Genomic DNA, 56,988 nt, shown 5'->3' on the forward strand with positions numbered 1-56,988 from the left:
GGACGACTTCGCGATGCGCGAGTTCACCCCGGCCCAGGGCGACGACCTCTACGAGATCGTCAACGAGCGCCCCGCCCGCTCCATCGTCGTCACCACCAACCGGGCACCCCAGGAGTGGTACCCCCTGTTCCCGAACCAGGTCGTCGCCGAGTCCCTCCTGGACCGGCTCGTCAACAACGCCTACCAGATCACCATCCAGGCCGGCTCCTACCGGGCGCGGCGACGACCCGCCACGCACTGACCCAGAACAGGACAGAAACGCCTGCCCTAAACAGGCGCCGCCAAAGCCGTCAGCGAGGCACTCTCAGGGCTCCCTGCTCACGCCGTCGTCCGGCTACCATCGCATCAGGCACTGGGGAATTCCGTGGCGAAAGCCCTGGGGAATTCCGTGGCGGTCGACACGCAGGAGGACCGCGGCCGCCCCCATGCGGGCTGGTTCTCGGAGCCTACCGATCGGGACCGCCTAGCGCAGGTACTCGGCGAATTCCCGCTCGAGGTGCTCCTTGGGACGAGCGCCGACCACAGAGACCCTCTGCACCCCGCCCTCGAACAGAAGGACGGAGGGAATGGATGTGATTCCGTACCGGGCGGACGTCTCAGGGCTCTCGTCAACATTCACCTTCACCACCTCCACCTTTTCGCCGTGATCGGCCGCCAGCTGCTCCAGAACTGGGGAGAGCATGCGGCAGGGGCCGCACCACTCTGCCCAGAAATCCACGATCACCGGCTTGGCCGAGCCGAGCACCTCGGTGTCGAAGGACGCATCGGTCACTGATCTCGTTGCCATGACTGTCTTCCCTTCCTCGGCGAGCTGTGCGCTTTGCCCTGCGGGGGGCAGCTTTCACGGTATGCCGCAAGGAGAGTCGAATCTGTGTCCACGCGTACACAAGGGAGATCCGCAAGCGGTGGGCTCGGGCTGCGAGCGGGTAGCCAATGGCCCTGAGCGCTGCTAAAAGTGCTAACTCAGGTGCTAAAGGTCGTGTACGTTGAGGTATCCGAACGTAATTATCCACAGGTTACATGGCGTGGATCGTTGATTTTCTGCGGCAGAACGCGCACCAGTGGTTTCGGGCGCGAGAGGGCGCGGAGGAGTTCAAGTCCCCCTCCGCGCACAGTGGAATGCCCCGGTCTTTCGACCGGGGCATTCGCGTTTTTCAGACGGTTCCGGTCGCCTCGCCGCGGAGCCGGATGGCGGAAGAAGACACCGGAATGGTGTAGAGTATTTACTCGTTGCCCCGGAGAAACACCGAGTGCGTGATGACTCCGGCGACCACCTGCGCGGGTGGCGGAATGGCAGACGCGCTAGCTTGAGGTGCTAGTGCCCGATTAGGGCGTGGGGGTTCAAGTCCCCCTCCGCGCACAGTCGAATGCCCCCGGTTCTGAGACCGGGGGCATTCGTTTTTTCCCAGAGAGGGAACGGTGCCCGCCGGCATCAGAGCCGGGCGACAGTCCCGCTGAAGTGTCGCCGCCCCGACGACGGGCTCCACCCCACGAATTCCGACCGTTCCCACACGCCGTCGTCGTCGGCGAGGTCCTTGATGTTGAGGCACACTCGTGTTGGAAGGAAAACGGGCGCCTCGAACGTCACAGCCCACTCGAAGGTGTCGCCCTTCTGCGGCCCCACCTCGGCCAGAGCACGCGAGGCCGTGTACATTCCGTGCGCGATTGAACGCCGCATGCCGAGGGCACGAGCCGAAATGGAGCTCAGGTGGATCGGGTTGAAGTCGCCCGAGACGGCGGCGTACTCGCGGCCGGTCTCGGAGCCAAGACGCCACAGGGCCGTCGGAAGAGGCGCGCGGAACTCACCGCGCTCGCCGTTCAGTCCGGGCTTGTCGAGGCCCGGCAGGTAGACGCCTTTGGCGAGATAGGTCGATATGCCGCGCCACGCGACGTCGTCGTTCCCTGCGTGGTGCACCTCGACGACGAGCTCGACCTGGGTCCCTGAGCGATGGCCCGTAAGGTTCTCGGCCCAGGCCGTGACTTCGAGGAGGTCGCCGTAGAAGATCGGGACACGGTATTCGACGTGATTGCTCAAATGCACCATGCCGAGCAGAGGGAGCGGGAAGTCGTCCCGGCCCATGACTGACATCGCCGCCGGAAATGCGAGCGTATGGATGTAGCCCGCGGGTGCCATATCGCGCTTCGTCTCGCCTAGGAGCGCCTGATACTCGGTCATCCTGTTCAGGTCAGGCCGTACGCCGGAGATGTGATGCCGTGCCTTGGGAAGGGACGCTCTCGCGGTCGCCTTGCCCACGAGCTTCTTCGCTGCGTCGCGGGCTGCAGCGACATACAGCCTCGACAGCGAGGGCATCTCGGGGAGCTCGACAGTCTCGAGACCACGAGCTGGCGCGCTCACTGGCCCATCCAGTTCTGACCGCAGACGCGCAGCACGTTTCCGGAGATGCCGGCAGCGCCGTCCGAGGCGAGGAAGGCAATGGCCTCGGCGACGTCCTGGGGGCGGCCGCCCTGCTGGAGCGAGTTGAGACGGCGGGCCACCTCGCGCATAGCGAAGGGAATCCTGGCTGTCATCTCAGTCTCGATGAACCCCGGGGCGACGGCGTTGGCCGTCCCGCCGCGCGCTGCCAGCCGTGCCGCCGTCGAACGCACCATGCCGATCACGCCCGCCTTGGACGCAGCGTAGTTCGTCTGGCCGCGGTTCCCGGCGATCCCGCTTGTCGACGAGACAGAGACGATGTGCGCACCGTCGCCGAAACCCTCGGAGGCCAAGAGCGAGTCGTTGATCCGCAGCTGGGCGGCAATATTGACCTCGATCACCGAGTCCCATTTCGCCGCATCCATGTTGGCGAGCAGCTTGTCGCGCGTGATCCCCGCGTTGTGGACCACGATGTCCAAGCGCCCGTGGCGGCTGAGGGAGTGCTGGAGAATCTGCTCCCCGGCGTCCGGCCGGGTGATGTCGAGCTGGAGCGCCGTGCCGTGAACCTCATTGGCCACCTGGACCAGGGACTCCCCGGCTGCCGGAACATCCACCGCCACGACCTTCGCACCGTCCCGTGCGAGCGTCTTGGCGATCGCCGCCCCGATGTTGCGCGCGGCACCCGTCACGACCGCGACCTTCCCGTCAAGCGGGCGCTCGGGGTCGGCGGGCAGCTCACCCGCGGACGTACCCACAGTGAGGAACTGGCCGTCGACGAACGCCGAGCGACCCGAGAGCAGGAAGCGCAGCGACCCGAGCACGCTCGGGGCGTCGGCGCGGACATCCTCGGCGAGCAGAATGCCGTTGCCTGTGGCTCCTGCACGGAGTTCCCTCGCGAGCGAGCGGAGGGCGCCCTCGACTCCTTGACGCGCAGCTCCCAGCGCCGGCTCATCCTGGGTCGATGCCCGCCGGGACAGCGTTATGACGCGACCGGAGGGGGCAAGGGACCGAAGCGCATGCCCCGCCGCGAGCAAGGGAGCGCTCAGGTCTTCGGGGCGCTCGATCCCGTCCAGCACGAGCACGATCGCGCCGATCTTTGGCGAGCGCGCGCCGTCGTCCGCTGCTCGGGGCGCGGCCACGTTCGGGGCCCCCTCGCGCCGAACCTCGACTCCCCAGCTTGAAAGGGCAGCTTCAAGCATCCCGGCCGAGGGACCCGAGCCGATCAGGAGTGCCGGTCCGGGCAGAAGGGGGTCGCCAGAACTGTAGCGGCGCAGCTCGACGGGCTGCGGCAGGCCGAGCCGCTTTGCCACGTCGCGGCCCCATCCGCGGCTCACCAGGGCTGTGTACTTGTCAGTCACTCTGCCCCCTCAGCGAGCCTCGAGCACGGCGGCCACGCCGAGCCCCCCGGCAGCACACACGGAGATGAGGCCACGGGCAGGACGCCCGCCGACGGACCCGCGCTCGTGAAGCTGCTTCGCAAGCGCAGCGACGATTCGTCCGCCGGTCGCGGCGAACGGGTGCCCAGCCGCGAGCGACGAACCGTTCACGTTGAGCTTGGCGCGGTCGACCTTTCCGAAAGCCCCGTCGAGGCCGAGCCGCTCACGGCAGAATTCCTCGTCCTCCCAAGCGGCGAGATGGCACAGCACGGTGGAGGCGAATGCCTCATGGATCTCGAAATAGTCGATGTCCTCGAACGTCAGGCCCAGCCGGCCGAGCAGGCGCGGCACTGCAAAGACCGGCGCCATGAGGAGCCCGTCCTTGCCGTGCACGAAGTCGACCGCGGCTGCTTCTCCGTCGACGAGATCTGCCAATATGGGCAAATCGCGCGATTGGGCCCACTCCTCCGAGGCAAGCAGGACGCTCGACGCGCCGTCGCTCAGCGGCGTGGAGTTGCCCGCCGTCATCGTGGCCCGATCCCCGAGCTGCCGCCCGAACACCGTCTTGAGGGATCCCAGCCTTTCCATCGATGTATCGGGTCGCAGGTTCGCGTCGCGGGTGAGACCGCGATACGGCGTGATGAGGTCGTCGAAGAACCCGCGCTCATACGCCTCGGCGAGGTTCCGGTGGCTCGCGAGGGCCAGCTCGTCCTGCGCCTCCCGGCTGATATCCCATTGCGCCGTTGTGAGCGCCTGGTGTTCGCCCATGGAAAGGCCGGTACGCGGCTCATTCGTGCCCGGGGCGACGGGCGCGACGTCCTTCGGACGAACCTTGGAAAGGGCCCTGAGCTTCTGCTGGGCGGTCTTCGCGCGACTGAGCTCGAGCAGGGCATGGCGGAGCCCCTCGCTCACCACGATCGGCGCGTCCGAAGCGCTGTCGACTCCGGCCGCCACCGCGGAATCGATGCGGCCGAGCTTGATCTTGTCCGAGAGGCCGAGCACCGTTTCGAGGCCCGTTGCACAGGCCTGCTGGACGTCATAGGCCGGCGTTTCGGACGAGAGCGCGGAGCCGAGGACAGCCTCACGCGTGAGATTGAAGTCGCGTGAATGCTTGAGGACGGCGCCCGCCGCCACCTCGCCGATCCGCTCGTCCTGCAGGCCATAGCGCGCCACCAGCCCGTCGAGGGCGGCCGTGAGCATGTCTTGGTTCGAGGTCATGGCATAGGCGCCGTTCGCTCGGGCGAAGGGGATACGGTTGCCGCCGACGACGACGGCCTTGCGCAGCGTGGACATCATGCCTCCCTGAAATAGACCGCACGCACGGGCGGCCAGAGGTGTGAGCTGAGTTACCGATACCAAGCGTACCTGATACGCTGGGTATCGTGAACCTCCCCCCTGCGGACCAGAGTTTCGAACGTGCCGTCATCGCCCCACCCGCGCACGACGACGAGCCCCGGCCCGCCGTCGACGGGCGTGCTGCGCGCTGGGCGAACCACCGGGAGGAACGACGCAGGGACCTCATCCGAGCCGCGCGCCACGCCGTCCACCGCCTCGGCCCGGAAGCCCCGATGGACGACATCGCGGCCGATGCGGGGACCTCGAAGTCGGTCTTCTACCGCTACTTCGGAGACAAGGCAGGTCTTCAGGCCGCGATGGGCGAGGTGGTCCTGACGCGCATGCAGGAGCGCATTGCCGAGGCAGCTCGCGCCGCCGAGTCTCCATACGAAGGCCTCCGTGCGATGGTGACTGCCTATCTCGGCATGGCGGCGAGTTCTCCTCACGTGTACGAATTCGTCACGCGTGTGCCTCCGGGAAGCCAGGCGGACGCCGAAGCCGGGGCAGCCTTCGGCAACTTCTTCGGCGCCGTCGGCGGCATGATCGAGGAGCCCATGCGCCGCCTCCTCTCCCCCGGGCGCCAAGACACCATCACCTTCTGGCCGACCGCCGCGATGGGGCTCGTCCGCGCCGCGGGCGAACGCTGGCTGGAAGCCCCCGACGATCAAACCAAGCCAACCCTCGACGCCATGGCCGGGCTCATCGCCGACTGGCTCTACGCCGGCATAGCCACAGAGGCAGAGGAATCGAAGGCAGGTCCGCTCGCGGGCACCGCCTCTCCATCAAACGCCCCCCTGCATAACGGTGAGAAGAAGGGAAAACCATGACAGAACTTGCCTCCGAAGCCCCCGACGCTGCGGCATCCGCAGACCTTGGCGACGACGCCGACGACGCCGCACGCGTCGACGTCGCCGCGCTCGCCGAACAGCTCCTCGGCACGTGGGCCAGCACCCGGCGCGAGGCCCGCGAGCTCGCCGGCCACCCTGAACTCCACAAGATCGAGGGACTCACTCATCACGAACACCGCGAGCGGGTCTTCAGCCAGCTCAAGTACCTCGTGGACCACAAGGCCGTGCACCGGGCCTACCCGAGGGAACACGGAGGCTACGAGGACCACGGTGCGAATATCGCCGGCTTCGAGGAACTCGTTGCTGCCGACCCCTCACTCCAGATCAAGGCCGGCGTCCAGTGGGGCCTCTTCGGCGCCGCTGTGCTTCACCTCGGTACAGAGGAGCACCACGCGAAATGGCTCCCCGGAATCATGTCCCTCGACATTCCGGGCTGCTTCGCGATGACCGAGATCGGGCACGGATCCGACGTCGCGAGCATCGCCACCAGTGCCACGTACGACCCGAAGGCGGAAGAGTTCATCATCCACACTCCCTTCAGGGCGGCCTGGAAGGACTACATCGGGAACGCGGCGAAAGACGGACTGGCCGCCGTCGTGTTCGCCCAACTCATCACGAAGGGCGTCAACCATGGCGTCCACGCGTTCTTCGTTCCACTCCGTGACCGTGAGACGCACGAGTTCCTTCCCGGCATCGGCGGTGAGGACGACGGCATCAAGGGCGGGCTCAACGGCATCGACAACGGACGCCTCCACTTCGACCACGTCCGTGTGCCCCGCACCAACCTCCTCAACCGCTATGGGGACGTCGCGCCTGACGGCACGTACTCATCACCGATCGCAAGCCCGGGGCGACGCTTCTTCACTATGCTTGGCACGCTTGTCCAAGGCAGAGTCTCCTTGGACGGTGCTGCGACCGCCGCGTCGAAGCTCGCGCTCACGGTGGCCATCCGCTATGCCGAAGAGCGGAGACAGTTCAACGCGTCGTCCGACGCCGCCGAAGAGGTTCTCCTCGACTACCAGCGGCACCAGCGCCGACTCCTCCCCCGCCTCGCGACCACCTACGCGATGAGCTTCGCCCACGAACAGCTCCTCGAGAAGTTCGACGGCGTCTTCTCGGGCCGAAGCGACACCGACCAGGACCGGCAGGACCTCGAGACCCTGGCAGCGGCCCTCAAACCGCTCTCCACGTGGAACTCGCTCGACATCCTCCAAGAGTGCCGCGAGGCCTGTGGCGGTTCGGGCTTCCTCATCGAGAACCGCTTCGCCTCGCTTCGCGCGGACCTCGACGTCTACGCGACTTTCGAGGGGGACAACAATGTGCTCCTACAGCTCGTCGCCAAGCGGCTCCTCAACGACTACGCGAAGGAGTTCCGTGGCGTCAGCGTCGGGGCGCTCGCCAAGTTCGCGCTCGGCCAGGCAGCCGGGGTCGCCTACAAGACCGGGCTGGGCGCCGTCGCCCAATTCGTCCGCGACAGCGGCCGCGCTCAGCGCGCGGCGCTCGCGCTCCGCGACGAGGACACCCAGCGCCTCCTGCTCGCCGATCGCGTCCAGACAATGGTGGCCCAAGTGGCCCAAGCCCTCCACGGGGCCAGCCGACTCCCCCAAGCCGAGGCTGCCGCACGCTTCAACGCGCACCAGAACGAACTCATCGAGGCCGCACGCGCCCACGGCGAGCTTCTGCAGTGGGAAGCGTTCACCGAATCACTAGCCGGGATCACCGACCCCGCGACACGGAAGGTCCTCACGTGGCTCCGGGATCTCTTCGGCCTCTCACTCATCGAGAAGCATCTCGCGTGGTACCTCATGAACGGCCGGCTCAGCATGCAGCGCGGACGCACCGTCGGGGAGTACATCAATCGGCTCCTTGCCAAGCTCCGCCCTCACGCCCTCGACCTCGTCGCAGCGTTCGGATACGGGTCTGAGCACTTGCGAGCGAGCATCGCGACAGGCGCAGAAGCAGAGCGCCAGGCCGAAGCGGCGGCGTACCTCGAGGCCCAGCGCGCCTCCGGTGAAGCCCCCAGGCTCGAGAAGCACACCAAGAACTCCGGGCCAAAGTCCTGAGACCCTTGTGCGTGTTCGCTCTGAGCCGGTTTCCGGCACCTTCCCCGCCGCGATTCGTGAGGTCTAGCCTGAGGGCAAGACCCGGCCAAAGGACCGGGCAAGACCCACGAGGAGGTTGCCATGGGTGATGGATGGTCCCGTCGCGGGAACTGGGACATGCCCGTCCCGCCGCCGTTCCGCCGTTTCGGGTTTCCCGAGCAAGTCCGGCGCTTCATGGAAGGCGATTGGGACACGGGATGGCTGCGCGTTGAAGAGTACCGAGAGGGCGAGACGCTCGTCGTGCGCGCGGAGCTGCCTGGCATAGACCCCGAGAGGGACGTCGACGTCAGCGTCCACAACGGAGAACTCAACATCCGCGCCGAGCGACAGGAGAGCACGGAGAACAGCGGCAAGGAAGGCTACCGCTCCGAGTTCCGGTATGGCTCGTTCGCACGTACCGTGCAACTGCCCCGGGGGGCCCGCCAGGAGGACATCAGGGCGAGCTACAAGGACGGCGTGCTCGAGATCCGTGTGCCGGCGGCCACCGAGGGTGGGCCGGGTCCCACGAAGATCAACGTCAGCCGGGACTGACGCCCTTCACCGTCCGGCTGCCCAAGTCGATCCGGCTGCCCAAGTCCAATCCGGCTGCCCAAGTCCAATAACGACGACGGCGAGCGGCCCACGCGGGTCGCTCGCCGTCGTCGTCCGCTCCCTGAAATAAGGAGTGCCGCAGCGTAGGAGCGCTGAAGGGAAGAGCTAGGCGAGCACAGAGCGGTAGACCTCGAGGGTCTCCTTGCCGATGCTGTCCCACGAGAAGTTCCGTTCCGCGCGAAGACGGCCGGCCTCGCCCATCTCCCGGGCCCGCGCGGGGTCGGAGACGACTTGGGTGAGCGCCGCCGCGAAGTCGGCGATGAACTTCTCCGGGTCGAGCGGGGTCCCGGTGCCGTCGGTGACCTGCTCAATCGGAACGAGCAGTCCGGTCGTTCCGTGGTCGACGACCTCAGGAATGCCTCCGGTCGCTGTCGCGACCACTGCGGCACCGCACGCCATGGCCTCGAGGTTCACGATACCGAGGGGCTCGTAGATGCTCGGACACGCGAACGCGGTCGCGTGGCTCAGGACCTGAATCAGCTCGGCTCGGGGCAGCATGCGCTCGATCACGATCACGCCTTCGCGCTCCGCCTTCAGGCTGTCGATGAGCGCTCCAGTCTCCTTGGCGAGCTCCGGGGTGTCCGCGGCCCCGAGGCATAGCACGAGCTGGACGTCCGCGGGCAGCTTGGCCGCCGCTCGGAGCAGGTAAGGCACGCCCTTCTGCCGAGTGTTGCGGCCGACGAACGCGACCGATGGCTTCGCGGGATCGACGCCGAGCGCCTCAAGGTAGTTGGTGCCTTCGTCCCTGCCCCAGAGCGAGACGTCGATACCGTTGTGCACGACTCGCACGTTGCTTGGATCGACATCTGGGTAGCAGCGGAGGATGTCATCGCGCATGCCGTGGGACACAGCGATGATCGCTGACGCCGCCTCGTACGCCGTCTTTTCCACCCAGGACGAGAGACGATAGCCCCCGCCCAGCTGCTCCGTCTTCCACGGCCGCAGCGGCTCGAGGCTGTGCGCGCTGAGAACGTGCGGGATGCCGTACAGGATCGATGCGATGTGTCCCGCCATGTTGGCGTACCACGTGTGCGAATGCACGATGTCCGCTCCGGAAACCGCGGGAACGATGTCGACGTCGATGCCGAGCGTCTGCAGCGCCGCGTTCGCCCCCGCGAGCTGAGGCGGAACCTGGTGTGACGTGACAGCTGCCCCGCCGACTTCAGGATCGCGAGGCGCGCCGAAAGCATGAACACGCAGATCAACCTCCCGTGCGAGCACTTTGCTCAGCTCGGAGACGTGCACCCCTGCCCCGCCGTAGATCTCTGGGGGAAACTCTTTGGTCACAATGTCAATTCGCACGGCACCAACGTAGTCGCTGCTGGGTACGTGTTCTAGTGTGAACCGGGAGGCCTCCTCCAGCGCCGGAGGGGCACAACGGGCCGATGATGAGAGACGGGGGTGCGCCATGGCGCCGAAACGAGTATTGGCAATCGTCTTGGCCGGTGGAGAGGGAAAGCGGCTCATGCCGCTCACGGCGGACCGGGCAAAGCCCGCCGTTCCGTTCGGCGGGGCATACCGGCTGATCGACTTTGCCCTGTCCAATCTGGTGAACTCCGGCTACCGCCGGATCGTGGTCTTGACGCAGTACAAGTCCCACAGCTTGGACCGGCACATCTCGGAGACGTGGCGACTGACGCCGCTCCTCCAGAACTACGTCGCATCCGTTCCCGCGCAGCAGCGCGTCGGCAAGAGTTGGTTCCTCGGCAGCGCGAATGCCATCTACCAGTCGCTCAATCTCATCCACGACGACCAGCCCGACATCGTCGTCGTCGTCGGCGCGGACCATGTGTACCGCATGGACTTCGACCAGATGGTCCAGTCGCATATTGAATCCGGCGCGAAGGCGACCGTCGCAGCCGTGCGTCAGCCGCTGAACATGGCGAACCAATTCGGCGTGATCGAGACGGACGCCTCAAACCCGGGCCACATCTCGGCCTTCGTCGAGAAGCCCCCCACGACCCCAGGGCTTCCCGACGATCCCGATCAGTTCCTCGCCTCGATGGGGAACTACGTCTTCGACTCAGACGCCCTCGTCGAGGCACTCAAGCGCGACGCGGAACGCCTCGATACCAAGCACGACATGGGCGGGGACATCGTGCCCTACTTCGTGGAACGCGGCGAGGCTGGAGTCTATGACTTCACAAGGAACGAGATTCCGGGCTCAACCGAACGTGACCGCACCTACTGGCGCGACGTAGGCACGATCGATTCCTTCTATGAGGCTCACATGGACCTCATCTCGCCGTTGCCTGTCTTCAACCTCTACAACGCGAAGTGGCCTATCTACACCCGGCAGTTCGTCTCGCCGCCCGCCAAGTTCGTGCGCGGCATAGGCGGCAGCGTGGGCTCGGCGCTCGACTCCATCGTCGCAAGCGGTGTGGTGGTGACGGGCGGGTCGGTCGAGGGTTCCGTCCTCTCGCACGATGTGCGTGTGAACGCGGGCGCGCGCGTTCTCGACTCGGTCGTGATGGACGGTTGCGTCATCGGCGAGGGCGCGGTCCTCAACAGGGTGATTCTCGACAAGAACGTGGTCGTTCCGCCCGGGGCAACGATTGGCCTCGACGTCCGACTCGACAAGAGGCGGGGTTTCCAGGTCACGGATTCAGGGATCACCGTCCTCTCCAAAGGCCAGGTGGTGCCGGAGCCGGACGAGGACGAGCGGAAGCTCGCCTCGGCGTGGGTCTCGAAGCATCCGGCCGACTACCAGGACCGGATGGACGATCCCGACCTGTCTGATCGAGGCAGCGACAATGGCAGCCCCGTGACCGCCGGCACGTCGTCGTCGGAATCTGCGGAGGCCGCACCCCGGTAGACTAGGAGGTCATGAGCTCCACCGATTCCGCGAGCCCCGGGGCCCTGAGCCCTGAGGATATCCAAGCTTGCCTCAAGGTACTCGAAACGATCCACGAGTACGACGAGGAGCACCCGGACTTCGTCGCCGTCCGCCGGGCCACCGGCAAAATGTTTAAGGCTCACCGTCGGTACACCCGCAACCAGAAGCGGGACGCCGTCGCTGCCGCCGACAAGGCGGTCATCGCCCAGACGGCGACGGCGGCTCCTGACCGGATCGACGACGAGACAAAGGGCAACAAGCTCTCGCCATCGGCGACCGGAGACGTAGCGGGTCACCTCATCAGGCCAAGAGCCTGCTACATCTGCAAACAGCCGTACACCCAAGTCGACGCCTTCTATCACCAGCTCTGCCCCGAGTGCGCGGCGTTCAGCCATGCCAAGCGGGACGCTCGCACCGACCTGACTGGACGCCGAGCGCTCTTGACCGGGGGCAGGGCCAAGATCGGGATGTACATCGCGCTGCGCCTCCTTCGCGACGGGGCTCACACCACCATCACGACCCGCTTCCCCAAGGATGCCGCTCGGCGCTTCGCCGCCATGGAGGACAGCGGCGAGTGGCTTCATCGGCTTCGGATCGTCGGGATTGATCTCCGCGACCCGTCTCAGGTCATCTCCCTCGCCGACTCGGTCGACTCCGAGGGGCCTCTCGACATCATCATCAACAATGCTGCTCAGACGGTGCGCAGGTCCCCCACTGCCTACCGCCCCCTCGCAGAGGCCGAAGACGAGCCCCTGCCCGCCGAACTCTTGGCCTCGAATGGAGGCCCGGAGCTGCTCACGTTCGGGCACGCGCACGATCGGCACCCGCTCTCGATCGCGGGCAGCGTGACGGGGCATCCCGTCCTCGCTTCGGACGCGGTCACCGCCCTAGCCCTGTCCACCGGTTCAGCGTCGCTCGAGCGGATCGAGGCGGGGACTGCGATCGACGCCGGAGGGCTCGTGCCAGATCTCGCGAGCATCAACTCGTGGACGCAGGTCGTGGACCAGGTGGATCCCCTTGAGCTGCTCGAGGTTCAGCTCTGCAACGTGACCGCCCCGTTCCTGCTCATCAGCCGCCTCCGGGACGCGATGCGGCGTTCGACGGCGCGCCGGAAGTACATCGTGAACGTGTCCGCCATGGAGGGTCAGTTCGGGCGCAAGTACAAGGGTCCCGGCCATCCGCACACGAACATGGCCAAGGCCTCGCTCAATATGCTCACCCGTACAAGCGCGGGTGAGATGTTCACGGCGGACCGGATCCTCATGACGGCCGTGGACACCGGGTGGATCACCGATGAGCGGCCGCACTACACGAAGGTGAGGCTCGCAGACGAAGGATTCCATGCCCCGCTCGATCTTGTGGACGGCGCGGCGCGCGTTTACGATCCGGTCGTGATGGGAGAGGAAGGCACGGACTTGTACGGGGTGTTCCTCAAGGACTACAAGCCCTCCCCCTGGTGACGAGTGGGCACTTCTCGCCCGACGAGTGGGCACTTCTCGCCCGACGAGTGGGCACTTCTCGCCCGACGAGTGGGCACTTCTCGCCCGACGAGTGGGCACTTCTCGCCCGCGGGAGCTATAGATCAGGCGGCTCGCTTCGCCCATAGGGCGCGCAGTTCAGCTCGCGCACGGGCGAAGTCGTTGCGAAGGTCGTCAGCAGTGACAATGACCACGACCCATCCGGCGCTTCGAAAAGCGGCATCTCGTCTCAGGTCGCGGAGCCGCTGTTCCTCCGAAAGGTGATGGGCGCCGTCGTACTGCAGAACGACCTGGATCACCCGATAGCCGAGATCCCCGCTCGGCGAGAGCGGGTCGAAGGGTCGGAGCCGTATCTGTAGCTCCGGCTCCGGGAAATGGTACGCCAGCAGGCTCAGCCGAAGGAGCGTTTCAGGCACGGAGTCGGCACCGACTCGCATGCTCTGCAAGGCAGCTCGGGCCTTAACTATTCCGCGCATGTTGGGATGTGCCTTGAGCAGTTCAACCAGTTCCCCTTTCGTAGCGAATGGGTATTCCCGACCTTCGAACTCCGGCCGTGGGCTCCGGATCAGCTGATCGCCGAGGGCGACAAGCGAAGCCGGGCCGAGCTCATGGGCCAGATCGAGCCACGTTCTGGAAGGCGAACTAACTCGCAACCCATCCTGAAGAACCTCCACCTCGCCATCCTCTACCCGCACTCGGTGGCCTACCACCCCAGTGCGCCTCACACGAGGAGCATCCATGGGTCTGCTGAGATGAAGAAGGCTGTGGTCGGACGACGACTCAGGGAGCCAAAGCCCCTGGACTGCTGCGGCGCTACGGTGGGAGGCCCATGCATCCGCGCTAACCGCCAGATGCGCCCTCAGTCGGTCCCTGACGCTGGGTTCTCCATCGCCGGGGACGTACAGACCCCGACTCACACGAGCGACGTTCTCGCGAAGCAGGGTCCGGTAGTCAAGGCCCAAAGACGTAGCCTCGTCAGACGTAAAAGGGCGGCTCAACAATGAGCTGACAGGATCGGGCGCGGTGATCATGGCTCATGCTTACATGCACCCAGCGGCGCGCAAGGAGTTATCCACAGGGATTTGGAGGCTAATCACCGTTCGCAGCTGTGAGTGGCCACTCGTCGGGTGGGAAGTGGCCACTCGTCGGGTGGGAAGTGGCCACTCGTCGGGTTAGGCGAGGCGCGTGATCTCGACCCCCACGTCCAAGTGGGAGCCGCCGCCACCCGAGAGGATGCCCTTGAGCGGCGGCACATCGCGGTAGTCGCGGCCGCGTGCAACAGTCACATGAAAGTCGCCGGCTGGCTTGTGGTTGGTCGGATCCCAGCTGCGCCAATCGCCGTCCCACCACTCGAGCCACGCATGCGACTGGCCGGCGACGACCTCCCCCACGTCCGCCGTCGCCCGTGGATGCAGATAGCCGGAGATGTAGCGGGCCGGAATGCCCAAGCTGCGCAGGGAGCCGATGGCGAGATGAGCGAGATCCTGACAGACGCCCTCCCGCTGGTTCCAAGCCTGCTCGGCATCGGTGGTCACGCCGGTAGAACCCGGCCTGTAGCGCATCTCGCCGCGCAGCCAGTCGAACACGGCGTGGGCGGCGGCGTTCGGGTCCAACCCTTCGGCGACCTCGGGAACGCGAGCAAGCACCTCGGTGCCTGGGTCCGATAGGCGCGACTGCGGGAGCCAGTCGCTGAACTGGTCCTGGATTTCATCGCGCCGGAGCCGTTCCCAAGGGACAATCGATCCCTCCGCAGGCACCCTCTCGACGCGATGCACTTCGACCGTCGTCGTCGAGGTTACCTCGAGGTATTCGTGCGGCAACTGCATGTCGAACGCCGTGACCCGCGTTCCCCAGTAGTCGCGGTACGTGCTCACCGCTGCCTGGGACGGCAGGACACGGACCTGCGATTCGAGCACGACCTGCTGAGGTTCCGTGAGCGGCGTCATGCGCGCCTCGTTATAGCTCAGCGTGACCCGCTGGTTGTAGCGATAGGCCGTGCTGTGGACGATCCTCAGCCTGGTCATGAAACCTCTCCCACCCAGGCCAGCTCGTCAGCCCGATTGAAGTACTTGCGTGAGATCGCATCCGACGCCTGCGCCACGGCACGCTGGACACGCTCCATGTGCTCCGGCAACTCGACCATGAGGTCGTCCGTGCGATGGAACTCAAGGAACGTCCTGGCCTGCCCCACGATCCGCCGCGCGTCGTTGATGTGCCCGAGGCGGGTGTCGGACGGATCGAGCTTGGCGAGGGCTTCGTCGGCGTCACGCAACGCATAGACGATCGAGCGCGGGAACAGCCGATCCATCAAGAGGAACTCCGCCGCATGCCGGTCATCGAACGCCGCGCGTCTCGTTCGGAGGAACGACTCGTAAGCACCCGCACACCGCAGCATATTGACCCACGACATCCCCGCGGTGTGGACCTCCCGCGTCGAGAGCATCCGCGCCGTCATGTCGGCCCGTTCGAGGGACCGGCCTAGCACCAGGAAGAGCCAGCTTTCGTCGTGGCTCATCGTCGTGTCGGTCAGGCCGCCGACCATTGCGGTCCGTTCGAGCACCCAGTGGCAGAAACGGTAGGTCCCGACCACGTCCTTGCGATGCTGGCTCAGGCCGTAATAGGTCGTGTTGAGGCATTCCCACAGGCTCGAAGAAACCGTCTCGCGGGCCCGACGTGCGTTTTCGCGGGCAGCGCCGAGGGAGCCTGCGATCGACGTCGCGTGGGTGCGGTCATAGGCGATGGCATGGAGAAGTTCGGGGAGCCCAAAATCGTCGTGGTCGGGGCGGGAGCCCATGACGCCGAGCAGTTCCTGGGCCACGCTGCGCTGGTCCTCGGGAGGTAGGTGGTTGAGCCGCTCGAGGTGGACGTCGAGAATGCGTGCCGTACCGTCGGCGCGCTCGACGTAGCGCCCGATCCAGAACAGGGATTCAGCAATGCGGCTGAGCATGGAAACCTCCTCGGGGGTGGGGTGCGATCACTGCTGCTGTTCCGCCTGCCGGTCCCGCCAGCTGCTCTCAACCGGCCAGACGCTCGTGCGCTCCCGGATGCTGATCGAGTGGCGCGGTTCAGCCTCGATCGGCACGTTCCGCGATTGGGCGAGCACCCACGTGTCCTTGGACCCGCCGCCCTGACTCGAGTTGACGATGAGGCTGCCCTCCTTGAGCGCGACGCGGGTGAGGCCGCCGGGGAGAACCCACACGTCGTCGCCGTCATTCACTGCGAAGGGACGCAGGTCGACGTGGCGCGGCCCGAACTTGTCGCCGCTCAGGGTCGGCACCGTACTGAGTTGAAGCACCGGCTGCGCGATCCAGCCGCGGGGGTCTTCGATGAGTCGGCGGCGGAGCGTCTCGAGCTCCTCACCGCTCGCATCCGGGCCGATGACGAGGCCTTTCCCACCGGACCCGTCGACCGGCTTCACGACAAGTTCGTCGAGCCGGTCGAGGACCTCCTCGCGCGCCTCGTGCTCCTCGAGCCGAAAGGTGTCGACATTCGCGATCATCGGCTCCTCTCCGAGGTAGTACCGGATGAGATCGGGAACGTAGGAGTACACGAGCTTGTCGTCCGCCACGCCGTTGCCGACGGCGTTCGCTATGGTTACGCCGCCGGCTCGAGCCGCGTTGACGAGGCCCGGGCAGCCGAGCATCGAGTCGGAGCGGAATTGGAGCGGATCGAGGAAATCATCGTCGATCCGCTTGTAGATGACGTCGACGCGCTGCTCGCCCGCCGTCGTCCGCATGTACACGCGGTTCCCCCGGCAGATGAGGTCGCGTCCTTCGACGAGTTCGACGCCCATGAGTCCGGCCAGCAGCGTGTGCTCGAAGTAGGCCGAGTTGAACACGCCGGGCGTCAGCACGACGACGGTCGGCTCGTCGACGCCCGCGGGCGCGGTCCGGCGCAGCGCCGAGAGGAGGCGCCGGGGGTACTCCTCGACCGGCCGGATGCGCTGCTGGCTGAACGCCTCGGGAAGGCCCTTCGCCATGGCTCGTCGGTTCTCGAGCACATAGCTCACCCCCGACGGCACGCGGACGTTGTCCTCGAGAACCCGGAATGTGCCAGCGCCGTCGCGCACTACGTCGATGCCCGAGATGTGCACCCGCACGCCGCCCGCCGGCTCGAAACCGTGGACCTGACGATGGAAGTGCTTGCTGGAGGTGATGATGCGCCGCGGCACCACGCCGTCCGATGCCACAGACATCTTGCCGTAGACGTCGTTGAGGAACGCCTCAAGCGCCCGCACTCGCTGGGCCACCCCGCGTTCGAGGACGTTCCATTCGCCTGCCGAGATCACCCGCGGCACGATGTCAAGCGGGAAAGGCCGCTCCTCCCCCGCGTAATCGAACGTGACGCCCCGGTCCAGGAACGTTCGAGCCATCGAATCGGCACGGGAACTGACGTCTGCGAGATCGAGGCTAGCGAGCGCTCCCTCAAGCTGGCGGTACGTGGGGCGTGCCACCTGATCGGGGTCGAACATCTCGTCGTATGCGCCCGTCCGGGCGGCAGCGACAGCGTAGTCCTCGAAGAGATCAGACATAGGGGACAGCTTTTCACCAATTGGCGGCCCATGCATATTCGGCTTGTCTCCGCCTTCCCGCACCCTTGGCTTGTCGGAGGGGCGTGGTTGAATGGCCGCGTGTCGAACGAGAACCTGAGTCGTGACGAGGCAGCCGAGCGTGCTCGGCTGCTCAACGTTGAGTCGTACCACGTGACCCTTGATCTCCGCGCTGCCGAGGATCCGGGCAGCGCGACGTTCGAAACCACCAGTGTGATTGACTTCAGCGCTGTCCCCGGATCATCCACGTTCGCCGACTTCGTGGGCGAGAGGGTCTCGACCGTCGTCCTCAATGGTCGGCTGCTTGAGGAGTCGGACGTATACGACGGAGCGCGGATCCGGCTGGATGGACTCGAGGACCGAAATCGTCTCGAGGTGACGGCACACGCCCGGTACAGCCGGAGCGGCGAAGGGCTGCACCGCTTCGTCGACCCCGCTGACGGACTGACTTATCTCTACACCCAGTGTGAACCCGCCGACGCTCGGCGCTACTTCGCGAACTTCGAGCAGCCGGACCTCAAAGCGTCGATCGCCTTCACGATCCTGGCCCCGGCGCAGTGGGTTGTCACTGCCAACGGTCCTGCTGTCACGCAAGCGAAGCTGCACGCCGAAGGTGAGGATCCCGCCGTCGGCCGCTGGGATTTCGCACCGACCCCGCCGATTTCCACCTATGTAGCCGCCGTCGTCGCCGGCCCCTATCATCGGGCCCAAGACGTGTGGGTTGGTAGCGCGGACGACGGCGCCCCGCTCACCGTGCCGCTCGCCGCCTACTGCCGCGCTTCGCTCGCCGAGCATTTCGACGCCGAGCGCATCTTTGGGCTCACGAAGCGCGGTCTCGACTTCTACCACTCGGTTTTCTCTCCGGCCTATCCCTGGGGCAAGTACGAGCAGGCGTTCGTACCGGAGTACAACCTCGGCGCGATGGAGAACCCTGGGATCGTGACCTTCACCGAGCAGTATGTCTTTGCGTCGCGAGCGGCTGACTCGCAATACGAGGGCCGGGCCAACACGCTCCTTCACGAGATGGCCCACATGTGGTTCGGTGACCTCGTCACGATGCGGTGGTGGGACGACCTGTGGCTCAAGGAGTCTTTCGCCGAATTCATGGGGACTCTCGCCGTGGAAAGGGCGACAGATTGGGATACCTCGTGGGTGAATTTCGCGAATCGTCGCAAGGCGTGGGCCTATGTGCAGGACCAGCTCCCGACGACCCACCCAATCGTGGCTGACGTTCCGGATCTCGAAGCTGCGGAGCAGAACTTCGACGGCATCACCTACGCGAAGGGGGCTTCAGTCCTCAAGCAGCTCGTCGCCTACGTCGGCGAGGAAGCGTTCTTCGTCGCGGCCCGAGAGTACTTCGGGAAGCACGCCTACGGGAACACCACGCTCACGGACCTCCTCGACGCGTTGGGCCGCGCGTCCGGCAAACCGATGGAAGCATGGGCGGCTGCTTGGCTCCAGACGGCGGGGCTACCGCTGCTCGCGCCCGAGGTTGAGTACGACGGCGCCCGCCTCGCCCGGGTGGCGGTGCGGCAGACGGCAGTCGACCCTGCGACCGGCACATCCGTGCCGCGCCCGCACCGGCTCCGCGTCGGTCTCTACTCGCGGAACTCTGACGGCAAGATCGTCCGCACGCACTCGGTCGACGTCGAGGTCGCTGCCGGCCAGGCGGGCGAGCTTACGGAAGTCCCCGACCTCTCCGGGCTCACCTTTCCTGACCTGATCCTGGTCAATGACGAGGACCTCACGTACGCCAAGGTCCGTCTCGATCCGGAGTCAGAGCAGACTGTCCGCAATTCCCTTGGAGACATCGCGGACCCGCTCGCACGCGCCTTGTGCTGGACGGCCCTGTGGCATGAGGTGCGCGACGGTGAATCGCCAGCTCGCCACTACGTCCGCTCAGTTGCACGATTCGGGCCGTCCGAGTCGACCATCGGAGTCCTCCTCACAGTGCTCGACAATGCCCGGACCGCAATCGAACGCTATGCATCCTTGGCGGAGCGGGAGGCACTGCGGGGAGAGTACCTCGCTGCCGTTGGCGAGCATCTCAAACGGGCCGCTCCGGGATCCGACGAGCAGCTTGCGTGGGCCCGTGCCCTCGCGCGCGGCAGCCGGTACGGGGGTGGGGAGCTCGAGCTCGTGCGTTCCCTCCTCGAGGACGACGGCGGCATTCCAGGCATTGCGGCCGACGCTGACCTGCGCTGGTCTCTGTGGCAGGCCATGGCCGCTCAGGGCGCGGCCGACGAGTCGGATCTGGAAGCCGAACTCGCGCGGGACGCGACGGCTCGCGGACGAGTGGGCTATTGCCTCGCCCTCGCTGCGCGCCCCACACCAGAGGCCAAGGCGGAAGCGTGGAGAGCCGTCGTTGAGCGCGACGACCTCTCCAATGAGCTCCTCAAAGCGACGATCGAGGGCTTCGGGCTCGGTCCGAAGGAGCTGAGGCGGCGGTACCTCGACGCCTACTTCTCCTCTCTGGAGGAGGTATGGGCCGAGAAGTCCAATGAACTAGCCAGCAGGATTGTGACAGGCTTCTTCCCGGACAGCGACCTCGGGCCGGACGGCAGCCCGGGTGACGACGGCGTGCTGAAGCTCGCCGATTCATGGCTCGCCCAACATGTCGATGCTCCGCAGGCGCTGCGGCGCATCCTCGTCGAACAACGCGACCACCTGCGCCGTGCCCTTGTGGCCCAGTCCCGCTCCCAGAGGACGTGAAGCGGCTCCCGCGAACGGTATGCTCCTAGGGCACTCGGTAAAGCCACGCCTCTGTGCCGAACTTGGACGCGGCGAGGCGTCGGGCAGCCTCTCGCGAATCGGGCGAAAGCTCAGTGCGCAGGGCCCCATAGCGCTGCTCGAAAGTTCTGATCATGGCTTCGAGAAGGTCCTTGCGATCCAATCCGGTCTGACGCTTGAGCGGATCAACTCGCTTCTTGGCGCTCGCGATTCCCTTGTCCGAGATCTTCTCGCGGCCTATACGCAGGACCTCGGTCATCTTGGCGGCGTCGATGTCATAGCTCATGGTCACGTGGTGGAGCATCGCGGCATTGCCGAACCTCTTCTGGGCCGCACCGCCGATCTTGCCCTCCTCGGTAGCGATGTCGTTGAGGGGCTTGTAAAAGGCTTTGACGCCTACGGAGGCCAGAGCCTCCATCACCCACGCGTCGAGGAATGGATAGGAATCGGCGAATGAGAGGCCGTCGACGAGCGACGTGGGCAGGTAGAGCGAATAGGTGATGCAGTTTCCGGCCTCCATGAACATCGCTCCACCGCCGCTGACCCTCCGCACGACCGTGATGCCGTGCCGGGCCACCCCCTCCGGATCCACCTCATTCCGGTAGGACTGGAACGTGCCGATGACTACGGAGGGCTCGTCCCACTCCCAGAAGCGGAGGGTGGGCCTGCGCCGTCCCTCCCCCACCTCGCGGGTGAGCACCTCGTCCAAGGCGACCTGCTCAGTGATCGGCAGGGCCGTCGGAGGGATCACTTCCCACTCGTGGTCCGACCACGTCGTTGCATGGCCGAGGGCGCGGCGAACCGCGACCGCGACAGCGGCGGGGTCAAAGCCGAACATGACCGCGGATCCGTCCACGGCTTCATGCACAGCCGCAGTGATCGCCACGTTCGGTGCCTCAGCCGAAAGACCCAGGAGCGCCTCGTTGATGTCGGCGAGCGCCTCGTCCGGCTCGAGGAAGAAATCCCCGTTGATACTCGCCCGGGTGATCACGCCGTCGTCGGTCTCCAGGTCAGCGACGACGAGCTTGCCGCCCGGCACTTTGTACTCGCCGTGATGTTCAGCCACCCGACAAGCCTAGTCCAGTCATGGAGACGGACTGGGCACGACAACTCGGGGAGAAACAGCCCAGGAAAGACTGAAGGCGCCGCCCTTCTGGGCGACGCCTTCCCTACAGCAAGGGCTTGATCAGGCCTTCTTGCCGAAATTCTTGAAGCGCGCGTTGAAGCGCTCGACGCGGCCCGCGGAGTCCATGATGCGCTGCTTCCCCGTGTAGAAGGGGTGCGACTCAGAGGAGATCTCGACGTCGATGACCGGGTAGGTGTTGCCGTCCTCCCACTCGATCGTCTTGTCCGAGGTCGCCGTGGAGCGGGTCAGGAACTTGGTGCCGGACGCGAGATCGTTGAAGACGATCGGCGCGTACTTGGGGTGGATATCAGACTTCACAATGGGACCTTTGCTAGGGCTCTGGATTTTGCCAGAGGCCAGGTGTGAACGCCCACCGATTGGAGGGCCAGCCATGAATTTTAGCATGTCCGGTACGGCTCGCGGCTCGCCCAGATGTTCGGGTACGTCGCGTCCGAGGACCGCAGCCTCCGGGAGCAGCAGGGCTAAGAATCCGTGGCGATCAGAGTGGCTGGGCTAGGCTCAGACGCTGATGACAGGCTCTCATGAGGGCCTCATCGTGGGTGGCAACGACGACGGTAGCACCATGTGCTGCTTCTTCGAGCAGGAAGTTGGTCACGAGGTTCCGGTTCTCAAGGTCCAGGGAGGCGGTCGGCTCGTCGGCGAATATGACGTCGGCGGAGCGGAACATCGCCCGCGCCAGGCCGACTCGCTGCTTCTCGCCCCCGCTAAGGGTTGAGACTTTGTGGGCTGACCGACCCTCCAGGCCGACTGTTCAAGGATTTCTTCGACCGCTGCCCGTTGAGTGGGCGGAAGACGGAACAGGGGAAGCTTCGAAAGCGCCACATTGTAGGCGATGGACTCCTCGTCGATGAGTCCATAGTCCTGGAAGACGAAGGCTGCGTGCTGCTGCCAGAACTTCCGACGATGGCGGTCGTCCCATTGGGTAGCGTCCTGGCTGCCGACGAAGACCTTCCCACCGTCCACTCGCCGAAGGAGGCCGAGCACGTTGAGCAGCGTGGTCTTGCCGGATCCGCTGGGGCCGATGAGGGCAAGTGCGATTCCCGGCGTGGCGGTGATGCTCTGCTGGTCGAGGACCTCGTGGCCGGCGATCGTGACGGTGATGTTCTCTGCCGTGATTTTCAACGGAATCTCCTTTCAGGAAGTCGCAGCGTCAGGCCCTGCGGGCCAGTGTCTTCGAGAAGACGCTTTTGGCGAAGACGACGTGCAGGGCTGCTGAGATTGCCAGATAGAGCGGTATGCCGGTCAGGGTCCACAGGACTTCCGGCCTCTTCGCTCCACCTAGGGCGAAGAACATGCCCACGGCCACCGTCGCAGCGAGCGCGGCCTCCCATGCGAGTCGGCGTGCGAGGGATTTGAGCCGGGGCCATCCGACCGTGCGCTGGACGAAGAGCCGCTTGTTCCTCGAGATGGCGTAGACCATGGCCGACACTGCGATGCTCATCGTGAGTGCTAGCAGCACCAGGACGAACGAGAGCGTCTTGAGCCCGGCCGACTGATTCTGTAGTTGGCTGTTGTAGAGCGCCGCGTCGGCGATTCGGTCGACGGAGAGAACTGCAACAGAGAGCGGCGATGACTGGAGATAGTCTCTGACCCACGCGGAATCGGTGAACGTGATGTTCCCGGATGAGAGGAACGCGTCGATGTTGCCATCCGTGAAGGCCTCGGCCGGCTGGTCTGCCACGATGATCAGCGGATTCCGGAACTGTGCAATTTCTCCGGGCACAGGGATCTGGGCGGGGAAATCCTCTTGGCCGGTGTAGCGGTAGTATCGGAGGCCTTCAGTCAGCCCTTCCAGGCTTCGCCCTGCCCGGTTCATCACGCGGAACTGCTCGCTCCAGCTTTCCTGGACAGATTGGGGAAGCGTCTCGTAGCCGAGTCTTTCCCCCACGGTGCCAAGCAGTTGGGCATCGGATGCATCGGATCCGATCAACGGCGAAATCCTACGAAGGTAATCCGGGTTGACCAGGACGACACCGTCGAATTCCCCGAGATCCTTACGGTCCACTCGTTCGGGCCGGTCGTTGTCCCGGGGTGCAAAGGCGTACGAGAAGGTTAGCTTCCCGGCCCCTGAAGCCGAGGCGACCATGTCGCGCAGAGGTCTCTCGTAGCGGGCGAACTCTTCCTCGCTTCCAGCCCCCGAAAGTCGCAGCGCCACGTTGTCCTTGAGCACCTGCCACTTGGCCTGCTGATTCGAAAGATTCCCCGCCTGAGCAATAGATGCGCCCAAGACGGGAAGTATCACGGCAACCAGCACTAGCGTCGCCGCCTTCAGGGCCTCGCCTCCTGAACGGAATTGCCTTTCGGGAGGCTCACGCGAGGCGATGCCGTCGACGCTCGGCCACGTCATGGAGCCGACGCCAAGCGCCGACATCATCATCCCGGCAACGGCTGTCGTAAGGAGCGCGCCGAGCGTGAGGAGGAACTCCGGCAGATGGGACGCCTTGCCCTGGATCACGATCACAGCCACGGAAACCGCAACGCCTAGAAGCGCAGGTGGCGCGAAAGACATGACAAGAGATGCCAGGTCTGCCAGGACGATCCTCGGGATAGGTGCCCCGTTCAGGACTTTGAGCGCTCGCGCTCTCGCCCGGAGCACATACCAAGTGATCACGGTCGCCGCGAGCAGAAGGACGCATGTGAGGAAGGTCAGCCAAGCGCCCGTCTCCGCAAGTGCCTGCCCGAGGATCTCCACCTGGTCCTTGGCGATGACGTTTCGGCCGACACCGTGCGCATCCAACTACGCGACGAACTCGGTTACCGCCTCATGACTCCCTGAGTAGACATAGGGCCCGTTGAGGGAGGCGGATCCGAAATCGCGTGCCGGCCGAAACTGGCCGTGCATGCCTGGCTTGAACCAATCGATGTCCTGCGGTTCAGAGGGGCCGCCATGCCCGAAGACGTAGAGGGAGCGGGAATTGAAGAAGTCATTTGGATCGGCCACTACTTTTGCGATCCGCAGACCTGACGTGTCGGCGTGCGAGTCGAGTTCCGAGATAACCGCGTCTTTTGACACCTGACTGTGGGTGAAGTCGAGGCTGGCAATGAAATCTGTGCGCCATGGAAACGCACTTTCAGAGGTTGAGATAACGATTCCGGACAGGATCGAAAGAAATATGGCGATCCCAAAGGACGTGAGCCTCACAAGAGCTTTGAGCATTCGATGTCGTCCCCCGTAGCCGTAATTCCAGGTACCGCCTTCATTCGGGTACTGGGTCCAAGCATTGGCAGCCGCGGCCCCAGTCGTCGCAAGTACACCGGTCAGTCAAGCCCGGTCATCACCTTCTTCGTTTTCATCATTCCCCTTTTCCATTTTAAATGTGAATGTCGCACGTCCCTTGACAAGAAGATCAAGCCCTCCTCTGACACCGCGACTATCTGCCAACCGCAGTGCCCCGACCCTCTCCCACAGGGGTGGTCCTGTCAACATGTGACCGGGAAACTATTCTGGATTTACATGAAGATTGCCGGGAACCATACGACTGAATGTGCGGACCGTGGACTGCATTCAGAACCTAAGTGCCGTTCGCAAACACCTGAGTTCTGCTTATTTCAATTGTTGAAACACGGAGTTTTCGAGCCCAGTGTCAGGATTAACACGTATTTTGCCAACATCTTCCACTGAGACGCGGCGGCATGGTCCCCGGTGACTACGGGTGCCGATAATGTGGCGTCCGTGTCTCCTGGAGAGGCTGACTCACTGTCGGGGCGGATGCCGATCGTCGGAGAGGACCATGATTCAGGTCACGATCGTGCTCTTGAAGTCTGTGACTTTGTATCAGTCTGCATCGGCCGGCGATCCGGAATTAGAAGAGAAGCAGCCGGCACCAGGGGAGCTTCTGACTACCTCGCCGCGTAGAAGGCCACAGCAGACGCGGCAGCGACGTTAAGCGAGTCCACGCCGTTCATCATCGGAATGGTCACCCTCGCGTCGAGCAGCCGATCGGTCTCGGGCTTGAGCCCGTCTCCCTCGGTCCCGAAGACCAGCACCAGGTTCTGATGATCCTGGGCCACCAGCTCATCAAGGGTGATGGCCCCCGCCCCCAGGGACATGCCTGCCACGAAATAGCCCGCTTCCTTCAGCTGCTGGATCCCCTGCGGCCACGGGTCGATCCGCGACCACGGCACTTGGAAGACTGTGCCCATCGAGACCCGGATGGAGCGGCGGTACAGCGGGTCCGCACACTGCGGCGTCACCAGCATGGCATCGACTCCGATCGCCGCAGCTGATCTGAAGACGGCCCCGACGTTTGTATGATCGGTCAAGTCCTCGAGCACTCCGATTCTCGAACGCCCCGGCCGACGAGGGCGATCAGGCTCTTGTGCTTTGTAACCATCGACGTTCGTGTGGTCCTCGGTGTCTTCGAGAACGGGGACGCGGTGGGCTTTGGCAAGCAAATCCTCGACCGGAACCGGCGCGGGACGGTGCATCGCTGCCATCGCACCCCGGTGGAGATGGAAGCCGGTGATCTCCTCTAATAGCTCGGGCGCCCCGACGAAGGCCGGCACGTCCGGAAACCTGTCCAGCACGTCTGCGAGGCCATCGAGCCACTTCTCTGCGAGAAAGAACGAACGCGGCTTATGGCCAGCCTCCAACGCGCGCCGGAGCACGCGCGACGATTCGGCGATGTACAGACCCTCGGCTGGCTCCCGGACCTTCCGGAGGTGCACGTCCGTCAGACTCGTGTAGTCGGCTACCCGCGGATCATCCGCCCCCTCAATGCGGACGACGCTCACGCCACAAGCTTCCCGAGGAGGTTGATGAGCGCGACGACGCCGAGAACCACGATCACAACGCGAAGGACGGTCGGCGACATCCGCCGACCGATACCGGCCCCCAGGAACCCGCCAAGAAGCGAACCAACCGCGATCAGCAGCACGACTAGCCAGTTGATCCTGTCGAACGCCAGCAGCAGGTACGAAACCGCTGCGATGAGGTTCACGACGAGGCTCAGGATCACCTTCACCGCGTTCGCCTGCTGGAGAGTGCCATGGAAGAAGATCCCGAGCACCGCCATCAGCAGGACTCCCTGGGCGGCCGTGAAGTACCCGCCGTACACCCCGATGACGAACACCAGCACGTAAAGGATCAGCGGCAGCTTCTGGTGGTCAGCCTCTTCGGGGGTCACGTTGGTGAGCGCCTGACGCCGCTTCGCCCATGCCGCAAGACGCGGCTGGAAGATGACAAGCAGGATCGCAACGACCACCAGCACGGGCGCAACGAAGCCGAAGACGCTCTCCGGCAGGTGGAGCAAGAGGATCGCGCCCAGAAGGCCGCCCACGAAGGAGACTGGCAGGAGCCGCACCAAAGTGCGCCACGAGCTGGCGGCCTCGCGCCGGTAGCCCCAAGCCCCGGAGAAGCCGCCAGCCACGAGGCCCATCGCGTTCGAGATGATCGCGTTGACGGGCGGGTAGCCCAGCGCGACAAGGACGGGGAAGGTCACGAGTGAACCCGAACCGACGATGGTGTTGATCGTTCCAGCCCAAAGACCAGCGACGAAGACGAGCAGGTCTCCCCAGATATTCACGATCAGACGGCAGCGCCGGCGGTTGCCCGCCGGACAGCGGTGTAACGACCGCCATTCGCCGCGACGTCGAGCGGCAACCCGAACGTCTCGCTCAGGTTTTCCTCGGTCAAGACACCGTCGATCTCCCCTTCGGCAACTACTCGCCCATCGCGCAGAAGCAGGGCGTGGGTGAAGCCGGGTGGCACCTCTTCGAGGTGGTGCGTCACGAGCACCAACGCGGGAGCGAACTCGTCCTGGGCAAGCTCACTGAGCTTGTAGACAAGCTCCTCACGGCCGCCGAGATCGAGCCCTGCCCCGGGCTCGTCCAACAGGAGCAGTTCAGGGTCCGTCATGAGGGCGCGGGCGATCTGGACGCGCTTGCGCTCACCCTCGCTCAGCGTGGAGAAGACCCTGCCCAGAAGAGGGCCCATGCCCCACTCGTTGAGGAGCCGGAAGGCTCGGCGCTCGTCGTCCTTCTCGTAGGCCTCCCGCCACCGGCCCGTCACGCCATAGGCAGCGGTCACCACGACGTTGAGCACCTTCTCATGCTCCGGGATCTGGTTTGCGAGGGCGGCCGAGGCGAGGCCGATCCGCGGGCGCAGATCGAACACGTCCACCCGGCCGAGGGTCTCTTCGAGGATCTGGACCGTGCCCCGGGTGGGGTGCATCCGCGCCGCAGCAAGCTGCAGAAGGGTGGTCTTGCCCGCACCGTTCGGCCCCAGAACTACCCAGCGCTCCCCCTCGCGGACCTTCCAGTCGACGCCGTCGAGCAGCGATTTGGCGCCGCGGACCACGCTCACGCCGGATAGCTGGAGTACATCGTTCATGGAAGTAGACACTATTGCAGACTTCCGCCGTGGGCGAACCGCGCTTGGGGTCGATAGAATCTGGCCTATGCCATCCCGCTTCGCCTTGGTCCTGTCTGCCCGCACGCTGTTGCCGCAGGCCGGAGCCGCGGCCGCCGAGCTCCTTGCCCCGTTCGGCGCGTCCGTAGGGGAATTCGTGGCGTCGGGCGACAGTCGCTACCAGGTCCTGACCGCCGTCGTCGAGCTCGACGACGCCCACCTCCCTGAGGCCCGTGAGGCCCTCGCGGCACTCGCCGAGGCGGAAGCAGCGCTCGTCCCGGCGGAAGTCCGCGAAGCCGATCGAAAATTCCTCATCATGGACGTGGATTCCACGCTCATCCAGCAGGAGGTCATCGAACTCCTCGCCGAACATGCGGGCAAACGCGCCGAGGTGGCAGCTGTGACTGAGGCCGCGATGCGCGGCGAACTCGACTTCGCGCAAAGCCTCCACGCTCGCGTGCGGACCCTTGAAGGCCTGCCGGTCGAGGTCATCGACAGGGTTCGGGAGGCGGTCCTGCTGACGCCGGGCGCGACCGAGCTTGTTGCCGCCTATCATTCCGCGGGACATGCCGTGGCGGTCGTCTCCGGCGGCTTCAACCAGATCCTCGCGCCCCTGGCCGAGCGGCTTTCGCTCGACTTCTGGCGGGCGAACGAGCTCGAGATCGTGGATGGCCGGCTCACCGGCAGGGTTGTCGGAGAGGTCGTTGACCGGGCTGTGAAGGAGCAGAGCCTCCGCGTCTGGGCTTCCAAGCGGGACGTCCCGCTCGAGGCATGCATCGCAGTGGGCGACGGCGCGAACGACCTCGACATGCTCGGAGCTGCTGGTCTTGGGGTGGCATTCCATGCGAAGCCCGCGGTGCGCGCGGCGGCCGACGCCGCCATCGACCTCCCCTACCTCGATGTTGTGCGGCACTTCGCCGCGGTGTGACGAGAACTGGCCACTCGTCGGGAAAGAAGTGGCTACTCGTCGGGAAAGAACTGGCCACTCGTCGGGAAAGAACTGGCCACTCGTCGGGAAAGAAGTGCCCACTCGTCGGGAAAGAAGTGGCCACTCGTCGAGGAGTCAGATCTTCCTCGACGAGGGGGCAGGTCTCGGGTGACGAGTGGCCAGATCTCGCCTGACGAGCGGCCACTTCTGATATGGAGTGGCCTGCTGTCAAGTGGGCATGGTGAGGCGCCGTCGGGAGGTTTCCCGGCGGCGCCTCGCTGCTTCGCGAGCGGGGGGTGTTGGTCGAGCGTGTCATTGGGCGACGCGCGGTCACACTGATATGCGCGGGTTGGCTACCGCAGGACGGTGGTTCGGCTGGAGCCGGTCCGCGTGTCTAAGAACGAGCGTGAGGCCTTCGGCCCTGCTCATAGAACTCTCGCGGGTGGCTCCACGCGCTGCCGCCAACACCCAACCCCGGGCGAAGCAGTCAGCGGGGGCTCAGTCGTCGTCCATGACGGCCAGGGACCAGCACCAGCCGGCGAGCTCGCGAGCGATCGCGACGTTCGCGACGGTGGGGCGCTTGCGGCGCTCGAGGAACTTCACCCATCGGGCGTGCAGGCGACGGTTGCCCTCATCGCCCCGGACCCGCGCGGCGGCGGGGGCCAGATCCCACCGGTCGAGCATGGTCTTCCCGACGGTGTAGCGGGCCCTGTGGTGCCAAGCCGCTTCGACCAGGAGCCGGCGGACGTGGGAGTTGCCGGTCTTGGCGATCGGTCCTTGGGCGCGGGAGGAGCCCGAGGAGTGCTCGGACGGGGTGAGTCCGACGAAGGAGCCGATCGTAGCCCCGGTGAACCGGTGCCAGTCCCCGATCTCCACTGCGAGGGCAAAACCGGTCAGGGTGCTCACACCGCGCAGGCAGCCCAGGCGGCGCACGACGGGTGCGAACTCGCTCTCGGCGGCCAGCTCTTCGATCGCGGAGTCGAGCCGGCCACGACGGGACTTCGTGGCGAGGGCGGCCTCGTAGCCGGAGTCGAAGGCCGTCCGGGTAGCCGTGGACCCCAGCTGCAGAGCGGCCTCTTTCCGCAGCCAGGCATCGTGGGCGCCGGTCCAGGCGTCCCCACCCTCGTAGACGATCCCGTGGCGCAGCAGCAGCTTCGAGAGCCGGTGCCGAGCGCGCATCAGGTCCCCACGGCAGTCCTCCCTGGCCCGCACCAGATCACGCGCGGACTCCTGGGATATGGTCGGGACCGCCACGGGAGTGATCTCGTCCAGGCGCAGCAGCCTGGCCAGGTGCACCGCGTCTCTGGCGTCGGTCTTGACACGGTCTCCCGATGGCCGCTGGAGCTTCGACGGTGCGGCGACCACGCACCTGACTCCCTGTGAGGTCAAGGCCCTCGCAAGTCCGAACCCCGTCGGGCCGGCTTCGTAGACTACGGCGATCGGGCTGTCAACGGCCAGTTGGTTTTCCCCGTGGACGGCCAGTTGTTCTCCCCGGTGGCGGCCATCTTTCCTCCCCACGTATGGCCAGTTGATTCCCCGGTTCGGGTTTGGACTGTCTGTCGGGTCAGCGGAAGGGCGTCACCCCCTTGCCGGAGGCGGCTTGGGCGAGGCGGTAGGACTCGCCCTTGGTCTCGACCCGGTGGGCGTGGTGCATGAACCTGTCCACCGTCGCGGTCGCGATGGTCTTGGGCATGATCTCGTCGAATCCGGCCGGGGCGAGGTTCGAGCTGACCGCCATCGCCCGGCGCTCGTAGGCGGCGTCCACGAGGCGGTAGAACCCCTCGGCGGCGTCTGGGGAGACCGGGAGCAGGCCTATGTCGTCCACGATGATCAGATCGCTGCGCACGACCCTGGTCAGGGCCCGGGCGATGGAGTCGTCGGCGCGGTGCTTGCGCACCAGGGCGCCGAGATCCTCGATCCCGAACCAGGACACGATCATGCCGGCCTCGACTGCCGCGTGGCCGAGCGCCTCGCAGAAGTGCGACTTCCCAGTCCCCGACGGCCCGTAGATCGCGAGATTCTCCCGCCGGCGGACCCATTCGAGGGACTTGAGTGCTTCCTGGGTCGGGCGCGGGATCGGGGAGAGCTCCTCGTCCCAGTCGCCGAAGGTCTTCCCTGCCGGGAAGCCGGCGGATTTGCGGCGGGTGATCAGGTTGGCGCGGTCGCGGCCGGCGACTTCCTCCGCGAGCAGGACCCGCACGAGCTCGGCCGGGTCCCAGCGCTGGGCCTTCGCGGTGGGGATCAGGTCCGTGAGCGCCTTGCGCATGTGGGGCAGCTTCAGCCGGCGGGTCAGCTCCAGGGCCTCGGCCAGCGGGTCGCCGTGGGCGCGGGCGACCACGGTCTGCATCGTTGTGATCGTCACCGGCCCTCCTCCTCGCCCGTCATGTCGGCGGCGGCGGGCTCTGAGCCATCGAGGCGGCCCCAGCCGCCCGTGCCCGGCTGGAGGGAATGGGCCTCGGAGGCCCGGGAGGGCTCCACGTGGGCGAGCCCGGCCTGGTAGCCCAGGATCGAGACCAGGTCCCTGTCGGCGAACCTGCCCGTCGTCGCGGCCGTGCCCAGGGCCCGGTCGACCTGGTCGGTGCCGTAGAGCTTGGCGAACGCGACGGCCTCGGCCATCTTCGCGCGGATCCGCCTGGCTCCCGCGGCGGCGGCCTCGACCAGCCACGCCTTGGCACCCGCGCCGAGCATCAGGAACGCTGCCTCCTCCGGGGTGGTCGCCCTGGGCTGCCGGTCCGCGGCCTCATCCGCCCGGGGCGGGTAGTGCGCGTCGTCCAGGACTGGGGTCCCGGGACGCCCGGTCGCATGCCGGGCCACCTCGCGGGCCTCCCCGCGCTCGGCCACGGAGGTGACGATGACCTCCTCGCCCGCCTCGCGCACCCAGACCCTGGTGTTGGCCAGCTCGTGCGGGACCGAGTACCGGACCCCGTTCATCGACACGGTCGCGTCCCAGTTCACCCGGCGGGTGGTCCCGAACACCACCGTGAACGGCGCCTTCGGAAGCAGATGCAGCCGCTCCCGCTCCGCAGCGAGCATCGCCGCCGGCGCCTGCCGTGTCTCCCGGTGCGGGCGGGCGTTGACCTCGTCGCAGAAATCGTGGCACGCCTTCTCCAACTGCCCGAAGGTGCGGTACTCCTCGAGCAGGTTCGCCGCCGTGGGCACCAGATCCGCCTTCGAGATCCGCACCGTGGACTCCGAGCCGCCCTTGGACTGCGGGTCGGCGGGAACGCAGGTGCGCACGGTCATCCCGTAGTGGCGGCCCATCTCCACGATCTGCGGGTTGCGCACCGCGACCCTGGCGATGTGGTCGGCGGTCACGGTGCGCTCGTTGTCGGTCAGCGCGAACGCCGGGACCCCGCCCATCCTGCGCAGCGTGGCATCCATGCACGCCACGACCGTCGGCAGGCTCTTGTCCCAGATCGGGATCACGACGCGGAACCGCGACCACGCCAGCCACGCGCACCACAGCAGCGTCGCCCGGCCCCCGATCCTCGGCCCCCATCCGTAGTCCCACTGCAGCCACAGCCCAGGCTCGACGATCCAGGGGCGGAACACGCGCCGCCGCCCCGCCGCGAACTGCGCCTTGGCCTCCGCGACCGTGCGCCTCGTGGTCCTCTCCGCGCCGGCGAACCCCATCGCGACCAGCCGCTCATGGACCACATCCGCCCGGACCCGGCCTCCCGAGCGCTCGACGAGTTCTTCGATCTTCGGCAGGAACCCGTCGATCGGCCTGGCCCGCTGCCCCTTCTCGCGATCCGGCCCTCCGGCAGCCCGCAGCTTCACATACCTGGCCACCGTGTGATGGTCACACCCCGCGAGCTCCGCCGCGGCACGGTAGCTGCCGGTGAGGTCATACGCCTCAAGAATCTCCATGATCTCCTCGTTGCTCTTCATCCGCGATCATCACCACGACCGGCGGAAGGAATCCCGCACCCGGGGAGAACAACTGGCCGTGGACGGGGAGAAAGAACTGGCCGTCAGCGGGGAACTATCTGGCCGCCAATGGGGAGAATCTCATGGCCGCTGACATCGGGCCCGGCAGGCCGGCGAGCCATGACTTCACCGCCTCGTAGGACGGGGAAAGCCGGGCCTGGACCAGCTCGCCTGTGTCGCCGTCGATCGCTGCCGCCGCGAACGACCGGGCGTGCACATCCAGCCCAACACTCGTACGCTCAATGAACACCTGTGAGTCTTGGAGCGGCTGGTCCGGGACCGGCTGGCAGGGTAGGTGCTGGACGCCTTCTCCTCGGCTGTGACTCGAATGAACACTGGCCCCTTCATAGGCCTTCGCCCCGAATTGTCCAGCCATGGGGTTGGTGCCCGGCGCCCGCCCGGCCCACACCGATGGCTTGATCAGAAGACTGCCCGACCCCTGCGGGGCCGTGGCCCATCACAGGAATGCCTCGGAGTGACCTTCACCCGGGCCGACGCCGGCCGCGCCGCGGCCAGAAGCATCTGCCCCTACTCGAGGAAGGAACCCCGTGGCCGCGAAGACTACTGTCGCACAGACGCGCCCGTTCGTCATCGGCGTGGACACCCACGCCCGCACCCACACCCTTGCCATGGTCCGCGCGGCGACCGGTGAACAGCTCGGCTGCCAGCAATTCCCGGCCACCGCGGCGGGCATGCGGAGGGCCCTCGACTGGGCGGCCCGCCGCACGGGAGGAGACGCAGACGCACTCTGGGTCATCGAGGGAATCGGCAGCTATGGAGCCCAGCTCGCAGCGGCAGTCGTGAAGGCCGGCTTCGAGGCTGTGGAAGCCCCCAGGGGCTACGTTCGCTCACGAACCACCACAGGGAAATCCGATCCGCTGGACGCGGCCGCGATCGCGGCCGCAGCCCTCCCGCTCGAGGGCACCCGCCTGCGTATCCCACGCCAGGATGAGGGCGTGCGCGCTGCCCTGCGAGTGCTCATCGCGGCAAGGGAGCAGATGACGCTCGAGCGCACGGCCAAGGTCAACGCACTCACTGCCCTGGCCCGGACCGTCGACCTCGGGATCGACGCCCGCCGGCCCCTCTCAGCCACCCAGGTCACGGAGATGGCGCGATGGCGGGCACGGGAAGAGGGCGTCGCGGCTGCCACCGCCCGGACGGAGGCGGTCCGCCTTGCCAAACGAATCCGCGTTCTGGACGAGGAGCTCGCGGACAACCAGCACTGCACATCCGAGCTCGTCAAGGCTAGCCCCGCCGCGCCCCTGCTGGAGATGACCGGCATAGGACCGGTCACCGCCGCCGTGGTCTACACCGCCTGGTCACACCTCGGGAGGGTCCGCTCCGAGGCCGCTTTCGCCACTCTTGCCGGGGTCAGCCCCGTCCCGGCTTCTTCCGGGAACATCGTCCGATACCGGCTCAACCGAGGAGGCGACAGACGCCTCAACCGGGCCCTGCACATGGCCACCATCACCCGAATGGTCCACGATCCCGACAGCCGTGCCTACGCCGAACGACGCACAGCCGAAGGCAGAACCACACGCGAGATCCGTCGCTGCCTCAAGAGATACCTCGCCCGCCACCTCTACCGCACCCTCAACGCACTCCACCGCGACGCACTCGCAGCAGCTTGACGCGACATAGAAGATTCGGGACCTCCCACGCATGTCGGATAGGCCGAGCAGGGGACTCTGCTCGGTAACCCACGAATCTGCGTGAGCGAGGCCCCGGCCCGCAACCACCCACGAAAGGCGGTTACTCCATACCGTCTAAGCTGGCGCCAAGGGACCGGGATCTCAGTGGGGGCGGGATCAGCCGGTGAAGTGCTCGGCCCCTCCGACCAACTCCGTGTGACCGCTGGGCACATCGGCGGTGACCATCTTGGCGACCTCCGCGGCGAACTCGTCGACGGAGTACAGCTTGCCCGCAGCCTCCCGTCGGGACTCAATGGCACCCGGAGCCGCGCGCTCGAGGAGCGTCGCGGTGATCGTGCCCTCGATCATGTCGCCCGAGACCACGACGAACGTGATGCCCTTCTCCTCGAGCCACGGGAGAAGCTCCCGCAGCGCGAGTTCCCCCGCGTGCTTTGAGCGCGCGACAGGCTCGTACGCGTCCATCGTGGGAACCGAGTCGATGAAGTGGGCTTGGTGGCTTGTGACGAAGACCACGCGTGAACCCGGCTGCATGCGCTCCACCGCCGCCTTGAGCATCGCGACCTGCGCGTCGCGGTTGAGGCGCAAGGCGTAGTCCTCGCCGAGTCCGCTCTCCATGCCGCCGGAGGCGTTCAGAACGAGGATGTCGAGCGAGCCGAACCCGTCGATCGCGGCCTGGGCGAGCTTCTCGACGTCGTCCGCGTTCGTGAGGTCGCCGCCCACTGCGAGCGCGCGCCCCCCTGCGGCCTCGATCTCCGCAACGATCTTGTTCGCTCGCGGCGCCTTCTGGCGATAGTTGATGACGACGGCGGCTCCCTCGCCTGCGAGGATCTTTGCCGTCGATGCCCCGATGCCCCGTGATGACCCCGTGACGATCGCCGTCTTCCCCGCGAGCGGCGCGCCCTGCGCCGTGCCCTGCTCTGTCATGTCGTTCCTTCCTTGCGTCGAGTTCTCAGTCAGTCAGCCGGTCAGTGGCCCATGCCCAGGCCGCCGTCGACCGGAATGACGGCACCCGAGATGTAGGCGGCCTCGCTGCTCGCGATCCAGCGGACCACGTTCGCAACCTCGTCCGCGTCGGCGAACCGCCCCGCGGGGACACGTGAGAGGTACTCCTTCTGCGTCTCGTCTGGGAGCTCGGCAGTCATGTCGGTCTTGATGAAGCCGGGCGCCACGACATTAGCCGTGATGCCCCGCGAGCCTAGCTCGCGGGTGAACGAGCGCGCGAGGCCCACAAGGCCCGCCTTCGAGGCCGAGTAGTTGATCTGACCGGGGGCGCCGTACAGGCCCGAGACGGACGAGATCAGGATCACCCGGCCGCGGCGCAGCCGGATCATGCCTTTCGAAGCCCGCTTGATGACCCGGAACGCGCCCGTGAGATTCGTGTCGAGGACCGAAGTGAAATCATCCTCGCTCATGCGCAGGAGAAGGGTGTCCTTCGTGATTCCGGCATTCGCAACAAGCACCTCGACGGGTCCGTGCGCGGCCTCGACTTCGGTGAACGCCCTGTCGATCGACGCCTCGTCCGTCACGTCGGCCTGAACACCGAGGATGCCCTCGGGGAGCTCGGTCGGCGTGCGGCAGGTGACCGCTACCTTGTCGCCTATGGCGGCGAACGCCTTCGCGATGGCGAGTCCGATGCCGCGGTTTCCTCCGGTGACGAGGACGCTGCGCGGGGTGTGGGCTTCCGTGCTCACGGTGCTCCTTCGAGGGGTCGGTGATCCGGCAGCGTGTGGGACGGAAGCGACGGGGCGCGCCGGCGTCCGACTGCCGTTGTCTGTGTAGGATCCTAGCCGCCACACGACCGCCGCGCCGCTTACGGTGCGTCATCCGCCCTCGGCAAGCGCGAACGGATTAGCCCCGGTCGGTTGCCCAGTGGGACAATGGATCGACTGGGAGAATGATGAAGCCATTGACTGACGGGACCGGTGACGGCCCGCGGGACGAGCGATCCTCCGAGGATCCAGAGGTCCACAGCATCACGACGGCGGCCGAGGCCCACAGCGTTGACATGCACAAACGCATGGTCCGCTACGCCACCGCCATGGGTATCCGTGTGGTCTGTATCGTTGCGCTCTTCTTCCTCGACGGCTGGCTCAAGCTCGTGGCAGTCGCGGGCGCGGTCTTCCTCCCGTGGGTCGCGGTCGTCATCGCGAACGCGCAGGACAAGGCGGATACGACGAGCGAGGGTCTCCTCGACGCCCCTCCCCTGGCCGAACTCGAAGGTGGCTATGGCAGGGTAACCGAGGACGGCGTCGTCCTTACGGGAGAAGTAGTGAACGGAACGGACGAGGACGCCCGGACAGACGACGGCGGAACGGCCCACGAGGCGCCGAGCGCTCAGGACGAGAGCGTTGGCAAGGAGGAGAAGAACGGGTGAACCTGCTGGGAATGCTGCCAGGCGGTGAGCAGGAATTCGCGATCTGCTCGCGCAAGGGATGCCGCGCCCCCGCCAGCTGGGAGCTGCTCTGGAACAATCCCCGCATCCACACCCCAGAACGACGGAAGGTCTGGCTCGCGTGCGGCGAGCATCGGGACTGGCTCGAGGACTACCTCAAGACGCGATCCCTGTGGATCGAGACGGTGCCGCATGCGGAACCCGTGACGAGCCAGGATGAGGGCCACTGACGTGTACCGCTTCCTCTTCTCACGTCAATGGCTCACCTATCTCGGCCTTGCAATCCTGTTCGCCGTCGCGTGCGTCTTCCTGAGCCGCTGGCAGATGTCGCGCCTCGCCGAGACGCAGGCAGTCATCGACCTCGTCAACCGGAACTACAACGCGACGCCCGTGCCGTTCAATCAGGTCGCGGACCAGTTCAAGCAGCTCTCCTCCGACCACGAATGGCAGCAGGTCAGCCTGCATGGCACCTACGACGTGGCAGATACGCGGGTGGTCCGGAACCGCCCGCTCAACGGCCAGCCCGGGTACGAGGTCGTCGTGCCGCTGCGCCTCGATTCAGGCCAGACCGTCATCGTGGACCGCGGTTGGCTGCCGATCGGCAACAAGGAGCAGGGCAAGCCGGACTCGGTGCCGGCTCCCGCGTCAGGCGAGCTGACCGTCGTCGTGCGCCTGCTGCCGAGCGAGGCGAGCCTCAACCGGGGGGCGCCTGCCGGGCAGCTCGCCGAGATCAACCTGCCCACCTATGCGGGCCAGCTTCACTACCCCGTTGAGACCGGGGCGTACGGCCTCATGGCGAGCGAATCGCCTGCGGCTGCAACGACGCCAGCCGCCCTGCCCATGCCACAGCCCGACGACGGGACCCACCTCTCGTATGCGCTCCAGTGGCTCGCGTTCGGCGTCCTCATGTTCATCGGATTCGGCTATGCCGCTCGGCAGCACGCGCGGAACAAGGCGATCGATGCGGCCGCCGAGGCGGCCGAGGCTGCCGCGACCGCCAACGAGGAGGGGCGGGACCACGCCGAAGCCCAGCGCGTGGCGGACCAGGCTGCCGCGAGAGCGGCGCGGTTCACTCCCAAGAAGCGCCGACGCCCCACCGCCGAGGAGGAAGAGGACGCGATCCTCGACGCGCAGGGTTATCGATGACCTCTGGCGTGCCGGTGACCACTGAGCCGGGTCGGGACCGGGCCGCCGTCGACCGCGTCCGGCGAGCCCTGCTCTCCGCAGGCCTGACCGAGACGGTCCGCACGCTCGACGCCGAGGTCCCGACGGCCGCCGCGGCCGCCCGAGCCTTGGGCTGCGAGCTCGGCGCGATCGCGAACAGCCTCGTCTTCGAATTCGACGGCGAGCCGCTGCTCATCCTCGCGAGCGGAGCAGCCCGGGTCGACACGGGGCTCGTCGGCGATCATCTCGGCGGCGGGAAGATCCGCCGGGCCTCGCCGGACTTCGTCCTCGCGCACACAGGGCAGCGCGTGGGCGGCGTAGCGCCGGTCGGTCACCCCAAGAAGCTACGGACCGTCATCGATCTGCACCTGCGGCGGTACCCCCTCGTCTGGGCGGGCGCCGGCGATCATCGGTCGATGCTCTCGATCACCTACAGCGATCTCGCGCGGGTCACCGACGCACAGCCCCTCGAGGTCCGCTAGCTGGCCAGGGCTGCTAGCAGGCCAAGTCTGCTGCACGCGCGGCGACGTCGCTCGGCACCGGGCCTTGGGAGTCCTCATCCCCCACGGGAAGCCCCGCATTCCGAAGCAGAGGAATGTGGCCGCCCCACACTCCCGCCGCGATGTCCTCCGGTTCGTCGACCGGACCCCCGGACCGCTGCTTCATGGATGCCTCGGCAAGCGGAACCGCAAGGACCGCAGTAGCCGCGAGTTCCTTGCGAGTGCTCGGCCGCAGTGTCGCCCACCGTCCGGGAATCATGTGGTCCACGACCGCGGCGAGGGCCTGCTCGCGCTCCCCTGCGTCGTCCACCAGACGGGCACGCCCTATGACGACGGCGCTTCGGTAGTTCATGGAATGGTGAAAGGCGCTTCGGCCGGCGACGAGCCCGTCCAGTTCGGTGATCGTGACGCACACGTCGCGCTCAAGGGCCTTCGCGAGCCACCCCGCGGCGACTGAACCGTGGAGGTACAGACTGCCGCTGGCATCGGGCCCCTCCAGGTCGACGCCGAAGGCGGTTGGGAGGACTACGGGGTGGTCGCGGGCTACAACGCCGAGGTGGGCGAGCAGTGCATCTTCGAGGAAGGCGTGGAGGATGGCGCGGTCCTCCACAGCTCGGTTGCGGCCGCGGCCGATGGTGGTCCGCGGGGTAGGTGAAAGTGAATCCATGCAACTATCCTCGAATGAAAGTGGTCCGGAAACACGAGCCACTTTCTGACAGGTCTTGCAGGCCACTTTGAGAGGATTCTTCGTGCGCGCGCTTCCCATCTCCCTCGACCGCACGGCCCAGACCCCGCTTCCGTCGCAGATTGCGGGCCAAGTCCGCGACCTCATCCTGGGCGGAACGCTCCATCGGGGCGACCGGCTGCCGTCCAGCCGCTCGCTGGCCTCAGACCTCGGTGTCTCCAGATCTGTGGCCGACAGAGCCTATGAGCAGCTCATGGCGGAGGGCTGGACCGAGTCCCGTCACGGAGCAGGGACGTTCATCTCAGCGGCGAAGAGAAATCCGCCCTCGGAAGGGAGGGCCCGACGGCCAACAACACCAGAAGCTCAACTCATCCGGCTCGACGCCGGAACGCCGTGGGGATTCCCGCGGCGGGACGCGGGCTGGAGGCGGGCGTGGCGCGAGGTCTCCGCCGCCGAGCCGCCGCGGAGCTATGACGATCCCAGGGGCTTGGCCGAGTTGCGCATCATGCTGGCCGAGCGCCTTGCGCGAACGCGCGGTCTCACCGTCGATCCCGACGAGATCATCGTCACCGCGGGGACCACCGACGCCTTACGGCAGCTGCTCCCGGAGCTGCGAGCCGGCGCGGTCGCCATCGAGGACCCGGGCTATCGCGCAGCCGTCGAGACCGTGCGTTCCTTCGGTCGGGAGGTGCTTGACCTCCCTGCCGCGCAGCCGATCGTCGACCTCAGGGGAGCCGCAGCGGCCTATGTGACCCCCGCCCACCAACACCCTCTGGGGCACGTCATGCCGGCCGCAGACCGACTCACGCTGCTCGAGACAGCGCGGCGCGAGCTCGCGATCGTGATCGAGGACGATTACGACTCGGAGTTCCGCTACGACGTAGCGCCCGTGCCCGCCCTCGGAGCGCTTGACCGGGACCGCGTCGCCTACATCGGAACGGCAGCAAAGTCAGTCGTCCCGACCCTCCGAGTCGGCTGGCTCGTCCCGCCCCCGAGCCTGCTCGACGGCGTCGTACGGCGGCGGGACGTCACCCACAGCGGCGCGGCGTGGCCCTCCCAGCGCGCCCTGCTCACCCTCCTGCGCGACGGTTGGATCGACCGGACGGTCAGAGCCGGGAGGCGCATCTACGCCGAGCGCGCGGCTCGAGTGGTCGCGGCCCTCTCGCCGCATGCCGAACTCGCGGCCCCGATCGCGGGAATGTACTCGGCGTGGCTCCTGCCCGAGCCGGAGGCTGTGCGAGTCCGCGACGCCGCGCGGGCGGAGGGCTTCGAGCTCAACCTGCTCAGCCAGTACACGAGAACCAGCGAGGTGTCCGGGCTGGTCATCGGGTTCGGCGGGGCGACGGACGGCGAGCTGGATCGGGCGCTCAGCGTCCTCAGCGCAGCACTCAGGCGAGCGTGATCAGGTCAAGGTAGTCGGCGTTCCAGAGATCCTCGACGCCGTCGGGGAGGAGCACGACTCGCTCCGGGTTGAGGGCCTCGACGGCCCCCTCGTCGTGGCTGACCATGACGACGGCGCCCTTGTAGGTCTTGAGGGCACCGAGGATCTCGCGCCGGCTGGCCGGATCGAGGTTGTTGGTCGGCTCGTCAAGGAGCAGGACGTTGGCGCTCGAGGCGACGATCGTGGCGAGCGCAAGGCGGGTCTTCTCCCCGCCGGAGAGGACGCCGGCTGGCTTGTCGACGTCGTCGCCCGTGAAGAGGAATGAGCCGAGGATGCCTCGCACATCGGCGTCCCCGAGGTGGTCCGGAGCGGCGCGACGCATGTTTTCGAGCACCGTGCGATCTTGGTCCAGCGTCTCGTGCTCCTGGGCGTAGTACCCGACCTTGAGGCCGTGGCCCTCGCGGATTTCGCCCGTGTCCGGCGAGTCGACGCCCGCGAGCATCCGCAGGAGCGTGGTCTTTCCGGCGCCGTTGAGCCCAAGGATGACGACGCGCGAGCCGCGGTCCACCGCGAGGTCGACGTCGGTGAAGATCTCGAGCGAGCCGTACGACTTGGAGAGCCCCTCTGCCTGAAGCGGGGTCTTCCCGCACGGCGCCGGCTCGGGGAACCGGAGCGCGGCCACGCGATCCGCGACGCGCTCCTCCGACACTCCCGCGAGCAAGCGCTCGGCCCGCTTGGCCATGTTCTGCGCGGCGACGGCCTTCGTCGCCTTGGCACGCATCTTGTTCGCCTGGTCGAGAAGGACCTGAGCCTTCTTCTCTGCGTTGGCCCGTTCGCGCCGTCGTGCGCGCTCATCGGTCTCGCGCTGGGTGAGGTAGCGCTTCCAGCCCATGTTGTAGATGTCGATCACGGCGCGGTTCGCGTCGAGGTGGAAGACCTTGTTGACAGTCGCCTCGAGGAGATCGACGTCGTGCGAGATGACGATGAGACCGCCTTGGTGCGCCTTGAGGAAGTCACGGAGCCACGCGATCGAGTCGGCGTCGAGGTGGTTCGTCGGCTCGTCAAGGAGGAGCGTGTCAGCCGCCGAGTACAGGATCCGCGCGAGTTCGACGCGGCGCCTCTGGCCGCCCGAGAGCGTGCGGAGTGGCTGGTTGAGGATACGGTCCGGGAGTGCGAGGTTGGCCGAGATGGCGGCCGCCTCCGCCTCGGCTGCATAGCCGCCCCCGGCAAGGAACTCGGCCTCGAGTCGGTCATAGCGCGCCATGGCCTTCCGCTGGACGTCGGCGTCTCCGCTCGCCATCGCAGTCTGCGCCTCGCGCAGTTTGCGGACGACGACGTCGAGTCCGCGCGCCGAGAGGATGCGGTCGCGCGCGAGCTGCTCCATATCGGGAGTCCGCGGGTCCTGCGGGAGGTAGCCGATCTCTCCGCTGCGCGCCACTGTGCCTGCGGCGGGGAGGCCCTCTCCCGCGAGGACGCGCGTGAGCGTGGTCTTGCCCGCGCCGTTCCGCCCGACGAGACCGATCTTGTCTCCCTTGTCGATCCGGAAGGTCACCCCGTCCATGAGCAGGCGCGCGCCGGCGCGGAGTTCGAGGTCTTGGACAGTGATCACGTGGGAGAGGCCTTTCGCATGGTCGGCCCGAATTGGGCCACGTCCCATGCTAGTGATCCCGGGCGGCTGAGACACATCCGCCCCAGGATCATCGCCCTTGCGGCCTGCGGTTCAGACCGTCCGGGCCTCGCCTGCCGTGCTTGGCGCCGTCGTCGTTCCCGTCGCTTCGCCCCCTCCCGCCTCGACTGCCACGCGCTTGCCAGCTCCCGTCCCGGGCTGCCAGCTAGCGGGCCGACCGGCGTCGAGCCGCTCGCGTTGCGGCACCACGACGTATTTGGGGTCCCTCGTCGATGCGCGCCCGGCCTCGAAGACTCCGAAGCGGAGGAGCGCGGAGCCGGCTGCGACCGCGATGCCGCCGAGGGCACTCACCAAACGGGAGGAACGCCCTCCCAGGGCGAGCCCAACCGCTCCCCCGACGGTGCATGCCTTCGAGAGCTGCAGGAGCTTCCCCGCCCGTCCTTGATGGAAGGTCTCCGCCGAGAGATGCCCGCTTCGCTCCATGGCGACGCTCAAGGCCGTCTCGACGGCAGCCCCGACTACGGCCATGCGTCGCGCTGGTCCGCTCTCGGCGCGCGGAGCCAGCGCCGCCGCCACGCCGCCCGCCGACGCGGCGGCCGAGCTCGCGAACACAAACGGGAGCCGGCTGTGGGCGTCATGCCATGTCGGGACCGCCGTGTCCGCGATCAGGACGGCGGTGTACGTTGCCACCGCCGAACCGGTGATCCCCGCGCCGATTCCTGCGGCCTTCCCCGCGCGGGGGAAGATGCCGAGGACGTTGGCCGCTGCACTCGCCCCCGCGAGAGGCCCGTAGGCAGACAGGATCCACGACCCCACGCTCATGGGCGACGTGGGCTTCGCGACGCGGAGCATGTTCACGAACCTCTCCGGGCGCCCCAGGTCGTGAACAAGGGCGACGACGGAGGCCGAGATAGCGGTCAAGGCCGTCAGCTTTGCGGTGCGCTCCAGCCCGGGACGCCCGCTGTGCTGAGCGCCTGCCGCGAGGATCGATGAGGCGCCCGCGAGACCGCCGGCGAAGATGTACCCGGCGATGTCGAGCGCCTCCCACGTCGGCTCCTTCAGGATGGGCCTGCCGTAGTACGAGGTGAAGTCCTCCCGACGTTCGCGGCGCGGGCTCACTTCTTGGCTCCCCAGAAGGCGAGCGCTGCCCCGGCGAGCAGGCCGGCCGCGGCTCCGGCCGCGCGCTTCCACATCGCGGGAAGGTCGCGCGTCGTCACGACCGGGTCCGGCGGAAGGCCGTACGTCTCGGGTTCGTCCAGCAGGAGGAAGAAGGCGCCGTCCCCGCCTACGCCGTTGTCCGGATCCCTCCCGTAGAGCTGCGCACCCTCCTCGCCGCGCTCGTGCAGCTCGGCGAGGCGAGCGTCGGCGCGTTCGCGGAGCTCGTCAAGCTCGCCGTACTGGATCGACTTCGTGGGGCATGCCTTGGCACACGCCGGCTCCTCGCCGGCCTCGAGCCGGTCGTAGCACATCGTGCACTTGAAGACCCGGCCGTCCCCCTTGCGCTGGTCGATGACACCGTAGGGGCAAGCTGACACGCAGTAGCCGCAGCCGTTGCAGATGTCCTGCTGGACGACGACGGTTCCATGCTCGGTGCGGAACAAGGCTCCCGTGGGGCAGACGTCGAGGCACGCCGCATGGGTGCAGTGCTTGCACACATCTGAGGACATGAGCCACTTGACGCCGTCGTGGGCCGAAGGGTCTTCAGCCGGGACCTGCTTCTCGATGAAGGCCACGTGGCGCCAGGTGTTGGCCCCGAGCGCCGAGGTGTTGTCGAACGATTCGCCCGTCAGTTCGAGGCTCGTGTCAGCCGGGACTGAGTTCCACTCCTTGCACGCGACCTCACAGGCCTTGCAGCCGATGCACAGGCTCGTGTCAGTGAAGAATCCCTTGCGGGGGACGCCCAAGCTGGGCATGCCGAGTTGGGTGACGCTCATGCCGTGATTCCCTCCATGCCGGTGTGCTCGTCGATGCCGGCACGCCGGCGGTACTCCTCGACGAAGGAAACGAGGTCTGCGCCCCTCGGCCGTCGGCCCGGGCGGATGTCTACTGTCAGCGCCTTGACCTCCTGGATGTGGACGTTCGGGTCCATGGAGATCGACGACAGCTCGTTCATCGCGTCTCCGCGGCTGAGGCCGTTGGGACCCCAGTGGTAGGGCATGCCGATCTGATGGACGATTCGGCCGTGCACGCTGAGCGGCTTCATCCGGTCCGTCACGATGACGCGTGCCTCGATGGCCCCGCGCGCGGAAACCAGCGTGGCCCACCCGCGATGGGTGAGTCCGCGTTCGGCGGCCAGCTGAGGCGAGACCTCGCAGAAGGACTCGGGCTGGAGCTCCGCCAAGTACGGGAGCCAACGCGTCATCGCTCCAGCCGTGAAGTGCTCGGTGAGACGGTACGTCGTGAGGACGTACGGGTAGGTATCGGCGCCGCGTTGTTTCCCGCTGGGGTGGTATCGATTTCCCTCGCGCGGCAGGAGCTTGCGCGCCGGGTTGCGGTCCTGCCCGTAGAGGGCATTCTCGAACGGCGACTCCTGCGGTTCGTAGTGCGTCGGCATCGGTCCATCCACGAGCCCGGCGGGAGCGTAGAGCCAGCCCTTGCCATCTGCCTGCATGATGAAGGGGTCGGTGCCCGCGAGTGCCGCCGCGCCTCGCGCGTCCTCGTCGGGCCGATACGACGGCGGCTTCGTGGGCTCGAAGTCCGGGACGTCGTCGCCCGTCCATTTGCCCTCTTCCTCATCCCACCAGACGAGCTTCTTGCGCTCGCTCCACGGCCGCCCCTCCGGATCCGCCGACGCGCGGTTGTAGAGGGCGCGTCGATTCGCGGGCCAGGCCCAGCCCCACTCGCGACTGGAGACGGTCTGCTCAGTGTGGGGCTTGCGGCGCGCCGCCTGGTTGACGCCGTCGGCTTGGCACCCGCAGTAGATCCAGCAGCCGCACGACGTCGACCCGTCGTCCTTGAGTTCGGTGTAGGCGGAAAGCGGGGAGCCGTCGGCGGCCTTCCCGTTGATCTCGGCGAACACAGCCTCGGCGTCGGGCTCGTCCTGGGTGCCGATCGTCGGGTAGTCCCATGTGAGGTCGAGGACGGGACGGTCTGCGAGGTCTTGCGACTCGGCGAGGATCTTCCGGACCCTGTTGCCGAGGTGCCAGACGAACCAGAGATCGCTCCGACGGTCGGCTTCTGGCTCGACGGCCTGGTCTCGCCACTGAAGCAGCCGGTTGGTGTTGGTGAAGCTGCCGGCCTTCTCGGTATGCGCCGCGGCGGGGAAGAAGAACACCTCGGTCGGGATGTCCTCGGTCCGCAGCTCGCCCGTCGCGATCTCCGGGCCGTCCTTCCACCACGTCGCGCTCTCGATGAGCGAGAAGTCGCGGACCACGAGCCAGTCGAGCTTCGCCATGCCTGCCCGTTGGAGGTGGGCGTTGGCCGAGCCGACCGCGGGATTCTCCCCCATGAGGAAGTAGCCCTTGCACGTGCCCTCGAGCTGGGCGTTCACCGTGTCGTACGTGCTGTGGCTTCCTGTGATGCGTGGAAGGTAGTCGAAGCAGAAGTCGTTCTCCGCCGTGGCCGCATCGCCCCACCAGGCCTTGAGGAGGCTGATGGTGTAGGCCCGCATGTTGGCCCAGAAGCCGCCCTTCGCCGAGTCGGCCTCGATGTACGTGTCGAGGTCGAGGTGGTGCTCGGCGTGGGGGCTCGGCAGATAGCCCGGCAGCAGATCGTAGAGGGTCGGAATGTCGCTCGAGCCCTGGATGCTCGCGTGGCCTCGGAGGGCCATGATGCCGCCGCCCGGGCGCCCGATGTTCCCCAGAAGAAGCTGGAGTACCGACGCCGTCCGGATGTACTGCGTGCCGGTCGTGTGCTGGGTCCAGCCGACGGCGTAGGCGAAGGCGGTTGTGCGTTCGCGCCCGGAGTTCTGGGTGAGGGCTTCGGCGACCTCGGCGAACAAGGCCTGCGGGACCCCGCAGACTCGCTCGACCATCTCCGGGGTGTAGCGCGCATAGTGTCGCTTCAGCACTTGGAACACGCAGTGCGGGTCCTGCAGTGTCTCGTCCCGCTCCCACGTGCCGTGGACGCCGGGACCGCCCGAACCGTGGGACTGCGGATGTGATGCGCCGCCAAGGGTGCTGCCGGATTCCTGGAGATGCGAATCCCGCTCCCCCGACGAGGCTGCCGCGTAGCCCCCTCTGTACTGCCACGTCTCCGAATCGTACGACTGCTTCTTCGGGTCGAATCCGGAGAAGAGGCCGTCGAGGTCCTCGGTGTCCTGGAAGTCTTCGCGCAGGATCGTCGCCGCGTTCGTGTAGTTGAGCACGTACTCGCGGAAGTATGCGTCGTGACCGATGACCCAGTTGATCAAGCCGCCGAGGAACGCAATGTCGGTTCCTGCCCGAATGGGGACGAAGGTGTCGGCAAGCGCACTCGTTCGCGAGAATCGCGGGTCGACGTGGATGATCTTCGCGCCGCGTTCCTTCGCTTCCATGACCCACTGGAAGCCGACGGGGTGGGCCTCGGCGAAGTTCGATCCTTGGATGAGGATGCAGTCGGCCCGCTGGAGGTCTTGGAGGTAGGTCGTGGAGCCGCCGCGGCCGAAGCTCGTGCCGAGGCCCGAGACGGTCGAACTGTGGCACACGCGGGCCTGGTTCTCGACCTGCACGATCCCCAAGGACGTGAAGAGCTTCTTGATGAGGTAGTTCTCTTCGTTGTCCAGCGTCGCGCCGCCGAGGCTCGCGATGCCCAGCGTGCGGCGAGTGCGGACCCCGTCGATGTCCCATTCCCAGGTATCGCGGCGGGTGTCGACGATGCGACGGGCCACCATGTCCATCGCGGTCTCGAGGTCAAGGCGTTCCCAATCCGTGCCATGCGGGCGCCGGTACAGGACATACTTCTCGCGCGAGTCCCCTGTTGTGAGCTGAAGGGACGCGGACCCTTTGGGGCAGAGCCTTCCTCGGCTGATGGGCGAGTCCGGATTGCCTTCGATCTGGATGACCTTCTCGTCCTTGACGTAGACCCTCTGCGCGCAGCCCACCGCACAAAAGGGGCAGACCGAGTGCACTACTCGGTCTGCCGTCTCGATGCGCGCTCTGTGTTCCTCCGTAGCGCGCGATTTCGCCGCGTGGTGTCGGCCTGTCGGATCGTGCTCTAGAAACTGCCGCAGAACCGGCCACTGCAGCGGACTTGCCATGGGACACTCCTCCCCGCCTCGGACCGCGACCACGTGATCTGCGTCACGGGCGCACGGGAGCCATCCTAGCCCTGACCTCTTGGTGCCCCGCCAGCCCTGGACTCAATCAGACGGGGGTCAATCAGAACGAGATCAACCGGAGCGGAGTCGGTCAGACCTGCTCACTCAGGCCGGTCCTCCCGGACGAGGAGGTCCTCGTTCTCATCGATGACCGCGAGCGCGAGCTCCTTGTAGCCGACCGATTCGAAGAGAACTGTGATGCGATCCGGTTCCACGGACATCACGAGCCCGGGTCCCCACTCCCGGTGGCGGACCGGCGTCTGGAGAGACCATTCGTCCGGCGTCGCCGCCTCGCGCTCCTCGGCTTTCTCCGCGCTCCCTTCTTGGAGGCAGTTGTCGCAGTTGCCGCACCACGCGTCCGCTTCCTCGCCGAAGTAGTTCAGGAGCCAGTGCCGGCGGCACGCACCTGTCTCGGCATAGCCCCGGGCCATTTCCACGCGGGACTCGTCGATTCGCTGGCGCGACTCATCCTCGGCCTGGGCGAGTTCCACCGCCCTCTCCGAGGACATAACGGGGGCAGCCCGATAGCCCCGACTCGCCCCGAGGACTCCGCCGCTGTGCTCTAGCAGGTTGAGCGCCCGGGACAGTGCACGAGGACCGAGCTCGGTTTCACGTCTGAGGGCGGCAGCGCGAAGGGGCCCGCGGTCGCGGACTGCGCGGAACACCGCTTCCACGTCCTCCTGTTTGAAGGAACGCCCTGCGAAGAAGCGCTGGAGCCCGAGGTCCTCGGACCGGTAGTGGAGGATGCCGATCGCTGACCCCCCGTCCCGCCCTGCGCGGCCGATCTCCTGGTAATAGCTGTCGAGCGAATCGGGGATGTCGGCGTGGACAACGAAACGGACATCGGGCTTGTCGATGCCCATCCCGAAGGCCGTGGTCGCGACGACGACATCGAGTTGGTTGTCGAGGAAGCGTTCGTGCACTGCGGTGCGGTCTGCCGCACGCCGGCCCGCGTGGTAGGCCTCCGCGCGGAGGCCTCGCTGCGAAAGCTCGTCGGCGTACTCCTCCGCGACCCGGCGCGTCGCGACGTACAGGAGCCCTGGGCCCCGTAGCTCAGTGACTTCATCGAGGACAGCCTGCCGCTTGTCGAGGTCGCCCGCGTGGCGGATGACCCGGAGCTCGACATTGGGGCGATCGAAGCTCTGCACGAGCTCGAGCGGGTCACGGAGCCGGAGGCGCTCGACGATCTCTGAGCGGGTGTGCGGCGAGGCGGTCGCGGTGAGCGCGATGACGGGCGGGGCGCCGAGACGCTGGGCGACGTCCCCGAGGAAGAGGTAGTCGGGGCGGAAATCGTGGCCCCACGAGGAAATGCAGTGAGCCTCGTCTACGACGAAGAGTCTGATGTCGAGCGCCGCAAGGCGCTCGATGGTCTCCTCGCGGGCCAGCTGTTCGGGTGCCAAGAACACGAAGTGCGAGCCGCCGTCGTCGAGCGCTGCCCACGCCTCCCGCACCGCACGCGCCCCGACTGCTGAATTGAGGGCGACGGCGCGGCCGTCGCCAAGGCGCTCGTTGATCGCCTCGGCCTGATCGCGCTGAAGGGCGATGAGGGGGCTCACGACGACGGTCACTCCGGGGAGCGCTGCTCCGGGGATCTGGTAGATCAGGGACTTTCCATGCCCAGTGGGCATGACCGCGAGAACGTCGCGTCCTTCGACGGCCGCCACCAACGCCTCGAACTGGCCTTCCCGCCATGCGTCGATCCCGAACTGCTCGGTGGCGATGCGTCCGAGTGCCTGCGCTGACGGCGTGGCCGAGCCAGTCTCCGATGCGGAGCCGTCGGTCGGGGGCGAGGCCTCCGAGTCCGACGGCGCTGCTTCGGGCTTGGCCTGCTGATGCGGTCCAGTAGTTGTCATCCAGGAAGGCCGGTCTCAGAAGGAGATGAGCTTGACGAGCTCGCCGACCTGGTCCTCAGGCAGGCTCCTGGCGATGTCGGCTTGCGCGACCATGCCGATGAGGTCGTGACCGTCGATCACGGGCAGGCGGCGGACCTTGTGCGCCTGCATCGTCTGGATCGCTTCCTCGACACTATCGTCGGCACCGATCGTCACGGGCTTGCCCTCGGCGAGGCTGCCCGCCTTGGTGTTGCGCGGGTCCCCTCCTTCGGCGAGGCATTTAACCACGATGTCGCGGTCGGTGATGACGCCTTTGAGACGATTGTCCTCGCCGCAGATCGGGAGCACGCCGACGTCGAGGTCCCGCATCTTCTGGGCAGCGACCTGGAGGGTATCGTTCTCGCCGACGCACTCGGCTCCTGCAGTCATGATTTCGCGCGCGGTAGTCATCCGATTCCTCCTGTGGATTGTCGGGGCCGCAGTACCGCGGCCCGATTGGTTGCGGTAGCGATAGCGAGGTCCCAGCCCCGTTGGGCCGGGACCACTCTCGGGTTACCCGCGCACTGGGGCGAAAAACGCGGCGCCCGGGGCGCGGACGGCCGCCCTTGTAGACCACCGCCAACAGTTGGCAGCGGGGCATCGTTGGCTTCTCACAAAATGGGCCCCGACGATGGTGCGTAGCCTTCTGAATCAGAGTTCCGGCGAGGTGCCGGCTGATCTAGGAGGATCCATGAGCCAGAAGACCGAGCCCACGGCTCCGGGAACGTCTCGGTACCGCCGGACATGGGACGCGCAGTCCCTCGCGCTCGTCGCCGTTTTCGCCGCTCTCATCGCGGCGTCGGCTCTGGCTCCGGCGATCCCCGTGGGGAGCTTCGGCGTCCCAATCACGATCCAGACGCTCGCTGTGGCGCTCACCGCGCTCGTCCTCGGCGCATCGAGGGCCGCGGCCGCCGTCGGACTCTACCTGCTGCTGGGTTTCGCCGGGCTGCCGATCTTCTCCGGAGGCCGCGCGGGCCTGCAGATCCTCGCTGGCGGATCGGCCGGGTACATCGTCGCGTTCCTCGTCGGGGCCATCATCCTCGGGGCGCTCGCAGAGCTCATTGTGCGCCGCGCCTCTGCACGACGACGCGCCCTCTGGTTCTTCCTGGCCGCGACGGTCGTCTCCATCATCGTCGTCCACGCGCTCGGCGTCCTCGGCATGATGGTCAACCTCAAGCTCTCGTGGCAGGCGGCCTTCGTCGCGGATCTCGTCTACTACCCGGGTGACATCCTCAAGAACCTGATCGCTGCCCTCGCAGCGACTGCCGTCCACCGCGCTTTCCCCGACGTGCTGGTCCGGCGGGTCCGGCGCGCGTGAGCCGCATCGAACTCGCCGGAGTCCGCGTCGCGGTCCCTGTGGACGCGGACTCCGGTCCACGCGAGAAAGTGGTGCTCGAAGGCATCGACGCGGTGCTCACCGAGCGCCGCGTCGCCGTCATCGGCGCCAACGGTTCGGGGAAATCCACGCTCCTCCGGCTCCTCAACGGGCTGGTCGAGCCGAGCTCGGGGGCCGTCCGCGTCGACGGGCTGGACGCCTCGCGGGAGACGCGAGCCGTCCGCCAGCGCGTCGGATTCGTCTTCACGGACCCGTTGTCCCAGCTCGTCATGCCGACAGGGCGCGAGGACGTCGAGCTCTCTCTGCGCCGCCGTCATCGGGACCGGAGCGAACGAGCAGCGGCCGCGCAAGAGGTGCTGGCTCGATTCGGGCTTGAACGGCTCGCCGATCAGAGTGTCTACGAGCTCTCGGGCGGTGAGCGGCAGCTCATGGCACTCGCCGCAGTGCTCGCCGTCGATCCCGCCGTCCTCGTCCTCGACGAGCCGTCAACGCTGCTCGACCTCCGCAACCGCGAACTCCTGCGGCGGACCCTTGCGACTCTCCCCCAACAGGTGATCCTCTCGACCCACGATCTCGAACTCGCGCTCGACGCCGAGCGGGTACTCGTCGTCGAGGCCGGCCGCATTGCGTTCGACGGCGAGCCGACGGAAGCGATTGGGTTCTACCGCAACTTGTGTGGCGCAGGGTCGGAGGCGCTCTGATGCCCCGCCGAAGGACCTGGGGGATTCTCGGCGGCTACGTAATCGGCGATTCGTGGCTTCATGCGACGCCGCTGTGGGTCAAGTTCCTCGCCGGCCTGACCGCCAGCGCGGCGAGCTTCTTCCTGCTCGACTGGCGCGTCTCCGCGGTGGCTCTTGCCACCGTCGTCGTTGCTTGGCTCTCGTCCGGGCTCGGCCTGCGGCGGCTCGCGGCCTCCTCGCGCGTCGTCGTGCCGCTCTTAGCGGTCCTCTTCGCGTTCCAGTGGTGGCAGCAGGGGCCTGCCACAGCGGCGCGCATTGTCTTGAATCTGCTGCTGTGCTTCGTGGCCGCAGGGCTCCTGACGGCGACCGTCCCGTTGCAGGACCTGCTCGACGCCGTTACGCGCCTCGCGTCTCCCTTCCGGCGATTCGGCGCCGATCCGGAGCGCTTCGCCCTCGCGATCGCGATCATGGTCCGCAGCATCCCTGTGCTCGCCGGCGCCTTTGATGAGGTGGGCGAGGCCGCGCGGGCGCGAGGCCTCGAGCGAAGCGTCCGGGCGCGCACACTGCCCGTCGTACTTTCGGCGGTGGCCTACGCGCGAAGGACCGGCGACGCCCTCGCTGCGAGGGGTCTAGGCGAGGCCGACGACGCGTTCCCTGACGAGAACTGACCACTCGTCCCACCAGAAGTGACCACTCGTCGCGTGAGAAGTGACCACTCGTCTCAGGGGAGGCGACGGCTTTCGAACAGTGCGGCGGTGCCGAGGCCCCCCGCCGAGCTGATCATTGCCAGGCACAATGAGCCCTCCGGCAGTGACTGTGCACGGGCGAGGAGCCGCACGACTGAGACAGCTCCCGAGGCCGCATAGGCGTGGCCGAGGGCGAGCGAACCGCCGTCGGTGTTCAGGACCTTGTCGATGTGGGCGTCGTCGAGGCCGAGCCGGTCCATGCACGCGAGCACCTGCCCTGCAAAGGCCTCGTTGAACTCGATGGCCGCGAGGTCGGTGGGCGCAATCCCGTGCCGTTCGAGCAGGGTTTCGGCCGCCACGGCTCCGCCGAGCCCCAACCTCCGGGGATCGACGCCGGCCGTCACGGCGTCGACGAACGCGAGCGCCCTTGAGCGCGGGCTAGCGAGCGCTGGGGCATCTCCAGTCCCGACCACGAGGACCGCCGCTGCCCCGTCGGCGTCGGTGCACGAGTTGCCGGCCGTCACGGTTCCCCCCCGAATGAAGGCAGCCGGGAAACGGCTCAAGAGCGACGCGTCGAGGCGTGTCCGCGGGCCATTGTCCGCGGTGACGGTCGTGCCGGCGGCAGGGATCGTCACCAGCTCGGCCTCGTAGCTTCCTGCCGAAGCCGCGGCCAACGCACGACGGTGGCTCCGCAGCGCGAACCAGTCCTGCCGACCCCGCGAGACGCCCGCTTCGCGCGCCACCGTCTCAGCCGCCACTCCCATCTCCGGGTCGCCGTCGCCGTCGTCCCCGCTCGGCGCGTGCTGGGCCCGCGAGAAGAGCTCGATCGCGCCGTCGGCCGCGCGGCGTCCCCGAACAGGAGCCGTGCTGATCGACTCAGCACCCCCGGCGAGGAACACCCCGCCTCCCTGGGCGAGCCGGCACGCGAGGACTACCGCGTCGAGACCCGAGCCGCACTGGCGGTCAATGGTGAGCCCGGGAACGGACTCGGGCAGGCCTGCCTCGAGCGCTGCGAGCCGGGCGAGGTTTCCGCCTCCGCCTGCCGCATTGCCGACGACGACCTCCTCCACGGCCATTGCCGGAACCCCCGTGCGCTTGACGAGTTCCCGCAGGACCGGCGCGAGGAGGTGTTGGACTTCGACTCCCGCGAGCGAAGTGCGGGCCCGGGCGAGCGGAGTTCGCAGGCCCGCCACGATGAGCGGTGCCGTCCGCGGGTCAGGCAAGGCGCCGGGCACGGCTGTCCCCTTCGAGGATCCAACGCTGGAACTCCGCACGGCTGAGCTTTCCGCGCTCCGTCACGGGCAGCTCATCGAGTTCGAGGTATTGGAGCGGCCTCTTGGCCGGTGCGAGCCGTCCCTCGAGGCCGGCTCGGAGCTGGAGCTGGCAGAGTCCGGCGTGGGCGGGCACGACGCCGGCCACTACGCGTTGCCCGCGCACGTCGTCGGGCACGCCGGCGACGACGACCTCCGCGACGCCCGGCAGCATAGCCAGCGCCGCCTCCACCTCGTGCGGGTACACGTTGTGGCCGCCGGTATTGATCATGTCCTGGGTGCGGCCGAGAACGTGAAGCTCGCCGTCCCGCAAGAAGCCCTGGTCACGAACAGTGCACCAGTCACCCAGTCCGGTGAAGGCGCGCCCGTCGTCGCCCCACACGTACCCGTCGCTCACCATGGCGCTGCGAACTGCGATATTGCCGGTCTGCTCGGACGGAAGGGGCGTCCCCTCGTCATCGAGGATCCCGAGTTCGACGCCGGGGAACGCACGCCCGACGCCGGTTCCCACCTCGGCGGGGGCCGCGCTGGTGCGATGAGCAGTAGCAGCCACGAAGCTCAGTTCGGAGGCACCGTAGTACTCCCAGACGACCGCGTGCGGCGCCCATCGCCGAGTGGCCTCCAACGTGCGCCGGTCGAGCTTCTGGCCCGAGCAGACCATGGCCGTGACGCCGCTTGCGTCGACGTCCCCGACGAGGCCGCGCTCGGCGATCACGCGAAGCATGGTCGGGACGAGGACCAACCTCGTGATCCCGCGGGCCAGGATTTCGCGGTGGGAGTCTGCAACGTCGAAGTGCGGGAGGGTGTGGAAGGTCGCGCCCGAGTAGAGGCACTCCGAGAGCGTGTAGAGGTTGAGGCTGGCCGAGAGCGGGCCCGGGGCCAGAACGCGGTCCTCGGGGGTGAGCTCGAACAGACGAGTAGATGCTTCGAAGGACTGCCGCCATGAGGTCCTCGTCCGGGAGAAGGCCTTGGGCACTGACGTCGTACCGGAAGTCAGTCCCACGAGGAAGCTCGCGCCGTCGTCGCCGTCCTCGAGCGACGCCGGCTCGAACGGCCGCCCGTGCCAACGGAGATGGAGCAGATCGCCGACTCGTTCCGTGAGGGCTGCGGGCCAGGCCGGGTCGAGCACTGCGCACTCTCGATCCGCGGCGACCCCCGCCGCCCACCGGACTGCGAAGCCCACGCCGTTCGGTTCCTGGAGCACACGCACGTCCTCGCCCGAGCCGGCGAGACGGCGCGCTTGGTCCGCAAGTTCAGCCCACGAAAGGTGCTCGCGCCCGCAGACGACGGCGGGCTCGTCCGGCTTCTCGGCCGCCCACGCGGCGAGACGGTCGAGGAAGGGCATCTCACAATTCTATGCGGCGCAACGGGAGTGCGGCTGCTCGATGACGGCGCTTGACGGCTGGCATGCCCTCCCCGGCACCTCCGGCGAGCCGAGGACGACGACGGCCGCCGGCCCCTCTCCTGGAAGAGGGACCGCCGGCCGTCGGGCAACCTAGGGGCGGGTTCGCCTGTGGGCAGGGGTCAGATGTTGAAGCCGAGCGCCCTCATCTGATCGCGCCCGTCCTCGGTGATGCGTTCGGGACCCCACGGGGGCATCCACACCCAGTTCAGGCGCCACTCGTCGACGACGCCGTCGAGGACCTGGCCCACCTGCTCCTCGAGCATGTCGGTGAGCGGGCAGGCTGCGGTGGTCAGGGTCATGCTGATGAGCAACGTCCCGTCCTCACCGTATTCGAGCCCGTAGACCAGTCCCAGATCCACGACGTTGACGCCCAGTTCGGGGTCGATCACGTCCTTGAGCCGCTCCTCGACATCTTCGAGGGCGGTCGGAGCTGGCTGGATTCCAGCAGCTTGGGGATCAGACATGGCTCTCCTTTTTCGGACTAGGAGTTTGTGGACTTACGCCTGCAGTGCGGAGCCGGCGCCGGCGAGGTAGCGGTCGTAGCCCTCTTCCTCGAGGCGGTCGGCGAGCTCGGGGCCACCCTGCTCTGCGATCTTCCCGTCCACGAAGACGTGGACGAACTCGGGCTTGATGTAGCGCAGGATGCGCGTGTAGTGCGTGATGAGCAGGGTGCCCATGTTGCCGGCCGCGTGTGCGCGGTTCACGCCCTCGGAGACGACCTTGAGCGCGTCGACGTCGAGTCCGGAGTCCGTCTCGTCGAGGATGGCGAACTTGGGCTTGAAGAGCTCGAGCTGGAGGATCTCGACGCGCTTCTTCTCACCGCCCGAGAAGCCCTCGTTCACGTTGCGCTGGGCGAAGTCGGCGTCGATGCGCAGCTGCGCCATCGCTTCCTTGACTTCCTTGGTCCACGTGCGGATTGCCGGGGCCTTGCCGTCGATCGCGGTCTTCGCGGTCCGGAGGAAGTTGGTCATCGTGACGCCGGGAACCTCGACCGGGTACTGCATCGCGAGGAACAGGCCAGCGCGGGCGCGCTCGTCGACGCTCATGGCAAGGACGTCCTCGCCGTCGAGCGTGATGGAGCCCGACGTGACGGTGTAGCGCGGGTGGCCCGCGATGGTGGAGGCGAGCGTGGACTTGCCCGAGCCGTTGGGGCCCATGATGGCGTGCGTCTCGCCCGTCCTCACGGTGAGCGTCACGCCCTTGAGGATCTGCTTGACGCCCTGCTCGGTCTCGATCGAGACATGCAGGTCCTTGATCTCCAGAGTCGACATGTAGTTTCTCCTTGCGCCCGGCGCCGCCGGGCTGTGCTCAAACGGTCCCCGGCTCTCGCCGGGACCAATCCTGTTGGTCAGTTGTCTCCGGCTTCGAGCTCACGCTCGACGGCCTCGGTGAGGTGCTCCTCGATGGAGGCCACGCCGATCTTCTGGATGATCTCGTGCAGGAAGCCGCGCACGACGAGGCGCCGCGCGACATCCTCCGGGATGCCCCGGGCCATGAGGTAGAAGAGGTGCTCGTCGTCGAAGCGACCGGTCGCACTCGCGTGCCCGGCGCCCTTGATGAGGCCCGTCTCGATTTCGAGGTTGGGCACCGAATCCGCGCGGCCGCCGTCCGTGAGCACGAGGTTCTGGTTCTTCTCGTAGCTGTCCGTGCCCTCGGCCTGCTTCTGGATCAGCACATCGCCGACCCACACCGTGTGCGCGTCCTTGCCCTGGAGGGCCCCCTTGTAGAGGACGTTGGAGACACAGTTGGGCTGGGCATGGTCCACGAAGGTGCGGTGCTCGAGGTGCTGGCCCGCATCGGCGAAGTACAGGCCAAAGAGCTCGGCTTCACCGCCCGGCTGGGCGAAGCGCACGGTAGGCGTGATGCGCACGAGCGAGCCGCCGAGCGAGACAGCGACGTGCTTGATCTTCGCGTCCTGGCCCACCTTGACCTGCTGAGACGAGGCGTGCACCGAGTCGTCGTGCCATTCCTGGAGCGAGACGAGGGTGAGCTCGGCGCGGTCGCCGACGACGACCTCGACGTTCTCCGCGACGACCGCCTGGCCGTTGTGGTTGAGGACGACGACGGCGCGCGCGCCCTCCTCGGCGACGATCACCACATGCTGGGCTGCTGCCGCAAGCCCAGCGCCGGTCAGCGTCACCAGGACGCGGTCCTCGAGCTGAGCGCCGGCGGGGATGGTGACGACTGTCGCCTCAGCGAAGTGCTCCCAGGCGTTCGCCGACACGCGGTCCTCGGGAACGCCGGCCGAGCCGATGCGCGCGTCCTCGCGGCCGACGGTCTCGACGCGCACGGGTTCCGGCGCCTCGACAGCGACAGCCGGCGCCGCGCCGTCGAGCGCGTTCTTGTGCAGCCCGCCAAGGCGACGCAGCGGGGTGAACCGCCATTCCTCTTCCGTCCCCTTGAGTTCGGGGAAGTCGGCCAGTCGATAGGAAGTGAGGCGCCCTGCACGCGAGCTGTCCGGAATGCCGTAGCCGCCCCCGTGCGAGTGGCTCTTGGCTGCGTCCCCACCCAGCGGCCCGGTGGCCACGG

Annotated in this window: 51 protein-coding genes, 1 tRNA gene and 2 pseudogenes (2 of these 54 running past the window's edge); 18 read left to right on the forward strand and 36 right to left on the reverse strand. The window is 67.0% G+C overall.

The window, feature by feature from the left end; all coding sequences use genetic code 11:
* Positions 1-241 carry the end of an IS21-like element helper ATPase IstB gene (gene istB, locus L0M17_RS10625; protein WP_255731779.1) on the forward strand. It extends 545 nt beyond the left edge of the window, so the window shows 241 of its 786 coding nt (coding positions 546-786); its start codon lies off the left edge, out of view; the stop codon is at positions 239-241.
* Positions 242-463: 222 nt separating this feature from the next.
* Here istB (L0M17_RS10625) and trxA read toward each other — a convergent pair whose 3' ends face one another.
* Positions 464-787, reverse strand: a complete 324-nt coding sequence (trxA, locus tag L0M17_RS10630; RefSeq protein WP_241053934.1) for a thioredoxin — start codon at positions 785-787, stop codon at positions 464-466.
* 489 nt (positions 788-1,276) lie between these two features.
* Between trxA and L0M17_RS10635 the strand changes: the two genes are divergently transcribed.
* Positions 1,277-1,360: transfer RNA gene (locus tag L0M17_RS10635), tRNA-Leu, on the forward strand.
* 72 nt (positions 1,361-1,432) lie between these two features.
* On the opposite strand, the gene L0M17_RS10640 is transcribed toward L0M17_RS10635, so the two are convergent.
* From L0M17_RS10640 to L0M17_RS10650, 3 genes are read right to left on the reverse strand one after another with little or no spacing between them, the layout of a single operon-like run.
* Positions 1,433-2,311 (reverse strand): MaoC/PaaZ C-terminal domain-containing protein, encoded by an 879-nt coding sequence (locus tag L0M17_RS10640; RefSeq protein ID WP_241056405.1) that lies wholly within the window; start codon positions 2,309-2,311, stop codon positions 1,433-1,435.
* Positions 2,312-2,352: 41 nt separating this feature from the next.
* Complete coding sequence (locus tag L0M17_RS10645; RefSeq protein WP_241053935.1) at positions 2,353-3,732, reverse strand: 3-oxoacyl-ACP reductase; 1,380 nt, start codon at positions 3,730-3,732, stop codon at positions 2,353-2,355.
* A gap of 9 nt (positions 3,733-3,741) precedes the next feature.
* Positions 3,742-5,046, reverse strand: a complete 1,305-nt coding sequence (locus tag L0M17_RS10650) for an acetyl-CoA C-acetyltransferase (protein ID WP_241053936.1) — start codon at positions 5,044-5,046, stop codon at positions 3,742-3,744.
* Positions 5,047-5,132: 86 nt separating this feature from the next.
* Between L0M17_RS10650 and L0M17_RS10655 the strand changes: the two genes are divergently transcribed.
* The 3 genes from L0M17_RS10655 to L0M17_RS10665 all read left to right on the forward strand — a co-directional run bounded on the left by L0M17_RS10655 (position 5,133) and on the right by L0M17_RS10665 (position 8,566).
* Positions 5,133-5,912 (forward strand): TetR/AcrR family transcriptional regulator, encoded by a 780-nt coding sequence (locus tag L0M17_RS10655; protein WP_241053937.1) that lies wholly within the window; start codon positions 5,133-5,135, stop codon positions 5,910-5,912.
* Entirely contained in the window at positions 5,909-7,996 is a 2,088-nt protein-coding gene (locus L0M17_RS10660; protein WP_241053938.1) for an acyl-CoA dehydrogenase family protein, read from the forward strand. Before L0M17_RS10655 ends, L0M17_RS10660 begins: the two co-directional genes overlap by 4 nt.
* A 120-nt stretch (positions 7,997-8,116) precedes the next feature.
* On the forward strand, positions 8,117-8,566 hold the full coding sequence (locus tag L0M17_RS10665; protein ID WP_308196856.1) for an Hsp20/alpha crystallin family protein: 450 nt from the start codon (positions 8,117-8,119) through the stop codon (positions 8,564-8,566).
* A 165-nt stretch (positions 8,567-8,731) separates the two neighbouring features.
* Here L0M17_RS10665 and glgA read toward each other — a convergent pair whose 3' ends face one another.
* Positions 8,732-9,928, reverse strand: a complete 1,197-nt coding sequence (glgA, locus tag L0M17_RS10670) for a glycogen synthase (protein ID WP_241053939.1) — start codon at positions 9,926-9,928, stop codon at positions 8,732-8,734.
* Positions 9,929-10,034: 106 nt separating this feature from the next.
* Here glgA and glgC point away from each other — a divergent pair, with 106 nt between their 5' ends.
* Both glgC and L0M17_RS10680 read left to right on the forward strand, forming a co-directional pair.
* Positions 10,035-11,441, forward strand: a complete 1,407-nt coding sequence (gene glgC / locus L0M17_RS10675; protein ID WP_308196857.1) for a glucose-1-phosphate adenylyltransferase — start codon at positions 10,035-10,037, stop codon at positions 11,439-11,441.
* A gap of 11 nt (positions 11,442-11,452) precedes the next feature.
* Positions 11,453-12,922 (forward strand): SDR family oxidoreductase, encoded by a 1,470-nt coding sequence (locus L0M17_RS10680; protein ID WP_241053940.1) that lies wholly within the window; start codon positions 11,453-11,455, stop codon positions 12,920-12,922.
* Positions 12,923-13,044: 122 nt separating this feature from the next.
* On the opposite strand, the gene L0M17_RS10685 is transcribed toward L0M17_RS10680, so the two are convergent.
* The 4 genes from L0M17_RS10685 to L0M17_RS10700 all read right to left on the reverse strand — a co-directional run bounded on the left by L0M17_RS10685 (position 13,045) and on the right by L0M17_RS10700 (position 17,471).
* Positions 13,045-13,356 (reverse strand): putative endonuclease domain-containing protein, encoded by a 312-nt coding sequence (locus tag L0M17_RS10685; RefSeq protein ID WP_241053942.1) that lies wholly within the window; start codon positions 13,354-13,356, stop codon positions 13,045-13,047.
* A gap of 756 nt (positions 13,357-14,112) precedes the next feature.
* A complete protein-coding gene (locus tag L0M17_RS10690) occupies positions 14,113-14,964 on the reverse strand; it encodes a transglutaminase family protein (protein WP_241053943.1) in 852 nt (283 codons plus the stop codon).
* Positions 14,961-15,887 carry an alpha-E domain-containing protein gene (locus L0M17_RS10695; RefSeq protein WP_241053944.1) on the reverse strand — a complete coding sequence of 309 codons (927 nt, stop codon included), beginning with the start codon at positions 15,885-15,887 and terminating at the stop codon, positions 14,961-14,963. Before L0M17_RS10695 ends, L0M17_RS10690 begins: the two co-directional genes overlap by 4 nt.
* A 27-nt stretch (positions 15,888-15,914) precedes the next feature.
* Complete coding sequence (locus tag L0M17_RS10700) at positions 15,915-17,471, reverse strand: circularly permuted type 2 ATP-grasp protein (protein WP_241053945.1); 1,557 nt, start codon at positions 17,469-17,471, stop codon at positions 15,915-15,917.
* Between the two features lie 99 nt (positions 17,472-17,570).
* Between L0M17_RS10700 and pepN the strand changes: the two genes are divergently transcribed.
* The gene (pepN, locus tag L0M17_RS10705) at positions 17,571-20,201 is read left to right on the forward strand and encodes an aminopeptidase N (RefSeq protein WP_241053946.1); all 2,631 of its coding nucleotides are present in this window, start codon (positions 17,571-17,573) and stop codon (positions 20,199-20,201) included.
* A gap of 25 nt (positions 20,202-20,226) precedes the next feature.
* Here pepN and lplAB read toward each other — a convergent pair whose 3' ends face one another.
* The 9 genes and pseudogenes from lplAB to L0M17_RS10745 all read right to left on the reverse strand — a co-directional run bounded on the left by lplAB (position 20,227) and on the right by L0M17_RS10745 (position 27,697).
* Positions 20,227-21,285 (reverse strand): lipoate-protein ligase LplAB, encoded by a 1,059-nt coding sequence (gene lplAB, locus L0M17_RS10710; protein WP_241053947.1) that lies wholly within the window; start codon positions 21,283-21,285, stop codon positions 20,227-20,229.
* Between the two features lie 120 nt (positions 21,286-21,405).
* Complete coding sequence (locus L0M17_RS10715) at positions 21,406-21,663, reverse strand: type B 50S ribosomal protein L31 (protein ID WP_043128095.1); 258 nt, start codon at positions 21,661-21,663, stop codon at positions 21,406-21,408.
* A gap of 181 nt (positions 21,664-21,844) precedes the next feature.
* Positions 21,845-22,108 carry an ATP-binding cassette domain-containing protein gene (locus L0M17_RS22920; RefSeq protein WP_372498062.1) on the reverse strand — a complete coding sequence of 88 codons (264 nt, stop codon included), beginning with the start codon at positions 22,106-22,108 and terminating at the stop codon, positions 21,845-21,847.
* A gap of 17 nt (positions 22,109-22,125) precedes the next feature.
* Positions 22,126-22,488 (reverse strand): annotated as a pseudogene (locus L0M17_RS10720) (ATP-binding cassette domain-containing protein); the annotation flags it as partial.
* Between the two features lie 28 nt (positions 22,489-22,516).
* Entirely contained in the window at positions 22,517-24,103 is a 1,587-nt protein-coding gene (locus L0M17_RS10725; protein ID WP_241053949.1) for a bacteriocin-associated integral membrane family protein, read from the reverse strand.
* Entirely contained in the window at positions 24,104-24,508 is a 405-nt protein-coding gene (locus L0M17_RS10730; RefSeq protein WP_241053950.1) for a hypothetical protein, read from the reverse strand.
* 698 nt (positions 24,509-25,206) lie between these two features.
* Entirely contained in the window at positions 25,207-26,100 is an 894-nt protein-coding gene (locus L0M17_RS10735; protein ID WP_241053951.1) for a TrmH family RNA methyltransferase, read from the reverse strand.
* On the reverse strand, positions 26,097-26,891 hold the full coding sequence (locus L0M17_RS10740; RefSeq protein ID WP_241053952.1) for a sulfite exporter TauE/SafE family protein: 795 nt from the start codon (positions 26,889-26,891) through the stop codon (positions 26,097-26,099). The genes L0M17_RS10735 and L0M17_RS10740 overlap by 4 nt, the downstream gene beginning before the upstream one ends.
* Before the next feature lie 2 nt (positions 26,892-26,893).
* On the reverse strand, positions 26,894-27,697 hold the full coding sequence (locus L0M17_RS10745) for an ABC transporter ATP-binding protein (RefSeq protein ID WP_241053953.1): 804 nt from the start codon (positions 27,695-27,697) through the stop codon (positions 26,894-26,896).
* A 67-nt stretch (positions 27,698-27,764) separates the two neighbouring features.
* Here L0M17_RS10745 and serB point away from each other — a divergent pair, with 67 nt between their 5' ends.
* Positions 27,765-28,643, forward strand: a complete 879-nt coding sequence (gene serB / locus L0M17_RS10750; RefSeq protein ID WP_241053954.1) for a phosphoserine phosphatase SerB — start codon at positions 27,765-27,767, stop codon at positions 28,641-28,643.
* Between the two features lie 498 nt (positions 28,644-29,141).
* On the opposite strand, the pseudogene L0M17_RS10755 reads toward serB, so the two are convergent.
* The 4 genes and pseudogenes from L0M17_RS10755 to L0M17_RS10770 all read right to left on the reverse strand — a co-directional run.
* Positions 29,142-30,101: pseudogene (locus tag L0M17_RS10755) on the reverse strand (IS110 family RNA-guided transposase); the annotation flags it as partial.
* A 106-nt stretch (positions 30,102-30,207) separates the two neighbouring features.
* The gene (gene istB / locus L0M17_RS10760) at positions 30,208-31,005 is read right to left on the reverse strand and encodes an IS21-like element helper ATPase IstB (protein WP_308196793.1); all 798 of its coding nucleotides are present in this window, start codon (positions 31,003-31,005) and stop codon (positions 30,208-30,210) included.
* Positions 31,002-32,534, reverse strand: coding sequence for an IS21 family transposase (istA, locus tag L0M17_RS10765; protein WP_290427278.1), 1,533 nt, complete (start codon positions 32,532-32,534; stop codon positions 31,002-31,004). The genes istB (L0M17_RS10760) and istA overlap by 4 nt, the downstream gene beginning before the upstream one ends.
* 94 nt (positions 32,535-32,628) lie before the next feature.
* Positions 32,629-32,823 carry a hypothetical protein gene (locus tag L0M17_RS10770; protein ID WP_241053955.1) on the reverse strand — a complete coding sequence of 65 codons (195 nt, stop codon included), beginning with the start codon at positions 32,821-32,823 and terminating at the stop codon, positions 32,629-32,631.
* Between the two features lie 298 nt (positions 32,824-33,121).
* Between L0M17_RS10770 and L0M17_RS10775 the strand changes: the two genes are divergently transcribed.
* A complete protein-coding gene (locus L0M17_RS10775) occupies positions 33,122-34,204 on the forward strand; it encodes an IS110 family RNA-guided transposase (protein WP_241050952.1) in 1,083 nt (360 codons plus the stop codon).
* A 177-nt stretch (positions 34,205-34,381) separates the two neighbouring features.
* Here the strand turns inward: L0M17_RS10775 and L0M17_RS10780 are convergent, their stop codons facing one another.
* Both L0M17_RS10780 and L0M17_RS10785 read right to left on the reverse strand, forming a co-directional pair.
* Positions 34,382-35,149, reverse strand: coding sequence for an SDR family oxidoreductase (locus L0M17_RS10780; protein WP_241053957.1), 768 nt, complete (start codon positions 35,147-35,149; stop codon positions 34,382-34,384).
* Positions 35,150-35,190: 41 nt separating this feature from the next.
* Positions 35,191-35,916 (reverse strand): beta-ketoacyl-ACP reductase, encoded by a 726-nt coding sequence (locus L0M17_RS10785; RefSeq protein WP_241053958.1) that lies wholly within the window; start codon positions 35,914-35,916, stop codon positions 35,191-35,193.
* A gap of 203 nt (positions 35,917-36,119) precedes the next feature.
* On the opposite strand from L0M17_RS10785, the gene L0M17_RS10790 reads away from it, so the two are divergent.
* Genes L0M17_RS10790 through L0M17_RS10805 form a run of 4 tightly spaced genes read left to right on the forward strand, consistent with a single transcriptional unit; the run spans position 36,120 to position 38,263 of the window.
* Positions 36,120-36,599, forward strand: a complete 480-nt coding sequence (locus tag L0M17_RS10790) for a DUF3099 domain-containing protein (protein WP_372498010.1) — start codon at positions 36,120-36,122, stop codon at positions 36,597-36,599.
* An 11-nt stretch (positions 36,600-36,610) separates the two neighbouring features.
* Positions 36,611-36,847 carry a hypothetical protein gene (locus tag L0M17_RS10795; protein WP_241056409.1) on the forward strand — a complete coding sequence of 79 codons (237 nt, stop codon included), beginning with the start codon at positions 36,611-36,613 and terminating at the stop codon, positions 36,845-36,847.
* A gap of 1 nt (position 36,848) precedes the next feature.
* Complete coding sequence (locus L0M17_RS10800) at positions 36,849-37,763, forward strand: SURF1 family cytochrome oxidase biogenesis protein (protein WP_241056410.1); 915 nt, start codon at positions 36,849-36,851, stop codon at positions 37,761-37,763.
* Entirely contained in the window at positions 37,760-38,263 is a 504-nt protein-coding gene (locus tag L0M17_RS10805) for a YbaK/EbsC family protein (RefSeq protein WP_241053959.1), read from the forward strand. The genes L0M17_RS10800 and L0M17_RS10805 overlap by 4 nt, the downstream gene beginning before the upstream one ends.
* Before the next feature lie 13 nt (positions 38,264-38,276).
* On the opposite strand, the gene L0M17_RS10810 is transcribed toward L0M17_RS10805, so the two are convergent.
* A complete protein-coding gene (locus L0M17_RS10810) occupies positions 38,277-38,948 on the reverse strand; it encodes a pyridoxamine 5'-phosphate oxidase family protein (protein WP_241053960.1) in 672 nt (223 codons plus the stop codon).
* Between the two features lie 82 nt (positions 38,949-39,030).
* Here L0M17_RS10810 and pdxR point away from each other — a divergent pair, with 82 nt between their 5' ends.
* The gene (gene pdxR, locus L0M17_RS10815) at positions 39,031-40,368 is read left to right on the forward strand and encodes a MocR-like pyridoxine biosynthesis transcription factor PdxR (RefSeq protein WP_241053961.1); all 1,338 of its coding nucleotides are present in this window, start codon (positions 39,031-39,033) and stop codon (positions 40,366-40,368) included.
* Here pdxR and L0M17_RS10820 read toward each other — a convergent pair.
* The 6 genes from L0M17_RS10820 to L0M17_RS10845 all read right to left on the reverse strand — a co-directional run bounded on the left by L0M17_RS10820 (position 40,355) and on the right by L0M17_RS10845 (position 49,492).
* Positions 40,355-41,956 carry an ABC-F family ATP-binding cassette domain-containing protein gene (locus tag L0M17_RS10820; RefSeq protein WP_241053962.1) on the reverse strand — a complete coding sequence of 534 codons (1,602 nt, stop codon included), beginning with the start codon at positions 41,954-41,956 and terminating at the stop codon, positions 40,355-40,357. The genes pdxR and L0M17_RS10820 overlap by 14 nt on opposite strands.
* A 111-nt stretch (positions 41,957-42,067) precedes the next feature.
* Complete coding sequence (gene nrfD, locus L0M17_RS10825) at positions 42,068-43,093, reverse strand: NrfD/PsrC family molybdoenzyme membrane anchor subunit (RefSeq protein ID WP_241053963.1); 1,026 nt, start codon at positions 43,091-43,093, stop codon at positions 42,068-42,070.
* Positions 43,090-43,908 (reverse strand): 4Fe-4S dicluster domain-containing protein, encoded by an 819-nt coding sequence (locus tag L0M17_RS10830; protein ID WP_241053964.1) that lies wholly within the window; start codon positions 43,906-43,908, stop codon positions 43,090-43,092. The genes nrfD and L0M17_RS10830 overlap by 4 nt, the downstream gene beginning before the upstream one ends.
* Positions 43,905-47,150 carry a formate dehydrogenase gene (gene fdh / locus L0M17_RS10835; protein ID WP_241053966.1) on the reverse strand — a complete coding sequence of 1,082 codons (3,246 nt, stop codon included), beginning with the start codon at positions 47,148-47,150 and terminating at the stop codon, positions 43,905-43,907. Before fdh ends, L0M17_RS10830 begins: the two co-directional genes overlap by 4 nt.
* Before the next feature lie 161 nt (positions 47,151-47,311).
* The gene (locus L0M17_RS10840; RefSeq protein WP_241053968.1) at positions 47,312-49,063 is read right to left on the reverse strand and encodes a RecQ family ATP-dependent DNA helicase; all 1,752 of its coding nucleotides are present in this window, start codon (positions 49,061-49,063) and stop codon (positions 47,312-47,314) included.
* A 15-nt stretch (positions 49,064-49,078) separates the two neighbouring features.
* Positions 49,079-49,492 (reverse strand): CBS domain-containing protein, encoded by a 414-nt coding sequence (locus L0M17_RS10845; protein WP_241053969.1) that lies wholly within the window; start codon positions 49,490-49,492, stop codon positions 49,079-49,081.
* 280 nt (positions 49,493-49,772) lie between these two features.
* On the opposite strand from L0M17_RS10845, the gene L0M17_RS10850 reads away from it, so the two are divergent.
* The 3 genes from L0M17_RS10850 to L0M17_RS10860 are packed head-to-tail and all read left to right on the forward strand — an operon-like array spanning position 49,773 to position 51,765.
* Positions 49,773-50,399 carry a biotin transporter BioY gene (locus L0M17_RS10850; RefSeq protein WP_241053970.1) on the forward strand — a complete coding sequence of 209 codons (627 nt, stop codon included), beginning with the start codon at positions 49,773-49,775 and terminating at the stop codon, positions 50,397-50,399.
* Positions 50,396-51,118 carry an energy-coupling factor ABC transporter ATP-binding protein gene (locus L0M17_RS10855; protein ID WP_241053971.1) on the forward strand — a complete coding sequence of 241 codons (723 nt, stop codon included), beginning with the start codon at positions 50,396-50,398 and terminating at the stop codon, positions 51,116-51,118. Before L0M17_RS10850 ends, L0M17_RS10855 begins: the two co-directional genes overlap by 4 nt.
* The gene (locus L0M17_RS10860; protein ID WP_241053972.1) at positions 51,118-51,765 is read left to right on the forward strand and encodes an energy-coupling factor transporter transmembrane component T family protein; all 648 of its coding nucleotides are present in this window, start codon (positions 51,118-51,120) and stop codon (positions 51,763-51,765) included. The genes L0M17_RS10855 and L0M17_RS10860 overlap by 1 nt, the downstream gene beginning before the upstream one ends.
* Before the next feature lie 53 nt (positions 51,766-51,818).
* Here the strand turns inward: L0M17_RS10860 and L0M17_RS10865 are convergent, their stop codons facing one another.
* The 5 genes from L0M17_RS10865 to sufD all read right to left on the reverse strand — a co-directional run.
* Complete coding sequence (locus L0M17_RS10865) at positions 51,819-53,018, reverse strand: thiolase family protein (RefSeq protein WP_241053973.1); 1,200 nt, start codon at positions 53,016-53,018, stop codon at positions 51,819-51,821.
* On the reverse strand, positions 52,999-54,399 hold the full coding sequence (locus L0M17_RS10870; RefSeq protein ID WP_241053974.1) for a class I adenylate-forming enzyme family protein: 1,401 nt from the start codon (positions 54,397-54,399) through the stop codon (positions 52,999-53,001). The genes L0M17_RS10865 and L0M17_RS10870 overlap by 20 nt, the downstream gene beginning before the upstream one ends.
* Positions 54,400-54,578: 179 nt before the next feature.
* Positions 54,579-54,923, reverse strand: coding sequence for a metal-sulfur cluster assembly factor (locus L0M17_RS10875; protein WP_241053975.1), 345 nt, complete (start codon positions 54,921-54,923; stop codon positions 54,579-54,581).
* A 33-nt stretch (positions 54,924-54,956) separates the two neighbouring features.
* Entirely contained in the window at positions 54,957-55,730 is a 774-nt protein-coding gene (gene sufC, locus L0M17_RS10880; protein WP_241053976.1) for a Fe-S cluster assembly ATPase SufC, read from the reverse strand.
* A gap of 77 nt (positions 55,731-55,807) precedes the next feature.
* Positions 55,808-56,988, reverse strand: partial view of a Fe-S cluster assembly protein SufD gene (gene sufD, locus L0M17_RS10885; RefSeq protein ID WP_241053977.1) — the 3' portion only. Its footprint extends 112 nt past the window's final position; 1,181 of the gene's 1,293 nt are visible here — the last part of the coding sequence; its start codon lies beyond the right edge, outside the window; it ends in the stop codon at positions 55,808-55,810.

It is taken from the genome of Sinomonas terrae (genome assembly GCF_022539255.1).
Lineage (GTDB): Bacteria > Actinomycetota > Actinomycetes > Actinomycetales > Micrococcaceae > Sinomonas > Sinomonas terrae.

What these genes read in the sequence shown, in the direction of transcription:
- trxA (WP_241053934.1), bottom strand. Translation starts at nt 787, where the DNA reads ATGGCAACGAGATCAGTGACCGATGCGTCCTTCGACACCGAGGTGCTC.
- L0M17_RS10640 (WP_241056405.1), bottom strand. Translation starts at nt 2,311, where the DNA reads ATGCCCTCGCTGTCGAGGCTGTATGTCGCTGCAGCCCGCGACGCAGCG.
- L0M17_RS10650 (WP_241053936.1), bottom strand. Translation starts at nt 5,046, where the DNA reads ATGATGTCCACGCTGCGCAAGGCCGTCGTCGTCGGCGGCAACCGTATC.
- L0M17_RS10660 (WP_241053938.1), top strand. Translation starts at nt 5,909, where the DNA reads ATGACAGAACTTGCCTCCGAAGCCCCCGACGCTGCGGCATCCGCAGAC.
- L0M17_RS10665 (WP_308196856.1), top strand. Translation starts at nt 8,117, where the DNA reads ATGGGTGATGGATGGTCCCGTCGCGGGAACTGGGACATGCCCGTCCCG.
- glgC (WP_308196857.1), top strand. Translation starts at nt 10,035, where the DNA reads ATGGCGCCGAAACGAGTATTGGCAATCGTCTTGGCCGGTGGAGAGGGA.
- L0M17_RS10680 (WP_241053940.1), top strand. Translation starts at nt 11,453, where the DNA reads ATGAGCTCCACCGATTCCGCGAGCCCCGGGGCCCTGAGCCCTGAGGAT.
- L0M17_RS10690 (WP_241053943.1), bottom strand. Translation starts at nt 14,964, where the DNA reads ATGACCAGGCTGAGGATCGTCCACAGCACGGCCTATCGCTACAACCAG.
- L0M17_RS10695 (WP_241053944.1), bottom strand. Translation starts at nt 15,887, where the DNA reads ATGCTCAGCCGCATTGCTGAATCCCTGTTCTGGATCGGGCGCTACGTC.
- L0M17_RS10700 (WP_241053945.1), bottom strand. Translation starts at nt 17,471, where the DNA reads ATGTCTGATCTCTTCGAGGACTACGCTGTCGCTGCCGCCCGGACGGGC.
- L0M17_RS10745 (WP_241053953.1), bottom strand. Translation starts at nt 27,697, where the DNA reads ATGAACGATGTACTCCAGCTATCCGGCGTGAGCGTGGTCCGCGGCGCC.
- serB (WP_241053954.1), top strand. Translation starts at nt 27,765, where the DNA reads ATGCCATCCCGCTTCGCCTTGGTCCTGTCTGCCCGCACGCTGTTGCCG.
- istA (WP_290427278.1), bottom strand. Translation starts at nt 32,534, where the DNA reads ATGAAGAGCAACGAGGAGATCATGGAGATTCTTGAGGCGTATGACCTC.
- L0M17_RS10780 (WP_241053957.1), bottom strand. Translation starts at nt 35,149, where the DNA reads ATGACAGAGCAGGGCACGGCGCAGGGCGCGCCGCTCGCGGGGAAGACG.
- L0M17_RS10790 (WP_372498010.1), top strand. Translation starts at nt 36,120, where the DNA reads ATGATGAAGCCATTGACTGACGGGACCGGTGACGGCCCGCGGGACGAG.
- L0M17_RS10795 (WP_241056409.1), top strand. Translation starts at nt 36,611, where the DNA reads ATGCTGCCAGGCGGTGAGCAGGAATTCGCGATCTGCTCGCGCAAGGGA.
- L0M17_RS10805 (WP_241053959.1), top strand. Translation starts at nt 37,760, where the DNA reads ATGACCTCTGGCGTGCCGGTGACCACTGAGCCGGGTCGGGACCGGGCC.
- L0M17_RS10810 (WP_241053960.1), bottom strand. Translation starts at nt 38,948, where the DNA reads ATGGATTCACTTTCACCTACCCCGCGGACCACCATCGGCCGCGGCCGC.
- L0M17_RS10830 (WP_241053964.1), bottom strand. Translation starts at nt 43,908, where the DNA reads ATGAGCGTCACCCAACTCGGCATGCCCAGCTTGGGCGTCCCCCGCAAG.
- fdh (WP_241053966.1), bottom strand. Translation starts at nt 47,150, where the DNA reads ATGGCAAGTCCGCTGCAGTGGCCGGTTCTGCGGCAGTTTCTAGAGCAC.
- L0M17_RS10840 (WP_241053968.1), bottom strand. Translation starts at nt 49,063, where the DNA reads ATGACAACTACTGGACCGCATCAGCAGGCCAAGCCCGAAGCAGCGCCG.
- L0M17_RS10845 (WP_241053969.1), bottom strand. Translation starts at nt 49,492, where the DNA reads ATGACTACCGCGCGCGAAATCATGACTGCAGGAGCCGAGTGCGTCGGC.
- L0M17_RS10850 (WP_241053970.1), top strand. Translation starts at nt 49,773, where the DNA reads ATGAGCCAGAAGACCGAGCCCACGGCTCCGGGAACGTCTCGGTACCGC.
- L0M17_RS10860 (WP_241053972.1), top strand. Translation starts at nt 51,118, where the DNA reads ATGCCCCGCCGAAGGACCTGGGGGATTCTCGGCGGCTACGTAATCGGC.
- L0M17_RS10870 (WP_241053974.1), bottom strand. Translation starts at nt 54,399, where the DNA reads ATGCCCTTCCTCGACCGTCTCGCCGCGTGGGCGGCCGAGAAGCCGGAC.
- L0M17_RS10875 (WP_241053975.1), bottom strand. Translation starts at nt 54,923, where the DNA reads ATGTCTGATCCCCAAGCTGCTGGAATCCAGCCAGCTCCGACCGCCCTC.
- sufC (WP_241053976.1), bottom strand. Translation starts at nt 55,730, where the DNA reads ATGTCGACTCTGGAGATCAAGGACCTGCATGTCTCGATCGAGACCGAG.